This is a genomic window from Leisingera sp. G5_S3_59_S7, from assembly GCF_054968485.1.
In genome coordinates this window covers 1-57,551 of sequence record NZ_JBQKUH010000024.1, presented here as the reverse complement: position 1 = coordinate 57,551, position 57,551 = coordinate 1, and the positions used below count along the sequence as shown (strand labels likewise).

General features: G+C 61.0%; 44 protein-coding genes and 2 pseudogenes (1 of these 46 running past the window's edge). 21 read left to right on the top strand and 25 right to left on the bottom strand.

Going from position 1 to position 57,551, the window contains the following annotated elements; translation table 11 throughout:
* From ACTRWG_RS12445 to gcvA, 3 genes are all read right to left on the bottom strand, one after another.
* On the bottom strand, window positions 1-519 hold the start of the coding sequence (locus ACTRWG_RS12445; RefSeq protein WP_027236257.1) for an amidohydrolase family protein. It extends 993 nt beyond the left edge of the window; only the first 519 of its 1,512 coding nucleotides appear in the window; its start codon is at window positions 517-519; the stop codon falls past the left edge of the window.
* Window positions 509-1,192 (bottom strand): DUF1989 domain-containing protein, encoded by a 684-nt coding sequence (locus ACTRWG_RS12440; RefSeq protein WP_036797344.1) that lies wholly within the window; start codon window positions 1,190-1,192, stop codon window positions 509-511. Before ACTRWG_RS12440 ends, ACTRWG_RS12445 begins: the two co-directional genes overlap by 11 nt.
* A 97-nt stretch (window positions 1,193-1,289) precedes the next feature.
* Window positions 1,290-2,216, bottom strand: a complete 927-nt coding sequence (gcvA, locus tag ACTRWG_RS12435) for a transcriptional regulator GcvA (RefSeq protein ID WP_027236259.1) — start codon at window positions 2,214-2,216, stop codon at window positions 1,290-1,292.
* A 163-nt stretch (window positions 2,217-2,379) separates the two neighbouring features.
* Here gcvA and ACTRWG_RS12430 point away from each other — a divergent pair, with 163 nt between their 5' ends.
* The 5 genes from ACTRWG_RS12430 to ACTRWG_RS12410 all read left to right on the top strand — a co-directional run bounded on the left by ACTRWG_RS12430 (window position 2,380) and on the right by ACTRWG_RS12410 (window position 10,005).
* Window positions 2,380-3,909 carry an ATP-binding cassette domain-containing protein gene (locus ACTRWG_RS12430; RefSeq protein WP_027236260.1) on the top strand — a complete coding sequence of 510 codons (1,530 nt, stop codon included), beginning with the start codon at window positions 2,380-2,382 and terminating at the stop codon, window positions 3,907-3,909.
* Window positions 3,906-4,991 carry an ABC transporter permease gene (locus ACTRWG_RS12425; RefSeq protein WP_027236261.1) on the top strand — a complete coding sequence of 362 codons (1,086 nt, stop codon included), beginning with the start codon at window positions 3,906-3,908 and terminating at the stop codon, window positions 4,989-4,991. Before ACTRWG_RS12430 ends, ACTRWG_RS12425 begins: the two co-directional genes overlap by 4 nt.
* Before the next feature lie 3 nt (window positions 4,992-4,994).
* Window positions 4,995-5,927 (top strand): ABC transporter permease, encoded by a 933-nt coding sequence (locus ACTRWG_RS12420; RefSeq protein ID WP_027236262.1) that lies wholly within the window; start codon window positions 4,995-4,997, stop codon window positions 5,925-5,927.
* Between the two features lie 89 nt (window positions 5,928-6,016).
* Window positions 6,017-6,970, top strand: a complete 954-nt coding sequence (locus ACTRWG_RS12415; protein ID WP_051357786.1) for a BMP family protein — start codon at window positions 6,017-6,019, stop codon at window positions 6,968-6,970.
* A 1,154-nt stretch (window positions 6,971-8,124) separates the two neighbouring features.
* Complete coding sequence (locus ACTRWG_RS12410; RefSeq protein WP_462829374.1) at window positions 8,125-10,005, top strand: adenylate/guanylate cyclase domain-containing protein; 1,881 nt, start codon at window positions 8,125-8,127, stop codon at window positions 10,003-10,005.
* Between the two features lie 171 nt (window positions 10,006-10,176).
* On the opposite strand, the pseudogene ACTRWG_RS12405 reads toward ACTRWG_RS12410, so the two are convergent.
* Window positions 10,177-10,335, bottom strand: a pseudogene (locus ACTRWG_RS12405) (transposase domain-containing protein); the annotation flags it as partial.
* Window positions 10,336-10,430: 95 nt separating this feature from the next.
* Between ACTRWG_RS12405 and ACTRWG_RS12400 the strand changes: the two are divergent.
* The 4 genes from ACTRWG_RS12400 (at window position 10,431) to ACTRWG_RS12385 (ending at window position 16,198) form a co-directional block, all read left to right on the top strand.
* Window positions 10,431-11,444 carry a ligase-associated DNA damage response exonuclease gene (locus ACTRWG_RS12400; protein ID WP_027236265.1) on the top strand — a complete coding sequence of 338 codons (1,014 nt, stop codon included), beginning with the start codon at window positions 10,431-10,433 and terminating at the stop codon, window positions 11,442-11,444.
* The gene (locus ACTRWG_RS12395) at window positions 11,444-13,000 is read left to right on the top strand and encodes a cisplatin damage response ATP-dependent DNA ligase (protein ID WP_027236266.1); all 1,557 of its coding nucleotides are present in this window, start codon (window positions 11,444-11,446) and stop codon (window positions 12,998-13,000) included. Before ACTRWG_RS12400 ends, ACTRWG_RS12395 begins: the two co-directional genes overlap by 1 nt.
* 484 nt (window positions 13,001-13,484) lie before the next feature.
* Window positions 13,485-14,261: a transporter substrate-binding domain-containing protein gene (locus ACTRWG_RS12390; protein WP_027236267.1), complete on the top strand. Its 777-nt coding sequence runs from the start codon at window positions 13,485-13,487 to the stop codon at window positions 14,259-14,261.
* A gap of 176 nt (window positions 14,262-14,437) precedes the next feature.
* Window positions 14,438-16,198 carry a methyl-accepting chemotaxis protein gene (locus ACTRWG_RS12385; RefSeq protein ID WP_084299556.1) on the top strand — a complete coding sequence of 587 codons (1,761 nt, stop codon included), beginning with the start codon at window positions 14,438-14,440 and terminating at the stop codon, window positions 16,196-16,198.
* 493 nt (window positions 16,199-16,691) lie between these two features.
* On the opposite strand, the gene ACTRWG_RS12380 is transcribed toward ACTRWG_RS12385, so the two are convergent.
* Window positions 16,692-17,195, bottom strand: coding sequence for a DUF995 domain-containing protein (locus tag ACTRWG_RS12380; RefSeq protein WP_084299558.1), 504 nt, complete (start codon window positions 17,193-17,195; stop codon window positions 16,692-16,694).
* A gap of 139 nt (window positions 17,196-17,334) precedes the next feature.
* Window positions 17,335-18,246, bottom strand: a complete 912-nt coding sequence (locus ACTRWG_RS12375) for a calcium-binding protein (protein ID WP_027236269.1) — start codon at window positions 18,244-18,246, stop codon at window positions 17,335-17,337.
* Window positions 18,247-18,937: 691 nt separating this feature from the next.
* On the opposite strand from ACTRWG_RS12375, the gene ACTRWG_RS12370 reads away from it, so the two are divergent.
* Window positions 18,938-22,360: a glycosyltransferase gene (locus ACTRWG_RS12370; protein ID WP_462829373.1), complete on the top strand. Its 3,423-nt coding sequence runs from the start codon at window positions 18,938-18,940 to the stop codon at window positions 22,358-22,360.
* Window positions 22,357-24,906, top strand: coding sequence for a DUF3131 domain-containing protein (locus ACTRWG_RS12365; RefSeq protein ID WP_027236271.1), 2,550 nt, complete (start codon window positions 22,357-22,359; stop codon window positions 24,904-24,906). The genes ACTRWG_RS12370 and ACTRWG_RS12365 overlap by 4 nt, the downstream gene beginning before the upstream one ends.
* 54 nt (window positions 24,907-24,960) lie before the next feature.
* Here ACTRWG_RS12365 and ACTRWG_RS12360 read toward each other — a convergent pair whose 3' ends face one another.
* Entirely contained in the window at window positions 24,961-25,410 is a 450-nt protein-coding gene (locus tag ACTRWG_RS12360; protein WP_209320202.1) for a hypothetical protein, read from the bottom strand.
* 363 nt (window positions 25,411-25,773) lie between these two features.
* Here ACTRWG_RS12360 and ACTRWG_RS12355 point away from each other — a divergent pair.
* The 3 genes and pseudogenes from ACTRWG_RS12355 to ACTRWG_RS12345 form a co-directional block, all read left to right on the top strand.
* Window positions 25,774-25,961: pseudogene (locus tag ACTRWG_RS12355) on the top strand (IS5/IS1182 family transposase); the annotation flags it as partial.
* Window positions 25,962-26,191: 230 nt separating this feature from the next.
* Window positions 26,192-27,841: a Glu/Leu/Phe/Val dehydrogenase dimerization domain-containing protein gene (locus ACTRWG_RS12350; RefSeq protein ID WP_027236273.1), complete on the top strand. Its 1,650-nt coding sequence runs from the start codon at window positions 26,192-26,194 to the stop codon at window positions 27,839-27,841.
* Window positions 27,842-27,896: 55 nt separating this feature from the next.
* On the top strand, window positions 27,897-32,024 hold the full coding sequence (locus ACTRWG_RS12345; RefSeq protein ID WP_462829372.1) for a response regulator: 4,128 nt from the start codon (window positions 27,897-27,899) through the stop codon (window positions 32,022-32,024).
* 26 nt (window positions 32,025-32,050) lie between these two features.
* Here ACTRWG_RS12345 and ACTRWG_RS12340 read toward each other — a convergent pair whose 3' ends face one another.
* The 9 genes from ACTRWG_RS12340 to ACTRWG_RS12300 form a co-directional block, all read right to left on the bottom strand.
* Complete coding sequence (locus ACTRWG_RS12340; RefSeq protein ID WP_462829371.1) at window positions 32,051-33,367, bottom strand: TRAP transporter large permease; 1,317 nt, start codon at window positions 33,365-33,367, stop codon at window positions 32,051-32,053.
* 11 nt (window positions 33,368-33,378) lie between these two features.
* Window positions 33,379-33,879, bottom strand: a complete 501-nt coding sequence (locus tag ACTRWG_RS12335) for a TRAP transporter small permease (RefSeq protein WP_027236275.1) — start codon at window positions 33,877-33,879, stop codon at window positions 33,379-33,381.
* A gap of 40 nt (window positions 33,880-33,919) precedes the next feature.
* The gene (dctP, locus tag ACTRWG_RS12330; protein WP_027236276.1) at window positions 33,920-34,888 is read right to left on the bottom strand and encodes a TRAP transporter substrate-binding protein DctP; all 969 of its coding nucleotides are present in this window, start codon (window positions 34,886-34,888) and stop codon (window positions 33,920-33,922) included.
* Window positions 34,889-35,232: 344 nt separating this feature from the next.
* The gene (locus ACTRWG_RS12325) at window positions 35,233-36,774 is read right to left on the bottom strand and encodes an indolepyruvate oxidoreductase subunit beta family protein (protein WP_027236277.1); all 1,542 of its coding nucleotides are present in this window, start codon (window positions 36,772-36,774) and stop codon (window positions 35,233-35,235) included.
* On the bottom strand, window positions 36,771-38,936 hold the full coding sequence (locus tag ACTRWG_RS12320) for a thiamine pyrophosphate-dependent enzyme (RefSeq protein WP_027236278.1): 2,166 nt from the start codon (window positions 38,934-38,936) through the stop codon (window positions 36,771-36,773). The genes ACTRWG_RS12325 and ACTRWG_RS12320 overlap by 4 nt, the downstream gene beginning before the upstream one ends.
* 27 nt (window positions 38,937-38,963) lie before the next feature.
* Window positions 38,964-39,467, bottom strand: a complete 504-nt coding sequence (locus ACTRWG_RS12315) for a MarR family winged helix-turn-helix transcriptional regulator (RefSeq protein WP_027236279.1) — start codon at window positions 39,465-39,467, stop codon at window positions 38,964-38,966.
* Window positions 39,468-39,555: 88 nt separating this feature from the next.
* Window positions 39,556-40,347, bottom strand: coding sequence for a cyclase family protein (locus tag ACTRWG_RS12310; protein ID WP_027236280.1), 792 nt, complete (start codon window positions 40,345-40,347; stop codon window positions 39,556-39,558).
* A 309-nt stretch (window positions 40,348-40,656) separates the two neighbouring features.
* Entirely contained in the window at window positions 40,657-42,024 is a 1,368-nt protein-coding gene (locus ACTRWG_RS12305) for an NCS1 family transporter (protein WP_209320203.1), read from the bottom strand.
* Between the two features lie 22 nt (window positions 42,025-42,046).
* Entirely contained in the window at window positions 42,047-42,745 is a 699-nt protein-coding gene (locus tag ACTRWG_RS12300) for an aspartate/glutamate racemase family protein (RefSeq protein WP_462829370.1), read from the bottom strand.
* Window positions 42,746-42,880: 135 nt separating this feature from the next.
* Here ACTRWG_RS12300 and ACTRWG_RS12295 point away from each other — a divergent pair, with 135 nt between their 5' ends.
* Entirely contained in the window at window positions 42,881-43,576 is a 696-nt protein-coding gene (locus ACTRWG_RS12295) for a GntR family transcriptional regulator (RefSeq protein ID WP_462829369.1), read from the top strand.
* Between the two features lie 58 nt (window positions 43,577-43,634).
* On the opposite strand, the gene ACTRWG_RS12290 is transcribed toward ACTRWG_RS12295, so the two are convergent.
* The 3 genes from ACTRWG_RS12290 to ACTRWG_RS12280 all read right to left on the bottom strand — a co-directional run bounded on the left by ACTRWG_RS12290 (window position 43,635) and on the right by ACTRWG_RS12280 (window position 46,831).
* Window positions 43,635-45,185: a TRAP transporter large permease gene (locus tag ACTRWG_RS12290; protein WP_462829368.1), complete on the bottom strand. Its 1,551-nt coding sequence runs from the start codon at window positions 45,183-45,185 to the stop codon at window positions 43,635-43,637.
* A complete protein-coding gene (locus tag ACTRWG_RS12285) occupies window positions 45,182-45,679 on the bottom strand; it encodes a TRAP transporter small permease subunit (RefSeq protein ID WP_027236285.1) in 498 nt (165 codons plus the stop codon). The genes ACTRWG_RS12290 and ACTRWG_RS12285 overlap by 4 nt, the downstream gene beginning before the upstream one ends.
* Before the next feature lie 66 nt (window positions 45,680-45,745).
* Complete coding sequence (locus ACTRWG_RS12280; protein WP_027236286.1) at window positions 45,746-46,831, bottom strand: TRAP transporter substrate-binding protein; 1,086 nt, start codon at window positions 46,829-46,831, stop codon at window positions 45,746-45,748.
* 204 nt (window positions 46,832-47,035) lie between these two features.
* Between ACTRWG_RS12280 and ACTRWG_RS12275 the strand changes: the two genes are divergently transcribed.
* The 3 genes from ACTRWG_RS12275 (at window position 47,036) to ACTRWG_RS12265 (ending at window position 50,114) form a co-directional block, all read left to right on the top strand.
* On the top strand, window positions 47,036-47,737 hold the full coding sequence (locus tag ACTRWG_RS12275; protein ID WP_027236287.1) for a GntR family transcriptional regulator: 702 nt from the start codon (window positions 47,036-47,038) through the stop codon (window positions 47,735-47,737).
* A 360-nt stretch (window positions 47,738-48,097) separates the two neighbouring features.
* On the top strand, window positions 48,098-49,117 hold the full coding sequence (locus ACTRWG_RS12270; RefSeq protein ID WP_462829367.1) for an AI-2E family transporter: 1,020 nt from the start codon (window positions 48,098-48,100) through the stop codon (window positions 49,115-49,117).
* A gap of 319 nt (window positions 49,118-49,436) precedes the next feature.
* The gene (locus ACTRWG_RS12265; protein WP_084299559.1) at window positions 49,437-50,114 is read left to right on the top strand and encodes a PRC-barrel domain-containing protein; all 678 of its coding nucleotides are present in this window, start codon (window positions 49,437-49,439) and stop codon (window positions 50,112-50,114) included.
* 180 nt (window positions 50,115-50,294) lie between these two features.
* Here the strand turns inward: ACTRWG_RS12265 and ACTRWG_RS12260 are convergent, their stop codons facing one another.
* Complete coding sequence (locus ACTRWG_RS12260) at window positions 50,295-50,882, bottom strand: exopolysaccharide biosynthesis protein (protein ID WP_462829366.1); 588 nt, start codon at window positions 50,880-50,882, stop codon at window positions 50,295-50,297.
* Between the two features lie 207 nt (window positions 50,883-51,089).
* Here ACTRWG_RS12260 and ACTRWG_RS12255 point away from each other — a divergent pair, with 207 nt between their 5' ends.
* Complete coding sequence (locus tag ACTRWG_RS12255) at window positions 51,090-51,578, top strand: hypothetical protein (protein ID WP_462829365.1); 489 nt, start codon at window positions 51,090-51,092, stop codon at window positions 51,576-51,578.
* 10 nt (window positions 51,579-51,588) lie between these two features.
* Window positions 51,589-51,714 carry an entericidin A/B family lipoprotein gene (locus ACTRWG_RS12250; protein ID WP_027236291.1) on the top strand — a complete coding sequence of 42 codons (126 nt, stop codon included), beginning with the start codon at window positions 51,589-51,591 and terminating at the stop codon, window positions 51,712-51,714.
* 234 nt (window positions 51,715-51,948) lie between these two features.
* Here the strand turns inward: ACTRWG_RS12250 and ACTRWG_RS12245 are convergent, their stop codons facing one another.
* The 4 genes from ACTRWG_RS12245 to ACTRWG_RS12230 are packed head-to-tail and all read right to left on the bottom strand — an operon-like array spanning window position 51,949 to window position 55,939.
* The gene (locus tag ACTRWG_RS12245) at window positions 51,949-53,433 is read right to left on the bottom strand and encodes a phospholipase D family protein (protein ID WP_462829364.1); all 1,485 of its coding nucleotides are present in this window, start codon (window positions 53,431-53,433) and stop codon (window positions 51,949-51,951) included.
* The gene (locus tag ACTRWG_RS12240; RefSeq protein ID WP_462829363.1) at window positions 53,411-55,126 is read right to left on the bottom strand and encodes a sensor histidine kinase; all 1,716 of its coding nucleotides are present in this window, start codon (window positions 55,124-55,126) and stop codon (window positions 53,411-53,413) included. The genes ACTRWG_RS12245 and ACTRWG_RS12240 overlap by 23 nt, the downstream gene beginning before the upstream one ends.
* A gap of 53 nt (window positions 55,127-55,179) precedes the next feature.
* Entirely contained in the window at window positions 55,180-55,737 is a 558-nt protein-coding gene (locus ACTRWG_RS12235) for an RNA polymerase sigma factor (protein WP_027236294.1), read from the bottom strand.
* Window positions 55,730-55,939, bottom strand: coding sequence for a NepR family anti-sigma factor (locus ACTRWG_RS12230; RefSeq protein WP_311199205.1), 210 nt, complete (start codon window positions 55,937-55,939; stop codon window positions 55,730-55,732). Before ACTRWG_RS12230 ends, ACTRWG_RS12235 begins: the two co-directional genes overlap by 8 nt.
* Before the next feature lie 82 nt (window positions 55,940-56,021).
* Between ACTRWG_RS12230 and ACTRWG_RS12225 the strand changes: the two genes are divergently transcribed.
* Entirely contained in the window at window positions 56,022-56,837 is an 816-nt protein-coding gene (locus ACTRWG_RS12225; protein WP_027236295.1) for a response regulator, read from the top strand.
* A gap of 180 nt (window positions 56,838-57,017) precedes the next feature.
* Here ACTRWG_RS12225 and ACTRWG_RS12220 read toward each other — a convergent pair whose 3' ends face one another.
* Window positions 57,018-57,515: a Dps family protein gene (locus ACTRWG_RS12220; protein ID WP_027236296.1), complete on the bottom strand. Its 498-nt coding sequence runs from the start codon at window positions 57,513-57,515 to the stop codon at window positions 57,018-57,020.
* Window positions 57,516-57,551 lie beyond the last annotated feature (36 nt).

Genomic DNA, 57,551 nt, shown 5'->3' with positions numbered 1-57,551 from the left:
AAACGACTGGCTTTGCCCGTATGGATGCACAAGCTGGTTGTGCCATCTCTCGCCCGGCGCGATGGCACAGGACAGGCCAAGCCCATTATATACGGCGATTTTGTCCCTTATCTTCGCTTCGGCAAAGGTCGCTGTGTGACCCGCGGTGCAGGCATCCACAACAGCCGTTACCCCATTCTTCAGCAAGCGCATTGCCGCGTATTCGGTGGCGAGGCGCGGCGCAACGTCAGCTGCGCCAGCGGAGGCGAAAATCCAAGGCTCTAACAGGTCATCCCGTATCCCTTGGTTGATCAGGTTCACCCCATAGCAATGGTGATGCGCATTCACAAACCCGGGCAGGATCGCAGTGTTTGTGTCCGAATGCACCCTTGCGCTGGGATAACGTGACTTTAATTCGGCCAGAGGCGCCAAGCCAGCTATTCTGCCGTCTAGAACATAAAGCGCGTAGTCGTTGTGACTGTTAAAGGCATCTTCGATGATCCAGCGGGCGGAAAATATGTCGCCGCCATCAGCCGTCATGAACAACAAATTCCAGCGCGCTCGGCTTGCCTTCGTCCCCGTTGACTGGGGTGACATCCTGCGGGCAGGCCGACATCACGGCGTAGACTGGCATCTCAGCTTTGAAGGTCATGCTGTCCCCCGGCTTTGACACTGGCGCAGCCCAGGCAAGGCTGCCATCAGGGTGAACTGGGACGTGCATCCACAGATTGAAGGGCGCTGGCACATGCGGTGCTTTTTTCCCGATAGCAAGCAAGGCCTGCCTCAAGTTGTCGGCGCAATTGTCGTGGTAATCAGTGACGCCCAATTGCTTGTACCGGTTGGCATCGCAAGCGGCGATCGTTGTGTCATGAACACCCGGCGAGGTGTCTTGGGTCAGCGTCAAAAGAGGATTGCGCAGATTGCTGACCAACCTGTCACCGACCTTTGGGAAAACAGACAGAAGATCCGTGTGCACATGCGGCATTGACATATATTCATGCAGCTCTGCCGCATTGAACGCCCAGAAATCGCAGACTTGCCAGCCGGTCGGATTGGTGATGGTCAAAGTCTGCCCGGCTGTCAAACGCACCGCGACACCGCAACGTGCTGGCACTGTATACCGTTCTGCAATGACCGGGATGCCGTCGGCAGAGACCGTGCTGTTCAGTGTTTGATTGAAACCATCGGGTTGGGAAGGGTCAAAACTTTGCATGCGCAAGAACTCCTGATTAGGGGTTCAGAAACGCATGCTTCCCGGCAATTTAGAAATGACAAAAATTCAAGCGACGGATTAGATCGTTGCGGACGCGCTAATCTTCAAAAAACCTTTGACCTACGGCGCTGTCGCGAAACTCATCTGCTTGGTCCAATAGCCATTCCCGGAACACACGAACGCGTGCACGATTGGCGTAAGTTTCCGGGCAGACGAGAAAATAGCTCTTGTTCTTCAATGCCGTGTCAAAGGGAGCGACCAGCATATTGCGTTCCAGAAAACGCGCGGCGGCCAAAAGGCTGACCAGGGCCACACCATGACCATCGCTTGCCGTCAGCAAGCAGATGTGTTCCTCGGAATAGGTGACATAGGGCTCGACATCACCAGTATGCAAGCCAGCCGCGTCCATCCAGCGCTCCCAACTCGGATCCGCATCGGAAAACCCGCTCCATTGGTATTCGATCAGACGAGACTTCAGAAGATCTTCGGGGGAACTCAGTGACTTCGCCTTTTCCACGCTGCAGACAGGGGCCACCCAGTCATTCAAGACCCAAGCCACATTGCTGTCAGGATAATCGCCGAAGCCATACCGAATGGCCACATCCACATCGCTGGATTTGAAATCCACCAGCTGATCGCTTGACAGAACCCTTACCGAAATCTCTGGGTATTTCTCGTAAAACCCTCGCAGCCGCGGACTAAGCCAATTAGCCGCAAAGGACCCGGTTGTTGAGATTGTCAATGTGCCCGCAAGGTCGTCTTCCTCCAGCGCGAGAGAGGCGGCTTCGATGTTCTTGAAGGCCTCAATGATGTGGGGCGCGTAATTGGCCCCATCCTCCGTCAGTTTCAAGGCGCGGGTCAGCCGGTGGAACAGGGGCACCCCAAGTTGATCCTCCAGCGATTTGATCTGATGGGAAATGGCAGTCGGAGTAACGCATAGTTCATCGGCGGCATCCTTGAAACTCAGATGCCGGCAGGCCGCTTCGAAGGCCTGAATGCTTTTCAACGACGGAATCTTCGCCATGACGCGCGGCTTTGCTCTCCTGATGCGATGCTATTTCGTCGCTCTACTCTAACCCGATTGCCAGTTCACATGTTGGCGAAATTCTCAGCTGTGAGGTGAAAACATCTAATTTGAGAAGATAGGGCATTCTCTCTTGAATTTGCGTGAAAGTTGGGAGGTTGCCTTGGATCCATTTTTGAAAGTCACCGGCATCGACAAGTCGTTTGGCGCCGTTCGTGCATTGCACAACGTCAATCTGCTGGCCTCGAAGGGCGAGTGCATTGCGATTTTGGGCGAGAACGGAGCGGGGAAAACCACGTTCGCAAGCGTTCTGATCGGTCTGTATCAGCCCGATAGCGGCGAAATCAAACTGGGCGGAACACCTGTTTCGGTGACCAGCCCAGCAAGAGCTATTGAGCATGGGATCGGCATGATCCACCAGCATTTCAGCCTGGTCGGCGCGATGACCGCCGAAGAGAACATTCTGATCGGCTTGCCCAGCACAAAGAGGGGTGCCGAAGCGCGGGCGCGCATTCGGCAGCTTTGCAGCGACTTTGACTTTAACGTCGATTTCGACATCCGCGTGACGGAAATGCCTGTGGGCATGAAGCAAAGGGTGGAAATCCTTAAGGCGCTGTTTCGCGATGTATCGATCCTGATCCTGGATGAACCCACCAGCGTTCTTGCCCCGACCGAAGTCGCGCCGTTTCTCAAAGGGGTGCGCAAGCTGGTCGCCAACGGCTGCCTTGTCTTTTTCATCAGCCACAAGCTCGATGAAATCCGCGAAATTGCCGATCGCGTCATGATAATGCGCCATGGGCGTGTCGAGGGAGTTCTTCCGGTTGCGACCACGCCCATGGCCCATATGTCAGCGCTTATGATGGGAGAAAAGTCGACCGGCGAAACGGTAGAGACGCCCAAGGCCAAACAGGCGCGCAACGACGCCAGCTCAGCACCGGACGCTCTGGTTGTCTCTGATGTCTGCCTGACCGACCCAGGCGGCGCGGAAATCCTGCAAGATGTGACCCTCTCCGTGAAGGCTGGCGAAATCCTTGGAATCGCCGGGATCGATGGCAATGGCCAGACGGAGTTGAGCGAGGTGATCACCGGCCTCAAAAGGCAAACCAGCGGCGCCATCCACCTTAATGGCACGGAGATATCAAGCGCCTCCATCGCTTCGCGCATTGCAGATGGCATAGGCTTCGTGCCCGAGGACCGCCATGCCGAGGGCTTGGTCCTGTCGCTCAGTGTCGAAGAAAATATGGCCTTTCGATCCATTGGCGAAGACAGGTTCATGTCTGGCGGTCTGATTTCCCGGCGCGCAATGCACGAGATCGCAAGCGACGTGGTCGCGGCCTTTGACATCAGGCCCCCTGACCCGAAATTGAACGCCTCGGCCTTATCCGGTGGCAATCAACAAAAAATCGTTCTGGCCCGTGAAGTGGCCCGGGCGCGCAATCTCTTGGTCGTCGTACAGCCGACTAAAGGGCTTGATGTCGGCGCAACGGAATTTGTTCAGAACCAGATCCGTGCCGTCGCCCAAACAGGCGTGGGGGTTCTCTATATCTCCACTGAACTTGAACATGTGCTCGACATCTCTGACCGCGTCGCAGTGATGGCCTTTGGCCGGATCACGGGTGTTGTCGATCCAGAAAACACAACCCTTCAAGATATCGGGCTCTTGATGACCGCAGCGCCGGAGGAGGTACAATGAACAGATTCACCATGCAACGCCGGATTGCGATTGCTTTGCTTTTAGCGCTGAGTGTTGGCGGGGTGCTGATCCTGCTGGACGGGTATAACCCGTTTGAGGCCTATAAGGTTCTGTTTCTGGAATCCTTCCTAAATTACTGGGGTTTCTCCAATACTTTGGTCAAAGCCTCGCCGATGCTTCTGGCGGGGCTGGCCGTGATCATTCCGATGCGCGCCGGTGTGTTCAACATCGGTGGCGAGGGACAGATCTATATTGGCGGGTTGTTCGGCGCCGTCTTTGCTTTGGCGATCCCCGATCTGCCCGGTCTATTGGGCGTGCCGCTGATATTTGTCGCCGCCGCCATCGGCGGGGCGTTCTGGGCGGCAATTCCTGCTTATCTCAAAGCCTATCGGGGCACGAATGAGGTCATTGTCACGCTGCTGATGAACTTCATTGCGATCCACATCGTCAGCTACGCCGTGGCCGGGCCGCTATTGGCCGAAGGCGCGCCATATCCTTACTCGGAGGAAGTCTCAGAAGCCTATCGCTTGCCTATTCTGATGCCGCGATCTGATACCCATGTGGGCTTTGTATTCGGGCTGGCCATGACGGTCATCTTGTATTTCTGGCTGCGCTTCACGCCATCGGGTTTCCAGCTGGACCTTGTGGGGCGCAATGCGCGCGCTGCGGCCTATGCCGGTGTGGACCAGAAAATGACCGTCATCCGCGCCATGTTGATTGGCGGCAGCCTTGCAGGCATGGCCGGCGCAATCGAGGTGATCGGGTTGAAGTACCGCCTGTTCCACCTGTTTAGCGATGGCTACGGCTATGACGGAATTGTCGTAGCCTTCCTTGCGGCTCTTAACCCAATTGTCGCGCCTTTGACCGCGCTGTTCCTTGCCGGGCTGTCTGCCGGCGCGGGAACGATGCAACGGGCCGTCGGGGTCGACAGTTCCGTCATCGACGTGGTCGAGGGGCTCGTCGTGGTTCTTGTCGCCGCCGCCCTCGTGACACCGCGAACCAGGTCAGCATCCATTCTGAAACCCTTGGCAAGAAACCTGCGGCTGCGCCGCCAAACACAACGCGAAAAGAAAGAGGCATAGACTATGATTGATCTTGTTTTGCTGGGCGACGTCCTTGCCGGAACCGCCCGATTGGGTACGCCAATTGCTTTTGCTGCCCTTGGCGGGGTGATCGCGGAACGTGGCGGGCTGTACAACATCGGCCTCGAAGGTCAGATCCTTGCCGGAGCGCTTGGCGCTGCAGCTGGATCTTTCGCAACCGGCTCCGCCATGATCGGGCTCGGATGCGGGATCATTTGCGGCCTGATCTCAGGCCTGCTGCTTGGGTATATGTCGATTCGGCTGCGCATCAACCAGCTGGTTGGCGGTATCGCGCTCAACCTGCTGCTGGCCGGTCTCACAGCTTTTCTGTCTCGGCAGATATTCGGGGCTCAGGCCGGAGGGGCGCGGGTAAACGGGTTCTCGCAGACCGATATTCCCTTCTTGTCAGATCTTCCCGTCGTTGGCCCGTCCCTGTTTTCCCAGGATCCGCTGTTCTACCTTTTGATCGGATTGGCAATAGCAGCCTGGTTCTGGCTGATGAAATCCCACAAGGGTCTGGACCTGCGCGCCGTTGGCGAAAACCCGAAGGCTGCGGACTTGGCCGGAGTTCCTGTCTTTCGCATGCAATATCTCGCAATTGCAGTCAGCGGAGCCCTCGCGGCGCTGGCCGGGGTGCATCTGGTCTTGTCGCAAGTCTATGTGTTTGCGGAAGGCATGAGCGCGGGTAAAGGCTTCATAGCGCTTGCGGCAATCATCTTGGGACGTTGGTCGCCCATTGGCGCGATCTGCGCGGCGCTTTTCTTCGGCTTCTGTGATGCGGTGCAGTTCAAACTGCAATTCACCTCGCCAGAGATTCCCTATCAGCTCTTCCTGATCTTGCCTTACCTCGCATCGCTCATCGCACTCGTGGTCCTCGGCGCCAAGGCCAGCGCACCTGCATGCGTCGGACTGCCCTACGACCGGGAGCATCGATAAATCTCAGCCGTGACGTGAGAAACCATCGTTTTTCACGCCGCGATCCTCCCGTCACCCTGACAACACATATCCAATATGGGAGAACAACAATGCAATTGATTTCCAAACTATTGGCGGGGCTTGCGGCACTGATGTTGGCCGGGCCTGCGGCCGCTGACGGGATCGAACGCGCCGCGATCGTTATGCCCGGATCGATTTCTGATAATGGCTGGAACCAAGCCGGATTCGAAGGTCTCACCAAGGCAGGTGAAGCGCTCGGCTTTGAAGCCGCCTTTTCTGAAAGCGTGCATCAGCCGGAACAAATCGAAGTCCTGAGTGACTACGCACGCCGGGGATATGACCTCGTGATCGGTCACGGCGGAGAATTCCAGGACGCAGTGGAACGTGTCGCAGCCCGCTTCCCGGAAACCATGTTCATTGTGAACAACGGACTGGGCACCAAAGACAACATTGCCAACGCGGATTTCTATTTCAGCCAAATCGCTTATCTGATGGGCTACGTTGCTGGCTCCATGTCAGACACAGGCACCATCGGCATCATCGCGGCGCAGCAGTTCAAGTTCACGACCGACACGGTTGCTGGCTACGAAGCGGGCGCCAAAGCGGCCAATCCGGACGTCAGAGTTCTGGTTACCTGGACCGGCGACTGGGATGACATCGCCAAGGGCAAAGAAGCTGCCTTGAACCAAATTTCCCAAGGCGCTGATGTCGTCTGGCCGACAATGGACAGTGCGACGCTGGGCTCGATGCAAGCCGTTCAGGAAAAAGGCGTCTATGGCATCGGTATCTATCGTGATGCGATCAACGAATGGCCGGAAATCCTGCAGTCCGCTATTCTGGATGTCCGAGGCAACATGCGGTCCTACCTGGAACTGGCAGCTGCTGGAAAATTGGAAGGTGCACTCTACCGGGCGGATATGGGCAATGAACTGGCCATGCGGATCGGGTCGTTCCACCCAGATATCCCGGTGGACGTTGTGGATGAAGTCAACAAACTGATCGACGCCATGAAGTCCGGCAATTTGGTTGTAAGTCCACAATAATGCATCCCTGATAATCGCTCCTCCTTTTACTCTCGCCCCCAAGTCTGGGGGCTTTTTTATGGCTAGAGAAATCAATGATTGAAGCCTTTCGCTTGTACCGCGTGGGACTTTGTTACCCCCGATTTCGCCGGAGTCGCTAGACTTTCTATTGCTGGTTTTCAGTGGGACAATACCCGCCAATGAAAAAATCCAGGACTGCCTAAGATCCAACCATGCAAACGCTCAATGAACACCATCCGTGCAAAATTTTTCACCAGACATCCATGCACATTGCAGCATCTGTCAAACTGGGCTCGAAGCCCCATTTCGCCGCGCGCGGCACGAATGTCTGCTTCAGCCAGTGGAAAACCTAGGAGTCGCAAAAGGTAACTTTGCTGAGTCGGCTGAAAATATTTCGCTTTAAAATCAAGCAACCAAGCTCCCCAAAAAGGCAAAACCTTTCCTTTTTCGTGTCTCCAACATCCCCGATCGCGCCTCCTGTTCCGCCAGTGGCGAAGCCTTCCCTGATTTTCACTTCGGAAGACCTCGTGTCTTCCGGAGGGCAAAGCAGGGTGGGCGCAGCCCGGACTGCGGCCGGACGGTGATCTGACACACGGGGCCGGAGCGGTGAAATTGGGAGGGGCCCGCGCCTGGCGCGGGAGGAACCGGATTTCTCCGTGGAGGCTGACGCGCAGCGGCATCAGAACCCGTGTTCAGATTGCCGGCCGGATGGCAGGCGGACCAATCAAACGGAAGATGCCAGGCGCGCTAGAGCGGAGCGGAGGCGCGGCTGACTTCTGTGCAAGCGATCGCGGTCTCGTCCGCGATCACATTTTAACTTAGCCCGGAAGGTTAGGGGGAAGCAGCCGGGGAGATCTTTAGCTGTCCCTCGCCCCGCAGTTCACGAACTAACACACAGCCGGACGCAGCGGACTTTGGCCTTACTAGTGTTCGCAATGTCCGCCCACAGCCCGAAGCGGAAGCACAACTTGTGGTGCGAATCTGCGATAGCTGACCTTCACTACACTGGCAGTGAACTGGAAGATAGCGAAGTCGCGGCTGTCAGCAGTGGTTCAGTCAACGGGAGTTTCAGGGGAACGTAGCAACGGTTTCATAGCTTCTGGATTCGCTGTGGTATTCTGCCTAACCTGTTCTGAACTCATGGAGCTAGGAAAGTGGAACGCCGCCTCGCCGCGATACTTGCCGCCGATGTCGTTGGCTACAGCCGTCTCATCCGCGATAATGAAGCCGGTACTCTGGAGACAGTCAAAACGCATCGTGAACGTCTATTCGAGCCAATTGTATCGGCTAGGGGCGGACGCATTGTAAAACTGATGGGTGACGGGCTGCTAATTGAATTTGCCAGCGCCGTCGAGGCCGTTTGTTGTGCCGTCGAAATGCAGCATTTTATCGGAATCGAGAACAAGAACTTGCCGGAAGACGCTCAGGTCCGATATCGAATCGGGCTCAACGTCGGCGATATCGTAGTTGATCAGGGCGACATCCAAGGCGATGGCGTTAACATCGCCGCTCGGATGGAAAGCCTGGCCGATCCTGCGGGCATCTGCATGTCTGGCAGTGTCTTCGATCAGGTTAAGGACAAAATCGACCTCACATTTGAAGATGCGGGCATGCATCAGGTCAAGAACATGGCGGACCCGTTGCACGTATTCAGGCTGGCGCTTGATGCAAAGGCCACGGCCTTGGTATCGCCCGTTGTGCGAAGTGCAGCAAAGCCTGCAAAACGTAGGTTCGCAGTTGCCATCGTCGTCGTGCTCGCCTTGGCCCTGGGCGTGGCGGCATGGTGGCAGCCTTGGAGCCCTGCCGTGATATCGTCCGCCAATGGCGGCAAAAATTTGCCTGCGACCGGCAAGCCGTCTATCGCGGTCATGGCTTTCGACAATCTGAACAATGACCCGAGCCAGGATTACCTGAGTGATGGTCTGAGTGAGAACATCCTGACGGCGCTGTCGCGGTTCTCCGACTTCTTTGTAATCGCGCGCAATTCAACCTTTTCGTACAAGGATAAGCCCACAGAGCCGCAGCAGATCGCGCAGGAGCTCGGCGTGAGATACATCGTCGACGGCAGTGTTCAGATCGCAGGTGAGCGCTTGCGCGCAAATGCGCAATTAATTGATGCCACGACCGGCAAGCATCTATGGGCGGAACAATACGATCGTAATCTGCAGGACATTTTTCAGGTTCAGGATGAAATTACCCGCACCGTCGCTTCTACGTTGAGTACGAGCATCAACCTCGCCGAGTATGACCGGTTGAAGCATCAGCCCACTGAAAGCCTCGGGGCCTATGAACTCTCCACACGCGCTCAGGAACACTCGCTTAGATTCAACAAGACTGACAACATTCAAGCCCAGCAACTGAGCGAGCAGGCGATTGCGCTCGATCCAGACTTCGCGGGCGCATATGCCGAACTTGCCTGGGCTCATGCCTTTGGCTACCGCTTTGGCTGGAGCAAAGACCTTTCACGCGAAGAATCGCTCGGTCTTGCCCTTGAAATGGCCAGAAAGGCGATTGATCTCGAACCACTCAATTTTGCCGGCTACGCCGTTCTGGCTTATGTCACGATGTATAGCGGTGATCTCGACCGGGCTGTTACGCTCTATGACAAGGCTCTCTCGCTGAACCCGAATTCTGCAGGCACCCTCGTGGATTCAACCGACCCTCTGGTCTACAGCGGACTCGCCGAAGAAGCCGTTGAACGGATGCGGTCGGCCATTCGCCTCAACCCTCATCATCCGGATTGGTATCTGTGGAACCTGGGGTGGGCACAGTACTTTGCGGAAGATTATGCGGGCGCCCTTGCTTCGATAGAAAAGATGAACGAGGTTCCGGATCGCCTAAGACGCACGCTTGCGCCAATACTCTTGCGGTTGGGCCGAGAAGATGATGCAAAATCGATGATCGACGGATTTTTGGAAGACAACCCCAGCTACAGCATCGAAGAGGCTAAGAAAGCGCCGTTCGAGAGCGAAGAGTACCTCAACCGATGGTTGGATGACTTGCGCAGATTGGGGGTGCCGGAAACCACGCGTTGAATGGTTGGGTCGGTAAAGCTGTGGCGAGCAAGACCGCGAAGATCAGGCTTTGGCGGCAGTATGCAATTTCGCAGCTCTGAGCATCCGGCCTGCTGTCCGCCGCAATCAGCGTAATAAATCTGCAGGCGGGAAGCCGTTATATATATGCGGCGTCTGGAGGGCACCGGGCTTTCAACTTGACGGCTGGAAGTTCCAGGGGAGGAGTTTGTCGAGCCGACTGGCAGGGTGACCTGCAGCGATGGCTTCGAGCGTGGCCTGGAGGTAGGCGAAGGGCTCGGCGCCGTTGGTCTTCGCCGTGGCAATGAGCGAAGCGATGCGGTCCCAGGCCTTTGTTGACCTCCCGAAGCGCATCCCCTTGCATGAAGCCCTTTTTACCTTAACTCCTTGTCGATGAGCCCAAGAACTTCGTAATTGAGGAGAGCAAATTGACAGTTTCACGCTCTCCAGAGCAGTTGCTCAACCCTCGCCCGGAGGGGCTGTATTGCCCGGCAGGTGATTTCTTCATTGATCCGGTGCGGCCAGTGCCGCGCGCAATGATTACGCACGGCCATGCCGACCATGCGCGCGCAGGCCACGGCACTGTCTGGGCAAGCCCGCAAACGCTGGACATCATGGCGATCCGCTACGGCGAGGCGTTTTGCGAAACCCGCGTTCCGGTGGAAGACAGAATAGAGATGGACGGCATCCGCGTGGCGTTTACGCCAGCCGGGCACGTTCTTGGGTCCTGTCAGATCACAGTGGAGGATGGCAGCACAGCTATCACCGTCTCCGGCGATTATGCCCGGGCCGGCAACCCGGCCTGTGCGCCATTCCAGCTGGCTCCCTGCGATATCTTCGTGACCGAGGCAACCTTTGGCCTGCCAGTGTTCAATCATCCCGCGCCCCTTTCCGAGATCGAAAAACTGCTGCGGTCAGTGACCGCGCAGCCAGACCGCTGCCATCTCGTCGGGGCCTACGCGTTGGGCAAGGCACAGCGGATCATAGCGCTCCTGAGACAGGCAGGCTGGGAGCAGCCAATCTATATTCACGGAGCGTTGCAGCGGCTGTGCGACTACCACATCGAGCAGGGCGTTGATCTGGGTGATCTGCGGCCTGCGACAACCGATGAGGGCAAGGCAGCTTTCAAAGGGCAGATCATCCTTGGCCCGCCGTCGGCGTTTGCTGCGACCTGGGCGCAGCGCTTTCCTGATCCGGTAATCTGTTTCGCGAGCGGCTGGATGCAGGTGCGCGCCCGGGCCCGCCAGCGCGGTGTTGAGCTTCCGCTGATCCTCAGCGATCACGCAGATTGGCAGGACCTGACCCGGACTATCCTGGAATTGGCCCCGCAACAGGTCTGGGTCACGCATGGCAGGGAGGATGCGCTGGTGCGCTGGTGTCAACTGAACCAGATCGCCGCCCGCCCGCTGCGGCTGGTCGGTTATGAAGAGGAAGCGGACTGATGCAGTCTTTCGCCACCCTTCTGGAGCAGCTCGCCTTTACGCCGTCGCGAAATGGCAAGATCGCTCATCTGGTGTCCGCTTTCCGCACGATGCCGGATCCGGAACGCGGCTACGCGCTGGCAGCAATTACCGGAGACCTTGCGCTCCGCAATGTGACGCCATCGCTTTTGCGGGGGCTGGTTGCAGAGGAAACCGATGCCGAACTGTTCCGCTTGTCTTATGATTTTGTCGGCGATCTGGCAGAAACCGTAGCTTTGATCTGGCCCCATTCCGGCACGGTGACAGACATGCCCCTGGCCGATGCGGTCGAGGAGCTGGCCGTCACCACCAAGGCAGAGCTGCCTGCCCTGATTGCCCGCCGTTTAACGCATATGACGCCTTCGCAGCGCTATGCCTATCTGAAGCTTGCCACAGGAGGTTTGCGGGTTGGTGTGTCGGCGCAGCTTGCCAGGAGCGCGCTGGCGCAATTTGGCGGTGTGGAGGTCACTGAGATCGAAGAGCTTTGGCACGGGCTGACCCCGCCCTACCTGCCACTGTTTGCCTGGCTCGAAGGCGGTGAGAAGCCGGTAAGCCTCGCGGCCGCCCCATTTCGGCCGGTGATGCTCTCGACGGCCATCAATCTGGAGGATCTGGCAGAGTTCGCACCAGCCGATTTCACGGCGGAATGGAAATGGGACGGCATTCGCGTTCAGGCGGTGAATGATGGCGGCACGAGGCGTCTTTATTCGCGGACGGGAGAAGATATTTCGCGATCGTTCCCCGATGTAATCAGCACCCTGAACTTCGATGGCACGCTGGACGGCGAGTTACTGGTAAAGCGGGCCGGTGAAGTCGCACCCTTTGGCGACCTGCAAAAACGTCTGGGCCGCAAGAAGCCAGGCAAGGCCATATTGGCGAGCCATCCCGCAGCGCTTCGGGTCTACGATCTGCTGTTTCTGAATGGCGAAGACTGGCGCAGGCGGCCGCTGGATCAGCGTCAGGCCGGCCTGCGTGAGATCGTGGCTGACCTCAGCGATCCGCGTATCGACCTTTCGCCCCCCCTTGCCTTTAACCGCTGGGAAGATCTGGCAGAGCTGCGCGCGAACCCGCCCGAAAGTGTGGTCGAGGGCGTCATGATCAAGCGCCTAGACAGTGCCTATATCGCTGGCCGCAAACGCGGGCACTGGTTCAAATGGAAGCGCGACCCGATGCTGGTGGACGCCGTCATGCTTTACGCGCAGCGCGGACACGGCAAACGCTCAGGCTATTATTCTGATTTCACATTCGGTGTGTGGCAGGGCGATCAGCTGGTGCCCGTGGGCAAGGCGTACTTTGGCTTTACCGATGCGGAACTGAAGGAACTGGACCGATTCGTGCGCGGCAACACCATCGACCGGTTCGGGCCGGTGCGTGCAGTCAAGCCTGAGCTGGTGCTGGAGGTGGCCTTTGAGGGTTTGAGTGAGTCCACCCGCCATAAAAGCGGCCTGGCAATGCGGTTTCCAAGAATCAACCGGATCAGGACCGACAAGCCGGCATCAGAAGCGGGGACGGTGGAGGAGCTGAGACAGCTACTTTGAGGCTTTGTTCTGGGTTGAGGCGGCTTCCGTCCTTCGAGCTGTGCCGCCTTGTCTGGCAGGGGTTCCGGCCCGGATCAGTGGACAATATCAGGTCGATCAGTCATCCATGTGCCGCACCAGCAGGCGGGAAACATAAATGTAACCGCCGACAGTGAACACACTCAAAACACTCGCACCCGCGGGACGGTCTTCCCTTCAGCAAATTCGCGCATTTGGGTTTGCCACCCCATGGAGCAAAAGTGAGCCCGCCCACACATACTGTCGTCAAAGAGAGCTACCCTATCCGGCGTGAGCCGGCCCTGTCGCCGCAACCTGCCTTGGGCTCTGATAGGCTGCAAAACGGCATAATTGCGGATGTGCTGAGTGTTTCAATCCTTTGCAGCCGTTGCCGGGACGTAAAATTGCGCAAAGCTGTCGCAATAAGCAACCCTTAAGATTCTCTATCTACCCTGCTTGCATCAACACTCGCAGGAGCAGAATAACAATGAAGACCCGTTTTGCCGCGCTTCTCTGCGCGGCTGCAGCCCTCATGTCAACACAAGCAATCGCCGCAGAGGTGGAAGTCCTTGTCGGGGACCTGCCGCCAATGGTCAACAAAGATGGCTCTGGCCGGGAGGCGGAGATCATCTCAACCACACTGGAACGTTGCGGCCATACTGCCAAGTTCACCATTCAGCCGTTCACGCGCCACTGGCAGTCGTTCGAGTCAGGAAAAGGAGACGCAGTCGCCACCGTGCCTGTCGGCATGCCAACCGCCGGCACGCAGACTGAACCCTACGTGTCCTATCAGAACGGGATCTCGTTTCTCAAATCCTCGGGTGCGCAGGTCAGCACGCTTGGAGATCTGAACGGTATGAAGATTGTCGCCTTCGAAGGCGCCGCCAGCATCATCCCCGGGCTTTCGGACGCGACCGGCGGCTTCAAGTCCTACCGCGAGATGGCCGATCAGGAAACACAGAGCAAGCTGCTGTATGGCAAGCGCGTGGATGGGATCGTCGGCGATGGCATGCTGTTTGCCGAATTCGCCCGCCACCTGCAGGAAGCCGGCGCCGCGTCGGGGGTGGATGCCAGTCAGCCGATTGAATTCCGTGCAATCTTCGAACCGACACCCTATGGCATGAGTTTCCGCGATCCAGCCATCGCCGAGGAGTTCAACCGCTGTTTTGCCGAGCTCGAAGAAGAAGGCAAAATCGCTGAGATCAATACCCGTTGGGCCGACAAATACCGCGACGCGCTGTCGGACAACTACATGTCCTATTGATCCCGGATTCAAGAACACAGCACCAGGAGGCAGAGGCGAAACCGGCTTTGCACAGCCTGTAAACGCAGGCTGTGCAATAGCAGGCCGTCATTGCCTGAATTTCGCGTTCGGCACCGGTAATGGCCTGGTGCCGGACGCCGCACGGGATCGTGCTCTTCAACTAAGTGGAGTGTCGGATGAGACGCCTGAAGAAACAAATTTTTGCGATGTCGATCAAGAAGCGGCTGCTGTTGCCGATCCTCGCATGCATCGTCCTTTCGAACGCTGCATACACAGCGTTTTGGGCGTCGAAACACTCCAGTGCGCTGCTTGAAGCCTTTGATAGCGAAGTTAACTTGGCGCAGACTTTTATGGCACCACCGGTGGCGGCTGCGGTTTGGGATTTCAACAGCGACGCGGCGCTTGGAGCGGTCCAAGGCGTGACGGAGATGCAGGATGCGCTGTTTGCCCAGGTCCTGGTGGACGGCGACCCGTTTGCCGAAATTTTCGTGGATGAAAGCCGCCGGGAAGACTGGACTGCTGCGGTGCCTGATCTTTTGGCCGCGACCGACGGCACGACGAGCCTGCAGGCGGGCGCGCTTGCCTACATCACCTTTCCTGTTATGCACCCCGAAGGCGGGCAGGTTGCCCAAATGGTTCTGGGCTTCAACAATGGCCGGGTGCAGGCGACGATCCAGCAGCTCTATCTGCAATCGGCTGTCATCAGCCTTGCGGTCTGCCTGATTGTCGGCCTTATCGTGTTCTTCTCGGCAGCCTCGGTGACCAAACCGCTGCATCGGATCATCAGTAGAATTACCGCTTTGAGAGAGGGCGATACTGTAAGCCCGGTGCCAGAGGAAGGGCGCAGCGACGAACTGGGGCACCTGGCCGGCGCCGTTGGCCAATTCATCGAAGCGATGCGGGCTAACGCAGAGCTTGAAGAGCAGTCGCACCGCGCCGCGGAGGAGCAGGCGGGCGTGGTGCGGGAACTGGCTGCCGGTTTGAACAATCTGGCCAAGGGATTGCTGTCGCACCGCATCACGCAGGAGATGAGCGGCGAATACACCACTCTTCGTGCGGACTTTAACCAGACGGCTGAGTCGCTGGACGGGCTGATTGGACGTGTGCTGCACACCATCACCGAAATCGAAGAGCAAACCAATCGCATGGCCCAAGGGTCCGACGACCTGTCGCGCCGCACTGAAACTCAGGCGGCGACCCTGGAACAAACAGCTGCAGCGCTGGACCAGATTACGACCAATGTGCGCGACGCTACCGAGCAGACAAGCTCGGTCGAGCATACGGTATCGGACACGCGCGCGGAAGCCTTGCGCTGCGGCGAGATAGTCCAGCGGGCCGTTGAAGCCATGCGCGAGATCGACGACTCAGCGGCCAAGATTTCCGAAATCAACGGTGTGATCGAAGGCATTTCTTTCCAGACGAACCTGCTGGCGCTCAATGCCGGGGTCGAGGCGGCCCGCGCGGGTGAAGCGGGCCGAGGTTTTGCTGTTGTCGCCTCTGAAGTGCGCGCCCTGGCGCAAGCTTCTTCCAATTCGGCGAACGAAATCAAAGACCTGATCGACGTCAGCTCGGAAAAGGTGAAAGCGGGTGTAGGGCTGGTCGATGAAGCGGGCCAAGCAATTACCCTGATCATCGAGAAAATTCAGAGAGTGTCAGAATTGGCGGTTCAAATAGCGGTATCCTCCCGTGACCAGGCAGCGACCATTAGCGAGATCAATTCGGGAGTGACTGAGCTGGATCGCGTTACCCAGGAAAATGCCAGCATGGTCGAGAGATCCAGCGAGCAAGGGCAGATGTTGAAGCAGGCTGCCGCCGAACTTGCGGAGCTTGCGGCGAGCTTTAAGCCCTCGCAGGAAATCTCCATCTCGGCGGTACAGAGCACAGCAACCGGAGCGTGGGACAACCAGGGTTTCAGTCAAACGCGAATGGCAAGTTGAACTGGGCTGCAACAATCTGGAACGGCGGGGCGTTCGCGCCCCTGAACCGCGCCGGGTTTGCCGGAGGCTGATTTCAGCTAGTAACGCGGCTTGATGCCAAGATTGCCTAGGTCTCTGCTAGCGCAACTGCAGCGAAAGGCTCCTTCGGCGGGTCACGGCGCAGCATCCTATAAGCACGGCAAAGGGCGCTTGCGTAAATCCGGCGTGTGCACTTCAATGGACGGAAAGGGCGGGTTCCTCGACAGCAACTTCTTGAAACGTCGCTGGCGGAGCCTGAAATACGAGCGCATCTACTTGCATGCTTGGGAAACTCGGTCGCAAGCGAAGCAAGGCGCCGACGAAAGGGGGGCTATACCCGCAAACGCCCGTATTCCGAATTTGGCGGCGGACCGCCCGCCGTTCGCTATCGGCTGAGGCAATATGAAACCCAACCCGGGCAGCAGGAGCGGCGATGAACTGCCGCCCGGTAGCTGGGCGACTTAGCTGGGGCTGATTACAACCCCAGTCGTGAACGGGCTTGCTTAACATTGGAATGAAACTTGTAGCCTTTTTTCATTCCAGAGTATTTCTTAATGCCAGAGTGCTTGCCAGCCAGCGGCCACCACTGCGGATCATTTGGCCAGCTGCGCCAAACTGTTCCCCAGCGGTCGACAACGTGGGCAATACAAGTTTCTTCGCCAAGACTCTTTCCTGCCCGGTTATCGCCGGGCCAGTACCAGGATAGCTGATGGCACACACGGCCTTGGGGGTCGATTTTCCATTCCCCGGCGCCCAGGCTGTCACTGTTTTCGCCGCACCAGGCACGAGCTTGCTGGTTGGGTGAGTAATAGATGCCGCCATTGCACCCTTCGGCCCAAATATCAGTATTCCCAGCATAGATACTCGCTATGAGTTGCGGGGGCGCGGGCTTGGCGCTGCGAGGTTTGGGGTCCGCGAGGACAAAAGTCGGGATGGTGCCCAAAAGAGCTGTGGCGACTAGTTTCGCAGCCAACTTCATGTGAAACCTCCTACGGTTAACAGCGGGCGGTCATTTAAGGCCGCCTCGGAATATTGCGTGGTCTTGCCTGAACCCGCATGACTTGCTTCCCCAAAGGCGTTGCCTTTCAAGCCAAGGCCGCTGCCGGGAAATCGTATCTTCAGAACAGGAAATTCGATCCGTCGTCGAGCTGTTCAACGGTCGTGTTTTGCACGGTTACTGTGACATTTCCGAAGTAGACGAACACGTCCTCGCCTTGCTGGTCAAAATCCACTCCACTCATGCCGGACGCTCCGCTTTTCACATGAATTTTGTCAATTCCGATTTCGAAGTCGGTAATAACGTCTGTGTGATCGTTCCGTCTGAACATGAAGACATCGGCGCCAGCCCCTCCGGTAAGCAGGTCATCGCTTTGCCCGCCAATCAGGGTGTCTTGCCCGCCGCCGCCCTGCAGGGTGTCGTTGCCGGACCCTCCAAACAGCTTGTCGCTTCCCTTGTTTCCGAACAGAGTGTCGTTTTCAGAACCGCCTGCAATCTTGTCGCGCCCGCCGCCGCCAATGAGTTCATCACTGCCGTCTTCGCCCCGCAACAGGTCCCGTCCGCGGCCGCCCAGCAGCCGGTCATCCCCTTCACTGCCTGTCAGTGTATCGTTGCCAGCTCCACCCCATGCGGTGTCGTTGCCAGTGCCGAGGCGGACAACATCATCTCCTGCCAGTGACCGGATTTCCAGACCGGTTCCTAGGTTCAAGGAAATGTCGTCATCTCCAGAGAAAAGGCTCTTCATGAGTTGCTTTCCACTCATGGCCTCATACTCCGCATAGGGAAGTGCGAAGCCCGAAATGGAGGCAAGCGACGTGTCACCGTCGGAGTAAGACAGCGAATAGATCTCCCAGTCGCTTTCGAGTATGCTGGTGAAGTTACCCGTCAGCGTCAGAACAGAGCCATCCAGGGCAGTCATCTCGATCGAGAAGCTGTCGTATACAGTACTCGCGGGCTCATCGAATTTCTCGAAGGCCAGGAGTCTGATCAGAGTAGGCGCGCCATTTAAGCCGCCGATAAATGCGTTAGCCATGGCATGTGTCTTTCTGCTGTGTAAACTTCATCGTGGTTATACCGGTAGAACAGGCCTGGGAAAAAACAATGAATTTTCAATAAATCCGTCCTGAGCGCCGCATTTAAAATGATTTTTGAGGTTAAAGCGGCCTGAGGGCGGAAACTGTTTCCAAGTTCTGAACTGTGCTGTGTGCAGGTGGTCAGCCTGCGGCCAGAGAATCGCACCGCCTTGTGCCTGGCTGGAAATCTGCAGAGGCGCCGGCAGTTAGATTGCTATGCATCTTGACCGCAAATTGCGCCAGATTTCCTTGGCCGCCAGGTTCTTAAGCAGCCGTTTAGCAGTCGCGTTCATTTGAGCTTTCTGGTGCGCGGCTGCGCCCACAGCAAATCTTTGTTTCAAATTTGCTCAACAATTCCCCGCGTGGCGCGGGATTGTCAGCCCATTTGCGGCGCCACCAAGTGAATTTCAGAGAAAATTTGAGGAAATTTTGACAAAAGCGGTTTCAGGCAGGAAGTTGTCTGCCATGTAGCCTGATCTGCTTGTCTTGTGCGGAATCACTGTGGGGACGGTCTCCGCGCACAATAGACAGCAGTGTTGGCCTGCTTGGGGGTCGGGGGACCGTGGCTAACAGTAGTGATGTTTTCCGCTTTGCAGGTGTGTGCCTGCCAGCTCTCGAGATGCAGCGCGCCTGCATTCGGAGGGGGCTATATTGAAACGGTTTTCCTTTCATCAGGACAGGCTGGAGACCGTCATGTCGTCACGCAAAGTGTTCGACGACCCAAAACGAGTCCGGGCCCGCCGGGTTAGGGCTATGGTGATCGCCTTCGTTACGGCGGTCCTGTGCTGGGCGATCCTTTTTCTTGACGGCTCGTTTTCGTTGCAGTCTGCGCTGCGAGAGCTGAATCCCTTTTATCGGGACAACCGCAGCCATGTTCATTCAGCCCTGGACAGCAACGGCCAACACGACCTGACCCACTTGGCGTCTGCGTCAACGCTGCCTCAGGCAGGGTCCGACTGCGAAGCAGGGCGCAAACAGCCCGTGTTTTCGGCGATGGCGGACACAGGGGTTCCGCGGGTCTTCGGCCATGTGCCCGTATCGTCAGAAGGGGCGTTTTTGTCGCTGGAAGACAGTTGCGGCCAAATGGGCGTCGTTGTGCCGGAATGGATCAGCATCGTCGAGCAACAGGACCGCCTTGCAGTTTCGGTAATCAGCAAGGACACTCGGATTTCTGTTGAAGAGCACATGTCCGGCACCTCTGTGCGACCGCAACTCCTGCCGGCCGTTTTGCTAGGCGCGAACAGGACAGAAGAAGCTTTTCTGGAAAGTATCGCTGATGCTGCACAAGCGTCGGAGCTCGCTGAAGGTATGGCCACCGCTGTGGCAGCCTTGAACGCCCAAGGGGCGTGCCTGGATTTCACTGGAATGGCCCCTGAAGCGTTCCAGCGTCTCAGACCGCTGATGACGAGCTTTTCTGATACATTCCGCGCACGCGGGCTGACAGCCTGCACCATCCTTGCGGGCAGCCAGCCTGAGTGGAAAAACGCGGATCTGACCGATCTGTTTGACCAGATTATCCTGAAGCTCTTTCAGGAACCTTGGGCGGAATCCGTGCCGGGGCCGCTTGCACCGTACGGCTGGATTGAGGATGTGACAGCTGAGGCGGTCCAAGCCGTAGGTGCAAAAAAGTTGGTCGTCGCGATCGGGAATTTCGCCGTTGAATGGACCTCTGGTTCATCAAAGCCGGAGGTTCTTTCTTACTCGGAAGCGATGCAGAGACTGAGCACCGCCGGAGCGGAGCTCCGCTTCAGCGCAAAATCCTCAAACAGCTTCAGCCGCTACCGGGACGCACAGGGGCGGCAGCGCAAAATCTGGATGCTCGACGCCGCATCCGCGCACAACCAGCTGCTCCGCCTGAAAGAGCTTGGTATTGCCAATGTCGCTGTCTGGTCGCTTGGCCAGGAAGACCCCGGCATCTGGAAAGTCCTGCAGCATCAGAATGCTGCCAAGGATGTTCTTGCAGCTGAACTGACCGTTGCGGAGCTCAACAACTTTGTCGATTACAAGGGGCAGGGCGCCTTCATTCGAATAGACCAGCGCGCATCGGCTGGTGTCCGTCAGCTATCCTTTGACGCCGAAACCGGGCTGGTCACGAACCAGACCTACAGCCGGTTGCCAAAGCCGTATTCGATTGAGCTTTACGGCAGGCCTGACCGGCGCAAGCTTGTGTTGACCTTCGATGACGGCCCGCACGAGAAGTTCACCAAGGAAATCCTGGACATCTTGCAGGAAGAACAGGTGCCCGGTTCCTTCTTCGTTGTTGGCACCAGTGTCATGAACTCTCCCGATCTGGTCGCCCGGATGATTGATGAAGGGCACGAGGTTGGCGCGCACAGCTTCTCCCATCCGAGAATGGACCAGATCTCCCAGACCCGTGTCGACCTGGAATTTGCGCTTTTGGACAAGATCCTGGCTGGATCAGCCGGCCGGAAAACCATGCTCTACCGCGAGCCGTTTCAGCGCCGCGGCGGACCGATCAGCGCCGAACGTGCAGCCTCGCTGGAGGCTGCCGAAGCCCGCGGGTACACTATTGCCGGTATGGAAATCGTCCCGAAAGACTGGGAAGGCTGGGACAGCGGACAGATTGCAAACTATGTGATCAGCGAGGTGGAGCAGGGGAGCGGCAACGTCATTCTTTTGCACGATGGCGGACAGGACCGCGCGGCGACTGTGGAAGCCGTCCGCCCGATTATCCGGTCACTGCGGGCAAAAGGCTATGAGTTCACGACGCTCGCGGATCTTCTGGGCACCAACCGCGCGGCCCTGATGCCTGTTGCCGAAGGCGGCTCTCCGGTTTTTGACCGGGTTTCGTTCTCCATGGTCTGGATGGCGCAACAGGCGGTCGTGGTTGTTTTCTGGGTGGTGCTTGCAATTGGCCTTCTCCGCTCGGCCGGCATTCTGATCCTGGCGCTTTTGAACCGCCGCGAACGGTTTACGCCCTTGCAGAGGCAGCCGAAGGTCGCCGTGGTGATCCCTGCCCACAACGAAGCAAAGGTGATTGCCCAAAGCGTCGAAAGCGTCCGTTCGAGCGGTTACAAAAACCTGGAAATCATCGTTGTGGACGATGGCTCGACCGATGACACGCTGATCGAGGTCCTGAAGTTCGGCCACAAAAGCGAGGTGCGCCTCATCTCGCAGCCGAACCAGGGCAAATGGAGCGCGCTGAACAGAGCCATCCAAAGCACCGACGCAGAATTTGCTGTTTGTATCGATGCGGACACGCAAGTCTGCAAAAACGCGATCACGCATCTCGTCAGGCATTTTGCAGACCCGAAAACCGGCGCCGTGGCAGGCAAAATCATCGCAGGTAACCGCGTGAACCTGCTGACCCGCCTGCAAGCGTTTGAGTATGCGACCTCCCAGAATGTCGAGAGGAAGGCATTCGACCTGATCAACGGCATCCTGGTGGTTCCCGGGGCCATTGGCGCGTGGCGGATTGATGCTTTGAAAAAGGCGGGGTTGTTCAGTGAGGAAACCCTGACTGAGGACACCGACCTCACAATTCAGGTGAACCGGGCGGGCTACAATGTCGTCTTTGAGCCTAAGGCCAAGGCATACACCGAAGTGCCGGAGAAAGTGGGCCAGCTCCTGAAGCAACGGCTCCGCTGGTCGCTGGGCATGTTCCAAAGCGCCTGGAAGCATAAACGGGCGATCATCGAGGGGCGGTCTATCGGCCTGGTGTCCATTTCGGACATGTTCGTGTTCGGCTATGTTTTCCCGCTGCTGGCCCCCATCGCAGACCTGTTCGTGATCGTTATGCTGTACCACCTTATGGCAGGCGGCTGGACAGGCGATATCGGCAGCACGCAGCAAGTGCAAACGGCGCAATACCTTTGGGCCTTCTTGGCGCTGCCGGCCTTGGAACTGCTGATTGCCGCTATTGCGATCACCTCTGATGAAGACGAAAGCAACTGGTCCTTGCTGCTGTTCCCGCTGCAGCGGCTGGCTTACCGCCCGCTCCTGTATTTTTCGGTCATCCGCTCGATCCTGCGTGCCGTAACCGGGCGTTTAGCCAACTGGGGTACCGTCAAACGTCACGGGCGTGATTACGGTTTGGTGGCTGGCAACACATGAGACGCAGATCATTTCTGAAGTCGGCGGCGGCCAGTTTGGCCCTGTTACCGGAGAAGGGAGCCGCTTCCTCGCTGTGGAAGCTTCCGGCGCAAGCCTATCCGGTTGTTACGGACATCGGCGAGGACGTCTCGATCCCGCATCTCATTGCGGTAATAGATGCCTTCCTCGACCGGAACATTCCGCTTGCCTGCGTGGTCAATCCTTTTGACAAGCAGGGCCGGGCCTATACTGCGAAAAGCAAGCTGGCACAGGTGCTGAACGGGTATATGCTCGGCAGCAACGGTTTGGATGTTGTGCCCTACGTTCCGGATCTGGCGTCGCTTTCCGAGCATTTTCAGGCCCGGGCCGCCCATGAGGCTCTCTCTGCCATGAAAATCATGATGCGGCCGGCGGCGTCTGCCCGAAACTCTGCCCACCTTATGCAGACAATCGCATGTGCGGATCAGGATGCCCCTGCTGCTCCCCGGGGGGTGCGTTCCGCTGGCATCCTCAATCTCCTGTCGGTTCCGGCGCAGTCGGCTCCTGTGCGCTCTGAGACTTGGGAAAACGGTGTCGTGCGGCTTTTTGGCGGCACGGTGCAGTCCCTGAGGGATTTCAATGGAGACGTGGAAGCTCCCGGTTATTCCCCCAGCCAGAACATACTCTACCTATCGGCCCGGGACTTCTCCCAAATCGCTCTGAACCAGCTGGAAACAGCTGCGGAGCGTTTCGCCAGCGCGCTTTCGCACCGGGAGCTGGATGGGGATTTGTCTTTGTTGCCGGTGACAGACATCCAACTGCGCGACAGCTACGGGTTCAAGCGTGTGGTGTGCCTGCATGTACTGCAACCGCAGGAGAATGATCGCGATCAGTTGTCCGCGTACTCTGCCTTCACAAAGTTTTTGCAGTCGGCGGGCATTCCCCACTCCACCGGGGGCAAATCTGGCGTGCGGTCCGGCAGCGCTTTTTGGGTTCGAACCGAATTATCGCATGGAGACGCTGTAGCTGGCGCTGGGCGGCCTGGCATGTTCCCCATCTTTATCGAAGACCGCAGTGCCGTTAAAATCCGGACAGTCCGGCCGCTGGGACCGGGCATCGGTGTGGCCTTTTCTGCCGAAGACGCTGGAACTCAAGGGGTAGGGCGCGCTGGTTTCCTGCAGTTCCAGAGACGCGTTGTCAGCGGCAGCGGCGTGATGGAGGCTTTCCAATCCGCGACGGCCGGAACCGCAGATGCAGTGGTTTTCATAAAGCCCGAGGCAATAGCATTCCCGCCGGAGCGGCGGGCACTGGAAGGCTTTCTGAAGGACATGCTGACTGACGAGGGGACGAAGTTTCTCCGTCTTGAGGAGTTCGCACGGACCGTTGCGCCTTCAGGGCCTTTGCCCTCCCGGTACCGAAAAACGGCTGCAACGGCGCCAGAGCTGATAAAGACACGGCAGCGCCTCGGGGATGCCGGGCGGGAAGAGCTTCTTGAAGATGCCCGCGTGGCTTGGCGGTATTTCGAGAAATTCACCGACCCCAAGACGGGGCTGTGCCCTGCGACCGTGGACTTCGCTCCGGGCGGGCGGCATCACGAGGCCGTCACGATGTGGGATGTCGGCAGCCACATCAACGGGCTTTTGGGCGCCATGCAAATCGGCTTGATCAGCCAGGACGAATTCACGGCAGCAATTCGCAAGATCCTGCCCAATATTGCGGGCCGCACGTCGCAGGGCCGCCACTTGCCGCAAGGGTGGATACGAACCGATCGCCGCAAGTGGGGCAACAAGAACTTTGACGGCTCCGATGCGGGCCGGCTGCTCGCCGCCTTGGACAACCTGCGCCGGCACAGCAATTTCGGCGATCAGCTGGAGGAGCTTGTTGCCTCTTGGCATCTCCAGGAAGTGGTTATTAATGGCGAGATTCACTCGGTCACAAACGGCGAATTGAAGACCTCATACGTGTCACACAGCGCCCATTATTCGGCCTTGGCCTTCCGGCGGTGGGGGGTATCTGTAAAGTCCCCGTATGAGGTCTTTGCCAACCGGTCGGCGGCTGACGGGCAGATGGCGCTGCTTGAAGCTGCGGCCAGGATCGGGCCGATTGGCGCAGAGCCCCTGTTGCTTGAGGCTATGGAGTTGGGGATGTCCCAGGAGAGCGCCTATCTGGCTGACGTGCTGTTTGGCGCGCAACTGGAGGATTTCCGCGAAACAGGCCGGCTCATCTGCGTCTCGGAAGGACCAATCGACAAGGCCCCCTGGTTTCTCTATCAGGGGCTGCAGCTGGATGCGCAGGAGCGCACTTGGGCGTTTGACACGGTCGGGCAGGAGCCCGAGTACAGAACGCCGGAGTTCCGCAAGGAAAACCTGGTTGTCAGCAGCAAAGCAGCCTTTCTCTGGTCGGCCTATCAGCCGCATGACTACTCCGAAAAACTTGTCGGGTTCGCCAGAAGTGTTGCCAAAACCAAAAACGGGTTTGCGTCGAGCATCTACCTGAAAACCGGGCGGCCAACCGAGGCCTATTCCGATTTGAACACTAACGGTGTAATTCTGCAGGCAATTGCCCATCGTCTTGCCGGTTCAGGCTGATTGGAATGAACAGGCAAGACGCGGAGTTGCAAAAGCCCGCACTGCGGCTTTGCGTTAAAAGGTGGTGCATCCGCTGGCCGCGATCTCTCCAGGCGACACCGGATAACCCGGCCGTGGGTTCAGGATAACCGGCTGAATGCCGGTGATGCGGTTCATGCAGCCGTCAACCCAGCTTTCACTGATGCCCTTACCGCCCACGTAGATATCCAGCCAGTCATGGCCTTGATAGCCACTGTGGCACGGTCCTGCCTGAGGTTTCGGCCCGTCACCGCACAGATCCTCGACAATTGCATACCGTTGCAGGTTCTTGATGTAGAACTTCGTGCCTGCCGGGTAGTCCATGTAGCTGCGGCCGTTTCGTTTCACATGGCCGACCGCAAGGGTCACCGGGTCCTCGTAGGTTCCGGTCCCGCCTGCCTTCCGGTGGATCACTGGACGGGCAATCTGTGCCGAGCCGCGAGGGGTATTGTCCCAATAGCTGTAGCCCGTCAAGAATGCGTTCATGGTTTGTTCCGTTTCATACGCTGCAGTTCCACCCATTCCCCCAGCCACGCTCTCGTCAACCAGGAGCCGCGTGCTGTGCATTCCATTCAGGGTGTCATTTGCTCTGTCCTGAACACTGCAGCCTGCTGCAGCAAGCAATGCCCCGGCTAAAAGCGCAATTCTGGAAACTTTGTGAGTCATACTGTCATCCTGTTTAACTAGGTACCCAGGAAGCTGCAGAGCAGTTTGAAATCGCAGCTGCCAACAGCGGCAATATGCACGTTAGAAGGTAATAAGGGATTAAAACAAAAGAGAAAATTTTAGTCATCCTGGAACTTTAGGTGCTCAGTCCCGGAATCTGGTGGACTAGTTCAGATGGGGCATTCCGATGAAAAGGCGATCATGATCGGCGCTATCTACCTGAAGGCACATCGCACGGCCTCAAGCCTGCGGCTGAAAAAGGGGGGCGGATGCCTGATTGGCGTGCCAAGGGCGGAATGAACCCCGAGCTGCACGCAGTCACTGATGCCAATGGCCGCCCCAAAAGATCCTTCATGACCGCCGGGCAGGTTCCCGTAATTGGCCGCCATCATGGATTGGCACTCGCGAAAGGTTCTTTACTGGCGCATTTCGAATACGCTGGAGGCTGGCTTTTGCGTCGAGGCGCTGAACGAGGCCATTCTCAACTTCGGCGCGCCAGTGATCACTTCTTGGCGATCCAGACGCCTGCAAGATGACTGCGGCAGAACTTTGTATCAGCATAGGAAGGCCCGATGCGTCTTTCGCCTAGAAAGGAAACAGCATGGCCGACCAAACCGTCAAAGTCCTGCTGGTCGAGGACAATCCGCTCCATATGAAACTTGTAGAGCGGCTGATCGACAGCGAGCCCCAATTGCAATGTTCAGTCGATCCTGCCGCGAACTTGGCAGATGGGCTTGCCCGCTTGGCCGCTGGCGGCATCGATCTGGTGCTGCTGGATCTGGTGCTGCCCGACAGCCAGGAGCTTGAAACGCTTTTCCGGGTCCGCGCGGCGGCGCCGGATACGCCGGTGGTGATCCTCACCGCCATGGATGACCTGAAACTCGCTGCAAACGCGGTGGAGGCCGGAGCCAGTGATTTCCTGGTCAAATCCAATCTCAACGCGGTCGCGCTGGGCCGCGCGATCCGCTACTCGCTGGCCCGCGCCCGGGCGCGCACCGCGGAATGGGATTCCCCGATGTTCCGTCTCGCGCAGCAGCAATTCCTGAAGGCGGCGCAGATCATGGAGCTGGATGACAACATCAGGCAGCGGCTGCTGTTCCCGCAGCGCACCCAGGTGGTGTCTTTCCCCTTCTTCCGCGATGACCGCAGCCAGGTGGAAACCGTGTTCGGCTACCGCGTGCAGCATGTTCTGACGATGGGGCCGACCAAGGGCGGTGTGCGCTACCACGAAGATGTGGACCTGGGGGAGGTCGCGGCCCTGGCCACCTGGATGACCTGGAAATGCGCCTTGATGAACCTGCCCTTCGGCGGCGCCAAGGGGGGCGTTCGGGTCGATCCCACCGGACTGTCGCGGCATGAGCTGCAGCGGCTGACCCGCCGCTATACCACCGAGATCATTGATATGATCGGTCCCGACAAGGACATTCCCGCCCCCGACATGGGCACCAATGAGCAAGTAATGGCCTGGATGATGGACACCTACAGCCAGCAGGCGGGCTACTCTGTGCCGACAGTGGTCACTGGCAAGCCGGTCGTGCTGGGCGGCTCGCTCGGCCGCCGGGAGGCCACCGGGCGCGGGCTGGTATACATGATCGAGGCCGCTGCCCGCCATAGCGGGCTTGACCTGCAGGGGGCGCCTGCCGTGGTGCAGGGCTTTGGCAATGTCGGCAGCTACACGGCGAAATTCCTGGAGGAAGCCGGGGCAAAGATCGTTGCCGTCAGCGATGTGTCGGCCGGCCTCTACAATCCCAAGGGGCTGCCGGTTCAGGCGCTGATGGATTATGTGGCCGAACACCGGGTGCTGAAGGGCTACCCCGAAGCCGACGCCATTACCAATGCCGAACTGCTGGAGACCAAATGCGATGTGCTGGCATTGGCGGCGCTGCAAAACCAGGTGACCGCCGAGAACGCTGACCGGGTCGACTGCAAGATCCTGGCCGAGGGCGCCAATGGCCCGACGACGCTGGAGGCTGATGAAATCCTCAACGAGAAAGGCACCATGATTGTGCCGGACGTGCTGGGTAACGCGGGCGGTGTCACGGTGTCCTATTTCGAGTGGGTGCAGGGCACCCAGAACCTGACTTGGAAGCTGGATGAAATCAACGGCCGGCTCCGCGAAATCATGCTCAGCGCCTTTGAGCGCACGGTGGCACGTGCTGCGCGCGATGGGCTCGATATGCGCACCGCGGCGCTGGTCGAAGGTGTTCAGCGGGTGACCGATGCCAAGCTTTTGCGCGGCCTGTTCCCATAGGCGGGCAGCAAAATAGCGGTATCATCAGCCGTACCGGCCTTTGGAGTCTGGCCAGATGACCAGTAGAGCAAAACCGTCCGGTCCCGCCCCTGGCGAACAGGCGTCGCTTGCGAGCCGCATTTTTGTCGGTGGCCGGGCCTGGGTGATCGGCACTGTAGGGCTGCTCAGCCTGGCGCTGACGCTGATCGTCTGGCAGGCGCTTCTGAAAGAGGAACGCGAAACCGCGGCGGCTGAGTTCGACCGCGCCGCCGCGCGCCGCGTGGAGGCCGTCAAGCGGCAGATGCTGCAGGGCGCATCGGTGATAGATGCGCTGCATGGGCTCTATGCCAGTTCACGCTCGGTGGAGCGCCGCGAGTTCCAGATTTTCGTGCGGCCCTTCCTGAATGATCAGCCGAACATTGAACTTGTGCTGTTCGCTCCCCGGGTTGAAAGCAATCTGCTGCCTTTTTGGGAGAACCTCGGCGCCGCGCAGCTGCGGGCTCCTTATGACATCTATCAGAGCGCACCGGATGGGTCGCGCCTCCCGCCTCAGCCGCGGGAGGCGCATTTCCCGGTGTTCTTCGTCGAATCCCGGCGCAGCGCGGCGCTGGGCACCCTTGGCTACGATTTGGCGTCCGACCCGGTGTTCCTCAAGGTGATTGAGCAGGCCCGTGACGGCGCCGGGGTGGTGGCCAGCCCGCATATCGCTATGCCTGGCCTGGCCGGCGGCCAGTCCCGCATCGCTATTGCTGCCCCGTATTTCACCCGCTCCGGCCCCGCGCTACGCCGCGAAGAGCTGCAGGGCGTCGTGGCTGTGGTTCTGCGGGTCAGCGATATCCTGAAGGACGCGCTGGATCACTTCCCGGGAGATGGTGTCGAGGTCCACCTGATCGACAGCGTAACCGGTGAGAGCTTCCTGTTGCCGAAACGCCATACGGACGGCATCAGGGAGAAACGGCAAACCGCCGATCTTGCCGCCCTGGCCGCCGCGGCCGACCTCAGTTATTCGGCCGGGTTTGATCTGCGAGGGCGGAACTGGGCGTTTCTGGCGCTCCCGGGGGAGGAGTTCCGGCCCAAAGCATGGCCGTCCGATGCGACAGTTGCCTTGACAGGCGGCTTGGCCGTAACGGCCATCCTGGTCGTTTTCCTGGCATCCCTCAGCCGCCAGATCGCCGAACGGACCCGCGCCGAGGCCTCCCTGCGGGAAAGCACGGCGCTGCTGAAATGCAACCAGACAATCACCCGGGCCGCCAATGAGGCGGAGAGCATCGGGGACGCCTTCCAGGTTGCGCTTGATGAGATCTGCACCCACACAGGCTGGCCGGTAGGGCATGTCTATTTATACGATGAGGAGGCGGGCGACCTGGCGCCGTCGGATATCTGGCACCTGGCGGACCCGGATGGTTTTGAAACCTTCCGTAAAGTGACCTGCGCAACCCGCTTTGCGCCTGGCACCGGCTTGCCCGGGCGGGTGTTCAGCAGCGGTGAACTGGCTTGGATCCCGGATGTGAACCGCGATCCCAATTTCCCCCGTGCCAAGCTGGCCGAGGAAATCGGAGTAAAGACCGGTGCGGGTTTCCCCGTAACGCACGGCGGGCGCGTTGTTGCGGTGCTGGAGTTCTTTTCGAGCCGCGTGGAAGAGAAAAACCCGGCGCTGCAGGACGTGATGGCGCAGGTTGGTGCGCAACTGGGTATTGTGGTAGCCCGGCAGCGCGCCGAAGCCGAAGTGCAGGAAGCCCGCGCCCGGGCCGAAAATGCCCGGACCCAGCTGGTGGATGCGATTGAGTCGGTCGAAGAGGGGTTTGTCCTTTATGACGCAGAGGACAGGCTGGTCTTGTTCAACTCGGTTTTCCGGGAAAAATTCTTTCCGCAGGTGGAGAAGCTGGAACCGGGGATGACCTTCGAGGATGTGCTGCACGCGGTGTTCAGGGCCGGGCTGGTTTCGACAGGGGGCGTGAGTGGAGAGGAATGGATCGCAAACCGCCTGGCCGCCCATCGCAAGCCCGGCAAACCGATTGCCGTCCATCACACGACCGGACGCTGGCTTTGGATCAGCGAACATAAGACCCGCGATGGCGGTACCGTCAGCGCTTATACGGATATCACCGAACTGCAAAAGCACCGCAGTCAGCTGGAAGAGCTGGTCGCCGCCCGCACTGCTGAACTGGAACAGCGCACTGGGGAGCTGCGCCGCTCGCATGCAGAACTGGAGACTGCCCGCGATGCGGCGCTGCAGGCAAGCGTAGCCAAAAGCCAGTTCCTGGCAAACATGAGCCACGAAATCCGGACGCCGCTCAATGGCGTGATCGGCATGGCCGAGCTGCTTTGCGGCACCGGCCTCACGCCGCAGCAGAGCGAGTACGCGCGGATCATCATGCGATCCGGGGACACACTGCTGAATCTCATCAATGATATTCTCGATTTCTCCAAGATCGAAGCAGGGCGGCTGGAGCTGGAAAAGGCCCCCTTCCGGCTGCGCGATTTGTTGGGCGATACCCTGCAGACGCTGGCCGTGCGTGCCGCTGAGAAGGGGCTGGAGCTGGCCCACCACATCCCGCCAGAGGTTCCCGACAGGGTGGTCGGCGACCCGACGCGCCTGCGCCAGATCATCGTCAATCTGGTTGGCAATGCCATTAAATTCACCGGCCAGGGTGAGGTGGTGGTGGATACCCGTCTGGCGGGCCTCAGCGAAACTGGGGTCAAGGTGGAATTCGAAGTGCGCGACACCGGCATCGGCATCCCCAAGGACCAGCAGAACAGAATTTTCGAGGCTTTCGGCCAGGCAGACGCCTCGACCACCCGGCAGTATGGCGGCACCGGTCTGGGCCTCGCAATCTCGGCTCAATTGGCCCGTAAGATGGGCGGGAAAATGACGCTGGAGAGTGCGCCGGGCAAGGGCAGCAGGTTTTGCTTTGCGGTGGAGATGGGCCTGGCCAGCGAGGACGACCTGCCGCGTGCGGCAGTGCCCAAGGAACTGCATGGCATGCCGGTGCTCGTCACCGACGACAACGCGACCAACCGCAGGATCCAAGCGGAGATACTGGAGAATTGGGGCATGACGCCGGTATTGGCCGACAGCGGGGCCGATGCGCTGTCCCGGCTTGATGCGATGATCTCCCGCGGCACCCAGCCGCGGCTGGCGCTGCTCGACCTGATGATGCCGGAAATGGACGGTATGGCGCTGGCCGCGAAGATCCGCGAGCGCCCGGCACTGGATGCAATGCGCATCCTGATCATGTCCTCCGCGGGCTACTCTGGCGGCGACGCACGCCTGCGCGAATTGAAGATCCACCGGATGCTGGTCAAGCCGGTGAAGCAATCCGACCTGCTGAACGCCATTCTCGCGGCAATTGGCACCTCTGAGCGCGAGGCTGCGCCCCAGCCGGTTCCGGCTGACGCCGGTGTCAAACCGCTGAAGATCCTGCTGGCCGAGGATGGCGTGGTCAATCAAAAGGTCGCGATCGATCTGCTGACCCGGCGCGGTCACAGTGTGGACCTGGCCGAAAACGGCCGGGAGGCAGTCGAAGCCACGGCGCGCAACAACTATGACCTGGTGCTTATGGACATGCACATGCCGGTCATGGACGGTGTCGCTGCCGCCGAAGCAATCCGCGCCCGTGAACCGGACGGGGGCCGGCGGCTGCCGATTATTGCCTGTACCGCCAGCGTGACGCCGGCAGACCGCGAGCGCTGCGCCAAAGCCGGGATGGACGATTTTGTCGGCAAGCCGTTCCGGGCCGGCGCCTTGCTGCGTGCCGTTGAACAGGCGGCCCCCGGCGCAGCGCCGCGGGAGCCGGAGCAAGCACCTGGGCTGACGGAGGCAGCGCCCGTCGATGCCGATCCGCTTCCTGGCGCCGCCAGTCCGGAGGTGGTCGATTGGCAAGACGCCTTGGCCAAACTGGGCGATGAAGGCTTGCTGCGGGAGATGGCGGAACTTTTCCTGTCGCAAGCGCCAGAGCTGGCAGCCGGCATAGAAACCGCGCGCCGGGATCAAGACGCGGAAGAGCTGCGGCGCGCGGCACATACACTCAAGGGCTCAGCCGCGGTCGTCAGTGCCTCAGCAGTGGCCGAGGCGGCGCGGCGGCTGGAGGATCTGGGCCGTGACGGTCGTTTTCAAGAGGTGCCGGAGGCGCAGCGTGATTTAGCTGCGGAACTGAAGCGCTGCGAGGCCGCGCTCCAGAAAATCCTAGCTCAGCCGGCATAGCCCGATGGTCCTCCAGGAAGCGCAGCCTATTTTGCCATCAGCCCGGGCAGCCAAGTGCCAATAGCGGGCTGCCAGACAATCAGCGCCAGAACTGCCAGCTTGATCACCAGGAAGGGCGTGACCGCGGCATAGATATGCTTCATCCCGATGCCCTCGGGGGCGACCCCCCGCATCACAAAGAGCAACAGGCCGAAAGGCGGGGTCAGCAGGCCGATCTCCATGGTCAGCAGATAGACCACGCCCAGCACCAGCTCGTTGATGCCCATCTGCGCAGCCAGCGGCACAAATACCGGTACGGTCACCATCAGCATCGAGACCTGGTCGACAAAACAGCCAAGCAGCAGCAGGATCACGATCATGCCGACCAGCACCATGATGGGGGTCGGGTTCACCGCGTTGATTGCCTTGATCAGCCCGTTGGTGGCGCCGCTGAAGGACAGCACCTGGGCAAAGGTCTGGCTGGCGGCCATGATGAACAGGATCATCACCGACAGCTTCACGGTTTCCATCAGCGCCTTGGCGACCTTGTCAAACGACAGCGACCGGTAGGCGGCGCCGGTGGCAAGTGCCGCCAGACAGCCAAGCGCTGCGGATTCCGTCGGGGTGGCGAACCCCAGCAGCAGGCTGCCGATTACCACAGCAAACAGCACCGACAGCGGGGCCACGTAGATCAGGAAGGGCCGCCAGCGTTCTCCCAGACTCATCTGCGGCAGATCGTCGGGCGGTGCCGCCGTGGGATCCAGCAGGCTGCGGGCCACGATGTAGACCACAAAAGCCCCTGCCAGCAGCAGCGCGGGCAAGACGCCTGCCACCAGCAGGCCGGCGATGGAAATCCCCGCCAGGCTGCCAACCAGCACCGCCAGCGCCGACGGCGGGATCAGCATGGCAATGGCGCCTGAGGCCATGATCGGCCCCATCGCCATGGTCGGATGATAGCCCCGTTTCAGCATGCCGGGCATCAGGGTTGACCCCAGCATGGCGGTATTTGCGATGGTTGATCCCGACAGCGCGGCAAAGATGGTGCCGCCGAACACGGTGACCACCGACAGCCGCCCGGGCACCCGCGTGACCACCCGCTCGATCGCGTCGATGGCGCGGTGGGCGATGCCGGTCTGGAACAGGATCTCCCCCATCAGGATGAACAGCGGGATCGGTGCCATCTGGAAATTGGCCACCGACTGGGTCGCGTTGCGCGCCAGCTGCAGCAGGCCGCGGTCGCCGCCCAGCACCTCGTAAGCGCCGATCATGGTGACCGTGATAAAGGCAAAGGCCACCGGCAGGCCGATCAGCAGCAGCGCAGCCAGGCCGCCCAGCATCAGCGACAGGGTGAGGATCCAATCCATCTGCAGTCCTTTCAGAGACCGGAAAGCGGCGCGTCTCCCGCCGCAGGGCGGAAGATCTTGCGCAGGAATTCGAGGGTGCACAGCGCCATCGACAGCGGCAGAACCGTGAGCGTCCACCATTCCGGGAAGGTAAAGGCGGTGCGTACCATGGAGCCGCGGGCATAGGATTGCATCAGCGCCTGCAACCCGGCCCAACCAAGGGCGGCGCAGGTCACGGCCCCCAGCAGGCAGGCCGCCAGGACAACTCTCCGGCGGGCGCGCGGCGGCAGGCCGTGGGTGACCAGGTCAACCTGCACATGGGCGTCCAGCCGCAGCACCCAGGGGGCCCCGAGGAAAGCCGCCGCCATCAGCCCGTATTCAATAGCGTCCAACGCGCCGTAGATCACCGGCAGCCCAAGGTTGCGCAACAGGACATTGAGCGGAATCACCAGGGTGATCGCGGCGAGGATGGCGGCGCTGAGCACGGCCAGGCCGGTGAGCAGGACGCCGAAACTGCGGTCTAAGCGGTTCATGAGTAAAGAGGCGAGGCGGCGCCAGGCCGCCCCGGTCCCATCACTTCAACAGGCAGGCCTGCAGCTTTTCCCCAAGCTGCGGGTCTGTCTTCATCACTTCGCCCCAGCCCTCGGTCTGCGCGGTTTCGCTCCATAGCTTCCCGTTCTCGCCTTCCAGGGTAATCGTCTTGATCCCCGCCTCGGCCTGGGCTTTGGCCTCGGCCTCGTTGCGGGCGATGTTCTCGGCGTTCTGCTCTTCGATCCAGGCGGCGCCCTTTTCCAGCAGGGCGCGCTGCTCATCGCTCAGCCCGTTCCAGCTGTCGAGGTTCACTAGGAAGTTCACGTCCACCTGATAGAACCCGGGATCGACGCGATAGGCAGTCTGCTCGTGCCAGCCAAGGTCCAGCACGCCCTGGCTGGGCCAGCCGTAACCGTCGATCGCCCCGCGCTCCAGCGCGGTATAGACCTCGCCCGGTGCCGTGCGCACAAGCGTGGCCCCCAGCTTTTCGAACATGGCGCGGTAAACCGGGGTGGTGCGGATGGTCAGTCCGGTCAGGTCCGGGCCGTCCAGCGGCTTAGTCAGATATAGATGATAATTCATGTGATCGCCCACACGGGCGAGGTATTTGACGTTCATCTGATCCTGGTGAACCTGGTCGATCAGCTCATAGCAGCCGTTGGCCCGCTGGTCCTGAACGGTGTTCTGCGCCAGGTGCAGCGCGTCGCCTGCGGGCAGCAGGTTCGGGTAGTAGGCGGTGGTGTTGTTGGCGATGTCGACGATGCCCGCTTGCACCGCGTTGCCCAGTTCAAACGGCGGCACGGCTTCGGGCCCGCCAAGCAGGTCGATCTGCACCACGCCCTCTCCGTTCTCATTGACCCAATCAACGAAAGCCTCGAAATCACGGGAAAAAGTTGTGCCGGTTGCAAAGGCGGTTACCGCCTTCAGCGTGACTTCTTCAGCCTGGGCAGAGGCGGCGGTCAGCGCGGCGGTTCCCAGAAGGGCTGCGGCAGCGAATGTGCGGAATGTCATGTTGGTCTCCCTGGATGTGTGGCAGCGCGCAGACCGGGCGGTTTGCAGTCCCTTGTTTTTCCGGGCGCCTTTGAAAAAGCCTAGGTCCAGGCTGTCTCACCTTCAAGCACGAAGTTTTAAGCTTCAAGTAAGTTTATATGCAAACGCATTAAAAAGTTTGAAAGTACAGCTGCCTCAGGCGGCTGGTGGTCCGGGTGATTCGGGTGTTCACGGCAGATGACCTCATTTGACCGGTGTAAAAGCCGCTTACCCGGGTCTTGAGCGTGCCGCCTCAAGTGCTCACGGCTTGAGGCGGACGCTGCGGGGAGCGGCAGACCCGCAACCTGCCGGCTGCCTTGACCCGGCTACGCAGCGAAGCTCCGGATGGTTCTAAGCGCACCGTCCAAGGCCTCTCCCTTTTCGTCCTGCAAAGCAGCCTCGCGCAGGCGGGCGACCCATTGCGGCCCATCATCACGGGCGGCCACCATGCGGGCGCCCTGCATCACCTTGTCGAATTTGGAAAGACCGCGGGCGTGCGTGTCCGAATACCCTTTGATCAGGCGGCGGCAGCGGATTATCTCGACTGCCATGCCATAGCTGCGCGGCAGGTGGTCAAGCGCGGCGGCCAGCCATTTGTCCAGATGCGCCTGCTCCTGCGCGTGTCGCAGGCTTAGGCGGCGCCAGCCGCGCAACCCGCCCAGAATATAGAGCATCACAAAACCGCGGAGGCTGTCCGTGCGGATGCGGCGGCCCTTATTGAACAGCCTGTCGAGTCTGGCCATCCACTTCGGGCTGTTTTCCACCTTGGTTCCCAGGCGTGCGGGGAGCAAGCCCGCAATCTCCTCGGCGCGGGGATGCAGGTAGTCGGTGAGTGTCATCAGTTTGCCTTGCGACCCCATCTGACCCTCGATGCGGTCAAAGCGGCTGCTGCGGGTCTTAAGGTCGGCAACCCGGATCACGTCGTCGTATGCCATTGCATTGGCGATATATTTCGCCGCCTCGCGGCCAAGCGCGTATCCCTGGTCCGCGCTGTCGCGGTCCAGCACGCCCTGCAGCCTGTCCAGGTATTCGGCGCCGTAATCCGTGTCCTGAAAGTCCACCACCTTGCGCAGCCCCGGCACAGCCGTTTCCTGCACGCCTGCCGGAAACCGGGAAACCCGCGCCATCAGCCCGTTCCAGGCGTCCAAGGCCTTGTGTGGACCCGCCGCCTTTGCTGGGGCTTCTTCCGCGGATGCGGCTTCCGGCTGCTCGCCGTGCTCCGCCAAGTCGAAACCGGCGGCAAAGGCCCGCAGGCTGGCCTCGACACCTTTGCCGCTGGCGCGGATTGCGTCCTCGAACGCGGCCCGGGGGAAGGGCAGGGCGCCTGAGCCGGCCAAGGCGCCGAACAGCGAGGCAGAGATCACCGATCCCACCCGCACCGCGGCGCTGTCCATGTCGGCCATCACCAGCTTTTGGGCCGCGGTTTCGGCGGCTGCGCGCACCTCATCGGCATCGGCGATACCGTCTCCGGGAACCATCTTTTCAGACACGGCCAGCGCGCGGTGGGTCGAGGCGACCAGCGTGGTGCGGTCCGGGGTCACAAAGCCGCGCATGATGGCACGGCCGGCCTCCATCATCTCGGCGGCGATCATCACGTCCACGTCGCCTGGCGCCGGCGCAAGCGAAAATACAGGATGCGGCACGCTGCCCGGCGCCATCTCGATATAGTAGATGGTCGCGCCGGTGCGCTGGGCGACGCCGGCAACGCTGGTGGCCTGGGCACTGTAGCCCTGGCTGCGGGCAAGCGACTCGATCCAGTTGGTCAGCACTCCGCCGCCCTGTCCGCCGACGGCAAGAATGGCCACCTTGATGACGCCCTGCAGGCGCGGATCGGCCGGTTGAGGGCGGACCGGTATTTCGATGGTCATGGTGCAATCCTCCCGGGAGCGGTGCCGGTGAATGTAAGGCGCCGCGCTGCGCGGCGGGTCTGAAGCCAGTAGATAACACGGCTGCGCAATTCAGCTGCCCAGCGTTCAAAGCCGCTGGGGTTATGCACCACGCGCGCCTCATAAAAAGAGGGGCAAAGGATCGCCGCATCGGCCACCTCGCCGCAGTTGCCGCAGCCGACGCAGGACTGGTCGATATGCGCCACGGGATCGTCGCGCAGCGGATCGTCCAGCGTTTTCAGCGACAGCGACGGGCAGCCGGACAGGCGGATGCAGGCGTGATCGCCGGTGCAGACGTCTTCATCCACGCCAAAGCGGGGGATCTCCACCCGCGCACCGTCTTTGATCGCCTTGTTGCGCTGCGGCTTTTCGCGGCGCTGCCGGTTCAGCATGCATTCGGAGGAGGCAACGATCACCTTGGGGCCGTCGTAATCGGTGGTCAGCGCCTCGCGGATGGTCTCACGCATCTTTGTGACGTCATAGGTCCGGTCGATCTGCCGGATCCATTTGACGCCCGCACCTTCCAGCGCCTTGGTGATCGGGTTGTTCGTCGCCTTGGTGGCATTCTTGGCGCGGCTCGACGGAATATCCTGGCCGCCGGTAGCGGCCGAATAGTAGTTGTCGACGATGATCGCCACACTGTCCGACTTGTTGAACACCATGTTGCCGATCGAAGTGCTGAGCCCGTTGTGCCAGAACCCGCCGTCGCCCAGGATCGAGATTGCGCGCTTGTCACCGCCGCCGTCGAACGCCGCGTTCGAGGCCGGTCCCAGACCGTACCCCATTGTCTGCCCGCCGATCTCAAACGGCGGCAGCGCTGCAAACAGGTGGCAGCCGATGTCTGCCGAAATCTGATGCTTGCCCAGTTCCTGCTCGACCAGCTTCATCGAAGCAAAGATCGGCCGCTCCGGGCAGCCGGTGCAGAACCCCGGCGGACGGATCGGCACGGTGGCGCTCAGGTCTGGAACCTCCGGCACCGGTTCGTTGGGGGCCAGCACCTGGCCGGGCAGCAAATGGGCGGCATGCTTGCGGAAGAAGTCGTCCAGCCCGTCCATCATCACTTGGCCGGTGTATTCGCCGGCCTTGGGGAAGATGCCCTTGCCCTCAAGCTTGGTCTGGCTGCCCGCCTTGAACAGCATGTTGCCTAGCTGCTGCTCGATGAACTCTGGCTGGCCTTCCTCGATCATCAGCACCGCGTCCTTGACCGCGCAGAAGTCCAAAAGGTCGCTCTGCACCAGCGGATAGGCCACGTTCATCACATAAAGCGGCACCTCGGTGTTGCCGCTGACATCTGCCAGCCCCAGGCGCTGCAGAGCGCGGATCACGCTGTTGTACATGCCGCCCAGGCAAATCAGCCCGGCCTTGCCGTCCTGCGGCCCGAACCGTTCGTTCAACCCGTTTTCCAGAATGAACTTCTCCGCCGCGGGCCATCGGTTTTCGATCTTGTCGTGCTCGTGCTGATAGGACATCGGCGGCAGCACCACACGCTTGAAATCGCGCTGCGGGCTGGACAGCGCCTCGCGCACGGTCAGCGGCGGCGGCTGGTTGTCGCGGCAGTCGAAAGTGCCGGTCACATGGCAGGAGCGGATCCGCACCATCAGCATGACCGGCGTGTTTGACGCCTCCGACAGCGCAAAGCTGTCACCCACTGCCTTCACAATCGACGGCAGGTTCGGCCGTGGATCCAGCAGCCAGAACTGCGATTTCATCGCAAAGGCATAAGAGCGCTCCTGCATGATCGAGGAGCCTTCGCCGTAATCCTCGCCGACGATGATGATCGCTCCGCCAGTGACGCCGGAGGAGGCGAGGTTGGCCAGCGCGTCAGAGGCCACGTTGACACCGACCGAGCCCTTGAAGGTCACCGCGCCGCGGATCGGGTAGTGGACCGAGGCCGCCAGCATCGCCGCGGCGGCCGCCTCCGAGGCGTTGGCCTCATACCGCACGCCCAGCTCGTCCAACAGGTCCTCGGCGTCGGCCAGCACATCCATCAGATGCGAAATCGGAGCGCCCTGGTAGCCGCCGACGTAACCCACGCCGTTTTCAAGAAGCGCCTTGGTGATGGCCAGAATGCCCTCGCCGGTGAAGCTGGTGCCTGCACCTTGGCGCAGGTGCTCGACCTCAGCCTTGAACGATCTTTCGGCCATTGGCGCCTCCTTGGATGGGGTCCGGGATTAGAATTGATTCACCCGCACGTTGTGCAGGATTTTCTGCAGCGTGGCGGTAAAGGCGCGCTGTTCTTCCGGGTCTATGCACTTGAACATCTGCGCACAGGCCTCCGCCACATGCGGCCAAAGCCCCTCGTGGGTTTCGCGGCCCTTCGGCGTCATGACAATGCGGGTGGCGCGGCTGTCATCGGGATCGGTTTTGCGCTGAACCAGCCCGTCGCGCTCCAGCGCATCCAGCGCACGGCTGAGGGTGGATTGCTCCACCACTGCGTAGACGGACAAGTCGCGGATCAGCAGCCCGTCCAGCACCGACAGAACCGCCAAGGCCCGCATTTTGGCGGTGGTCAGCCCATGCGCCGCCATTTCCTCGCGCAGAGCCGCGTTATAGCGGCCCATGATGCGGTTCATCAAATAAGGCGGGAAGTTCTCCAGCCCGATCTCCCCCAGCCGCGGCAGCGGGGGGCTCTCTTCTGCAGCAACCTGCGGAGCTGCGGCTTCATTTGCAGTCATGCATCCTTCCTTTACGCCAATTGAGTGCCGGAGCCAGCGCCTGCATACAGGCACCGGCGCCGGGGCTGATGCGGGCGCGTTACCTGCCTCAGCCCCGCGGGACCAGAGCTAGGGCCCGGATCGGACTGCCGGTGCCGCGCTTGATCTTGAGCGGAGCTGCAATCAGCAGCGCGCCTTTGGGCGGCAGCTTGTCCAGATTGGCCAGCGAGGCCAAGCCAAAGCAGTTGTCCCGGTGCAGCAGGTTGTGGGCCGGGTAGGGCGGCTCCATCCCGCCGGCCTGGCCTGCATCCGTGCCGATGCACTGGCTGCCCCAGCCCACGATTTTCTTCGACAGCAGGTATTCTACCGCATCCGGGGTCGGCCCGGGGCTGTGCGGGCCTGTGTCATCCGCGTTCAAAAAGGCGTCTTCGTCATCTGCGCGCTTGTCCCAATCGGTGCGCATCACCACCCATTCCCCCGCGCCGATCTCACCGTGCTCCGCCTCCCAGGCCCTGATCAGGTCTGCCGTCAGCAGAAAGTCCGGGTTTTCGGCGCTTTCCTTGGAGCAGTCGATCACATTGACCGGCGCCACCAGGCGCTGCACATCCAGCGTATCGGTATAACCGTCGCTATAGTCCTTGCCGGTGATCCAGTGGTGCGGGGCGTCGAAATGGGTGCCGGAATGCTCCCCCAGAACCATCCAGTTCCAGGCAAAGAACGGGCCGTCCTCGTCATATTCACTGATCTTGTGGATTTCGACTTTGGGTGTGTTCTTGGCAAAATCCTCGGGCAGGCGCAGGATCGGCGTCTCGGGGCCCAAGGTGCCGGAACAGTCCACCACTTCGACCTGTCCGGACAGGATCATCGCGCCCAGGCCGTCCAATGCATTGGCTGCAGTCATACTATTTCTCCCGTTGTGCGCGGTCTGAATGCCGCTTTTGTGCGTCCGGTGAAGCACTGGTTTCAAAATATACATGAATTTGCAAATTTAAAAGCACTTTGAGAGCTCCCAATGAAGAAGGTGATGCAGCACTCACTGGCTACCTTAAAGTATGTATACGCATGTAAAAGGATGGGATGCACCCGCGGGCAGCCCCTTTGGGGGGAATCTTACCGGACCGGTCACCTGACAAGGTGCCATGCACAGTGCGCACAAAGAGAGAAGGCTCCGCCAGCAGCGGAGCCCTCCCTCAAGCGTGTTGCCGTGCGGTCAGCTCATGAACCGCTTGGCGGCCGGCAGGTGCTGCATCAGCAGGTAATAGGACAGACCAGCAGGCAGCAGGCTGGCGTACCATGAGATGCCGGAGAAGATCAGCGCTGCTGCAACCCCGATCCCCATGGCAATCACCGCGGCCCAGTTGACGCCTTGGTAGGGGCCGTTCTCATCATAGAGCTTATCCAGATCCAGTTCCTGCTTGCGCAGGACGAAATAGTCCACCACCAGGATCGCAAAGATCGGGCCCAGGAAGGCGGAATAGGTCTGGATAAACAGGCTGAGGCCAGCGGCGGATTCGTCCTTCACCAGCTCCCAGGGGAAGGTGGCAAAGGCCAGCAGGCCGACGATCACAGCCGAGGTCTTGAACTTGATCTTGAAAATATCCATCAGCGCATAGGCCGGCGGCACAACGTTGTTCAGGATATTGGTGGTGACCTGCGCAAAGGCGATGAACAGCAGGGTTATGACCAGGAGCGGCTTGTTGTCGACGGCGCTGGAGAACACCTTGATCGGGTCAACCTCGCCGGTGGCGCCGGAGACCATCAGGCCGATCAGCCCCATGAACAGCGTCGCAGGCAGGATCGAGTTGGCATAGATCGCCACTTGGCGGAACGGGCCGACGTTCTGGCGCAGCTCGCGCGAATAGTCCGAGACGTTCAGCATCATGGTGCTGTAGATGCCCAGGAAAAGCATGGTGGCTCCCCAGAAGGGCGCACCCCAGGTGCCTTCGACGTTGACCAGATTGGCGGAGATCTCCTCGCCGTATTTGCTGATCACGCTGAAGAACATGTAGACCAGCGAGCCGATGATGAAGACGGAGCCGATGTTCTCCAGCCATTTGATACCATGGAATCCCAGCACCGACAGGCCGATCTGCAACAGCTGGAAGCCGATAAAGAACACCACGATGTTATCATAGCCGAACATCGTATCGGAGACGAGGTTCAGCGCCCCGGCGCCGATCCAGCTTTGGAAGCCGAACCACACAATGGCGGGCACCGAGCGCACCAGCGCGGGCAGCCGGGTGCCGGCAAATCCGAAGGCAGAGCGCGCCTGTACCATGAAGGGAATGCCGTATTTGTGGCCCGCCTGGCCGTTGATCATCAGCGCGATGCCGATCACGGTGCAGCCGATGGCAATGGCGACAAAAGTCTGCAGCAGGTTCAGCGTGCCCACCAGGCCGGAGCCGATGGTGAATGTGCCGATCGACACACAGCCGCCGAGCCAGGCAAACAAATAGGACCACGGATCCATGATCCGCGTTTTCTGTGGTGCAAGGCTCTCCTCCCCGATCCCCTTGCCGCCGTGTTCCGCGATGCCGCCGCCTTCGACGACGGCTTCCAGTTCTGCATTCATGGTCATGTTGTCCTCCCTGACGATACCATTATTTCCGGTTGGGGCGCGCGTAGGCGTTGATCTTGCTGGTCCGCAGGCCGCAGCCTGCAAGCGCCTCGATCATCCGCGTTGCCGCGCTGACCCCGTCGATGACGGGAATGCCCGTCTCCTGGCTCAGACAGGCGGTGAGATCGGCCATGCCGGCACAGCCCAGCACAACCGCCTCGCAATGATCCTCCTCAATGGCGCGCAGGATCTCGGCGCGGATCTTCTCCCGCGCGTCTGAGCCTTCCTCCTCCAGCGCCAGCACCGGGATCGCGGCAGAGCGCACCCGGCGGCACTGATGCGACAGGCCGTATCCATGGATCAGATGTTCGATCACCGGCACCGCGCGGGGCAGGGTGGTGACCACGGTGAAGGAGGTCGCCAGCATGCTCGCCGCCTTCACCGCCGCTTCGCAAATGCCCAGAACCGGGCCGGTCGCCAGCTCGCGGCAGGCGCCGATGCCGGGGTCGTCGAAACAGGCAACGACAATCCCGTCCACGCCCTGTTCCTCGCCCGCCGCAACCTGCGCCAGCAGGCCGGGCAGCGACATCGCCTCGTCGAAATGGCCCTCGATGCTGGCGGGGGCGCCAGCTGCGGTTGCACCCAGAATGGTGACGCCGGGGCTGGCAGCGGCTTCAGCGGCCTCAACGATCTTCCGCGTCATCGACTCGGTCGAGTTGGGATTGACGACTAGGATTTTCATGCGCTCCTCCTTTGTTGTCATTTATTGTTAACAATATTTGATAACACGTCAAGACTGGCGGGCCCGGGGTGCCATTGCCAAGCGCCCTGACGCTCCTTAAGTTGCGGCAACGCAGGAAAAACTTTTTGAGGCCCGATGAAGGATTCTCCCGAAGATCAGATCGTGAATGCGATTCTCGACGCGATTTCCGAGCAGCGCCTCCCGGCTGGAACCAAGCTGGGCGAACAGGCGCTGAGCGATCTGTTTTCTTGCAACCGCGCCAATGTGCGCCGGGCGCTGGCTTCGCTGGCCGCACAGCAGGTGGTGGAGTTGCGCCCCAACCGCGGCGCCTTTGTGATGACTCCCTCCCCCAAGGAGGCGCGCGACATCTTCCAGGCCCGCCGCGCGATCGAGCGCACCATTGCCCGTCATGCCTCCGGCCAGGCCTCAGCAGGGGACATCGCCTTTCTGCGCGGCAATATTCAGGAGGAAGCCGAGGCACGTAAGGCGGGTGACAAACCGGCCGAGCTGCGGGCCTCGCGGCAGTTTCACATGCGGATAGCGCAGATCGCCGGCAATCTGGTGCTCGAGCGGTTCCTGTCAGAGCTGACCATGCGCAGCACGCTGATTTTGGGGCTCTATTCTCCCACCGGCAGCTCCTCCTGCGCGGAGGACGAGCACGACCGGATCGTCGACGCGCTGGCGGCTGGCAGCACGGATGAGCTGGTTCAGCTTGCAGATGAGCATCTGCGCCATCTAGAGGAAGGCCTGAACTTTGATGAGCCGCCCGCCGCCCCGATGAGCCTCAGGGAGCAGCTGATTGCTCCGCGCAAGGCACCCACAGCAGAGTAGTCGGGCACATCACGGGTGCGCGCCCTCACACCGGAAAATACTGCGAGGGCGCGGCAGGTCAGAAGATTGCCGCGGGCAGCCAGGTCGCCAGGCCGGGGATCAGCCAGACCAGCAGAACCCCAACCGCCTGCAAGCCGATAAATGGCACCACACCTTGATAGATGTGGCGTGTGGTGACCTCCTCCGGCGCCGCGCCGCGCAAGTAGAACAGCGAAAAGCCGAACGGCGGGGTCAGAAAGCTGGTCTGCAGGTTGATCGCGATCAGGATGCCCAGCCAAACCGGATCGTGCCCCATCAGGATCAGCGTCGGCGTGACCAGCGGCAGCACGATCACCGAGATCTCGACGAAGTCGAGGAAGAAGCCGAGCACGAAGATGAACAGCATGCAGAACAGCAGCGCCCCGGACGGGCCGCCCGGCATGTTGCCCAGGATGTGCGCCACCCGCTCCTCGCCGCCCAGCCCGATGAACACCAGCGAGAACATGCCCGCGGCCAGGATGGTGGCAAAGATCATCGCCGTCATCGTCGCGGTGGAGGTCACGGCCTCATGCAGAATGCGCTTTTTCAGCCCGCTGCGCAGGGCGGCGATCACCGCGATGGCCCCCACAGCCGTTAGCAGCGCATAGAACAGTCCCGCCGCAAAATCGCCGCTGCTGAGGTCGCTGCGCTGCAGGCGGATGGGATGCACGCCGGACAGGATGCCCAGCAGGATCAGCGCGGCAGCGCCCAGCAGGATCAGCCGGACCGGACCGCCCGCGCGCAGGCCCGCCATCAGCAGCGCGCCGATGGCCCCGACAGAGGCGGCCTCGGTCGGGGTTGCGACGCCGCCGAGAATGGCACCCAGCACGGCAAAGATCAGCAGGATCGGCGGCACCACGGCGCGGACGACCTCGCCCCGGCCGGGGCGGGCCATTTGCGCCGGGGCTGAAGGCATGTCCTGCGGGCGCAGAAAGCCGCGGACCAGGATATAGAGGAGGTACAGCACCACCAGCACCAGCCCCGGCACCAGCGCCGCGGCAAAGAACTGTCCCACCGACAATGCCTCAACCGAGAACTTGCCCTGCTCGTACTGCGCCTGCTGATAGGCGTTCGACATAACATCGGCGAGGATGATCAGCAGGGTTGAGGGCGGGATGATCTGCCCCAGCGTACCGGCCGTGCAGACGATGCCAGAGGCGACCCGAGGGTCATAGCCTGCGCGCAGCATGGCGGGCAGGGCGATCATGCCCATCGCCACCACTGTGGCGCCGACAATCCCGGTCGAGGCCGCCAAGAGCGCCCCCACCAGCACCACTGAGATGCCCAAGCCGCCTTTCAGCTGCCCGAACAGCCGCCCCATGGTGTCCAGCAGCTCTTCGGCGATGCGGCTTTTCTCCAGGATTGCGCCCATCAGCACAAACAGCGGAATTGCGATCAGCACCTGGTTGCTCAGCAGCCCGAATGCGCGCTGGCCCAACGCCCCCAGCAGCGAGATATCCATCACCCCCAGGGCCCAGCCAAGATAGGCGAACAGGATGGCGATGCCCGCAATGGAGAAAGCAACCGGAAACCCCATGAGGATCGCTGCCATCAGGGCCGCGAACATGACCAGGTCGAGATATTCCGTCATTGGGGGGATCTTTCCGAAAACAGCCGGATCAGCAGGGCGATGGATTGCAGCATGACCAGCACGCAGAAGGCGGGGATCAGCGATTTCAGCAGGAACACGGCCTCAAGCCCGCCGACGGCAATCGGGCCTTCGAGGATGGCCCAGGAATTGCGCACCGAAGGCCAGGACCAATAAAGCAGCGCAGCCATTGACGGCAGCAGCAGGACCAGATGGCCGAATATGTCGATACCGCGCTGGGCCCGGGGGCTGAGGCCCGCATAAAACACATCGACGCGCACATGCTTGTCGACCAGCAGCGTGTAACCGGCCGCCAGCATGAACAGGGTCGCGTGCATGTACAGGACGCTCTCCTGCGCAGCGATGGAGTTCACCCCGAACACATAGCGTCCGACCACGATGGCAAATTGCGCCAGCACCATCAGCAGCGCCAGCCACCGCACCACCAGCGCCAGGCCCCGGTTGATACCGTCCAGCGCGTCCGCAACCCGTAGCATCCTGTGTCTCTCCCCATCAAAAAGCCGGCGCCCGGTCTCCCTGGGCGCCGGCAGCCGTTGCAGTGATCAGTAGCCCATCACTGACGCGCGGGCGTTCATCTGGCCGTTGTCGGCATAGGTCATATAGCCGCCGACACTCTCGCGGTAAGCCAGGAAGCTTTCGGTGATGCGGCGCACCAGTTCGTCTTCGTCTTCCTGCAGCTCGGCAATCACTTCTTTGGCGGCGGCGCCCATCGCGGTGATCACGTCCTCAGGGAACATCTTCACCTGCACGCCGTCCTCATCCACCATCTTCTTGAGCGCCAAGGCGTGTTTGGTGGTGTATTCGGTCCAGACCGGATTGTAGAGGCTTTCACACGCCAGCGACACAACCTGCTTCAGATCTTCCGGCAGTTCGGCAAAGGCATTGGCGTTGACACCGCATTCCTCGGCCGAGGACGGCTCGCCCACACCCGGCCAGTAGTAGTTCTTGGCCACCTGATAATAACCCAGCGCGCTGTCGGTCCAGGGGCCGATGAATTCGCCGGCATCCAGCGCACCGGTCTGCAGGCCCTGGAACATCGCCGGGCCGCTGGTGGCCTCCGCCGCCATGCCCAGTTTCGAGGCCATCTCCGACGCCAGCCCGGTGGTGCGGAACTTCAGCCCCTTCAGGTCCTCGGCAGAGTTGATCTCCGTCTTGAACCAGCCGCCCCACTGCGGGCCGGAGTTGCCGCACAGGAACGGTTTGATGCCGAAACGGCCGTACATCTCGTCATAAAGCGCCTGACCGCCGCCGTGGTACAGCCAGCCGAACTGCTCATCCGCGCGCAGGCCAAAGGGCTGCGAGCCGAACAGCAGGATGCCTTTGGACTTGGAGCCCCAGTAGGCCGGCACCGCGTGATACAGCTCGGCTGTGCCCTCAGACACGGCATCAAATACGCCGCGGCCCGGCACCAGCTCGCCTGCGGCGAACAGCTTGACCTCAATCCGGCCGCCCGAAAGCGTGGTGATCCGGTCGGCCAGCATCTGCGCCGCCACGCCGGGCCCGGGCAGGTTCTTCGGCCAGGCCGTCACCATCTTCCACTGCATCTTGCCTTGGGCGATGGCGGGGCTGGCCAGCGCCGTGGCCGCTGCGCCCATGGCACCGGCTTGCAGAAACTTCCGTCTTTGCATGTTTCCATTCCTCCGTCTGTCGGTGGATCTGCGGTGGCCGCGGGCCAGTGGCGCAGACTCAGTCTTGTTTTGTAAGTGCTTTACATTAATATGTAGCTACATATTATTGTCAATCACGGTTGCGCGGTTCACATTCGCCTTTCGGCGCAAGATGAAATATGGAGCGGCAGCAGACATTGTCCCGCGCGGCCTGGGAGAGGAATTTTGACGGAGAAGCGGCGCCACTCCTGGACGGAGATCCGGGACAGCATCCGGCAGATGATCCTGGATTCGACCTACGGACCCGGAGACAAGCTGCCGCGCGATGAAGAGTTTGCAGCCCGGTTCGGCTGCGCCCGCTCGACCGTGCACCGCGCCATGCGCGACTTGGCCGAAAGCGGCGTGGTGGAGCGGCGGCGCAAGGGCGGCACGATGGTGCGGCGCGATCCGGTCACCCGCGCGACGCTGAATATCCCGATCACACGGCTGGAAGTCGAACAGAAGGGCAGCGTCTACCAGTATCAGCTGATCCGCCAGTCGGTGCAGGCGACCACCCCGGCGATCATGGCCAACTTCGGCCTGCCAGAGCCCCGCCCGATGCTGCGCGTCGAGGCGCTGCATCTGGCCGACAGCCGGCCCTATATTTTTGAAGACCGCTGGATTTGCTTGGAAACCGTGCCCGAGATCGAAGCGGTCGACCTCACCCGCGAAAGCGCAAATGAATGGCTGGTCCGCAACCGCCCCTACAGCCGGTGCGATCTGCGGCTCTATGCCCGCCCCGGCACCGAAAGCGACAGCGAGGTGCTGCAGAGCAAGATCGGCGACGCCTTGTTTGTCATGGAGCGCACCACCTGGATCGGCGAGGATCCGATCACCAGTCTGCGCGCTGTGGCGCACCCGGGCTATCAGCTGGTTACCCAGGGCTGACCGCAGGTTGCGAACGCAACGCCACCAGGGAACCGATCCGGGGCTGCCGGCGTTTGCTTAAAAGCGGAGGGGTTTCTGAAACAGGTGGGGGATAGTGCAAGCCAGACACGCCATCGGCGCGGAAGGCGGCTGCACCGCTCAATCCTTTCAGGCCCGTCTGCTTGTACGCTAACCCGCTCCGCAGGCGCCCGCACCGGCATGATCCGGTCCGGCAGAATTTACGCGGCAGCTTGCGCGAACGGGGCCAGAAGGCCAATGTCACCAGGGAGGTCCTTAATGCCTAATGATCACACTGCAGCCGCCCTGCAGCGGCCAGAGGCTCGATTGCACGGACAACACATCTGCGCGGGGCAGTAGATTATGTGGCAAACAGTTATCGCCAAGCGCTCAGTCCGGATTATGCTGCTGATCATCACCCTGATCCTGCTGGGCGGAGCAATGTACCTCGCCAAGCCGGTTCTGGCGCCAGGTGTTTTTGCCCTGGTGGTCGGCGTTGTGGTGGCGCCGCTGGCTGACCGTCTGGAACGGTTCGGAGTCAGCCGGGTTGTGGTGGCCAGCAGCCTGCTGGTGCTGTCCACAGCGCTGCTGGCCTTGCTGATCCTGTCGCTGGACCCGCTGCTGACGTCGCTGGCCAGCCAGGTCCCCAAGATCAAATACGAAATCCGCGGCTGGCTCGATATGGTGTCTGGCCTGCTGCGCGGGATTGAAAGCATCAGCAGTGAAATCGAGGAAACAATCGGCGCAGCGGATGCGGAGACAGAGGAGGAAGGCGGCAGCCTGCCAACGCTGACGGATGCGCTCTGGCTGGCACCGAACTTCGGCGCGCAGATTTTCATCTTTGCCGGCACGCTGTTCTTCTTCGTGCTGACCCGGAATGAGCTGTACGAACAGGCCGGCAGCTATGCCGCCCGGTTTTTCCGGGCAGAGCGCGCGGTGGCGCGCTACTTTGCGGCGGTCACGATTGTCAACGGCGGCCTGGGCCTGCTCACAGCCGCCGGGCTGGCGCTCATCGGCCTGCCGGGAGCCTGGATCTGGGGGCTGGCGGCGGCCATCCTGAACTTTATCCTGTATCTCGGCCCGCTGATCATGCTGGCCGGGCTGACGGTGGCAGGCCTGACGCAGATCGGGGGTGCAGGCGCGCTACTGCCGCCTCTGGTGTTTCTCGGGCTGAACCTGGCCGAGGCACAATTTGTCACTCCAGCCTTTGTCGGCCGCCAGCTGGACCTCAACCCGCTTATCGTGTTCTGGGCGATTGTTTTCGGGTTGTGGATCTGGGGGCCGGTGGGTGCCATTGTGGCGCTGCCGATGCTGCTGTGGTGCGGCCGCATGCTGGTGCCGCCGCCGGATACGGCCGTGGCGGAAGCGCCCGAACACCGGTAACCGGCCAGGGCAGCCCGCATGGGCTGCCTTTGCCCCTTCCCCCCCCCTGCAGAGTGCGTGCAAGGGACCTGCCTTGCCCGGACGCTTCCCCGCCCGGAAACCCGTCCGCGCGCGGCGCCAGCAGCGTGCTGGGCATGCTCGGGCAACACTCCTGTCAGGCTGTAAGCGCCGGGATGAGCGGTAATTTGCCAGCACTTATCCGACCTCGCGGTTATTCTAAAAAAAGTTGCACGGCGCGGGAACCAAGACGGGCCGGAGCGGGTTGGGTGGCTGTAACTCAAGCGCGCAGATGAGTGAAACTGGACAGGAGACCAATCCGATGAAACATCTTATGCTTTCGACTTCGCTGATCGTCGCAACCGCCGTGCCCGCCTTTGCCGGCACCGAAACCGAAGCTTCCGGCAGCGCCGAGGCCGAAGTTCAGCTGGAAACCCCGGCAGCCGATGCTTCCGGCGAAGCAAATGTCTCCGGTGAGGCCCAGGCTGACACCGATACCATGGAGCAAGAGGCCGAAGAGCTGGCCAATGAGGCCGAAGCCGAGGCCGAAGAGCTGGCGAACGAAGCCGAAGCCGGCGCCGCTGAGCTGGCGGATGAAGCCGAAGCCGGCGCTGCAGAAGTGGAGCAGGAAGCCAGCGAGCTGGCCACCGAGACCGAGAACGCTGCTGAGAGCATGTCGGACGCCGTCAACCCTGACGCGGACGGCCCGGCCATGGAGGCGCTTGCTGAAGGCGAAATGACCACAGAGGCGCTGACCGGTGCCTGGACCTATGACTCCAATGACGAACACATCGGCGAAGTGTCGCAGGTAATCGTCAACACCAGCGGCAGCGTCGAAGCCGTGATCATTGATGTTGGCGGTTTCCTTGGCATCGGCGAGAAGCCGGTGGAGCTGACCATGGGTGATCTGGACATTGGCAAGATGGACGGCGACATCCGTGTGAAGACCCACCTGACCCGCGAAGAGCTGGAAGCTCTGCCGGAGTACCAGTCTGAATAACACACACCGTTTCAAGGGGGCCGGCAGGTCCCCTTGAGAGCCGCCCGTTTGCCCCCGTCCCTTTGCCGGTTTCCTGCCTCGTACCGGCGTTTCGGGCAAACTCAACTGCCAGGCGGCCCTTCAAGGCCGGGTTCCGGATCGGAGCCCGGCCTTTTGGCTGTCTGAGGCAAGGTGCCGGGGTCAGATCAGCCCGGCCGCCAGCGCGGTTGCGGCGGCACCCAGCCCGGACAGGGTCAGCAAGGCAATCAGCCCGTCGCGTGTCAGCATTGCCACTGCCAGGAGGCTGACAGCCGCCCCCAGCAGCGAAGAGGAAAAAGGCACGATCTCCAGCAGCGGCATCAGCGCGCCGCAGAGCAGACAGACCAGCCGGATAATGGTCAGAAAGGGCTGGCGCACCAGCGCGGGCAGACGCTTCCCGGAATGCCGGTCCAGCCACTGCGCGGTCCGGCGCAGGGCCGCGGCCATCTTACGCACGGCCTTGCCCTTGATCTTGCGGCGGCCCAGCCACTGCGGCAGCCACAGATGCGTACGCCCCAGCAGCATCTGTCCCGACACCAGACAGATCAGGATGCCGCAGACGGATGAAAACAGCGGCACCCCGCTCAGCGGCGAGACCACTGCCAGCGCCGGCAGCGCCAGAACCGCCGAAAGCGAGCCGTGGCCAAGCTCTTCTGTCAGCCGGGCCACAGTGACCGGCCCGTCGTTTTCGCGGACAATGCGGCTGGTTTCCTGAAGGACCGCGGCAACGGGCTGTTTCGAAGAATTCATTGTTTCCTGTCTCTGGCTGCTCTTCTGCGCAACATAAACGCCAGAACCGCCTGCAAAGTTCCGCCTGCAACCGCCCTGCCGTCAGCCGGATTTCGCGCGGAACGGTCATCAGCGGTACTTTGGTTTATATATCAGGAACCTTTCAGACAGCCCGCGCGTTTCTGTGGTGGATCCCCAAGAGGGACTGACATGGAAAGGACCATTGAAATGACTCATCTGATCCGCACCACCGCCCTTGTTGCCGCCATGGCCACCGCAGCTGCCGCAGGTTCCCAGGTCTCCGAGATCGACGTGACCGCCGACCTGAGCGCGATTGAGAATTACGAGGCTGCCAAAGCCTGGACCAGCCTGGAAACCGACCTGGAAACCGCACTGGCCAAAAACCTAGTGGGCCAGATCGCTGGTGAAGATGCCGGAGAGGCCGCCGAAATCCACATCGAAATCGACTCCGTTGCCCTGGCCAGCAACTTCAAGCAGGCGCTTGGCGTTGGCGAATGGATGCTGAAAGGCGACGTGGACATCGACATGCCCGATGCCTCCAAGGACATGCGCTATGACCTCACGGTCTCTGCGGATCAGGTTAATGCCTATTACCCCGAGGGCACCGACCCCGCCGGGGTGAGCGTTGACAGCGAAGTCTTTTACAATGCCATCATCGACGCCTTCGCCAGCAACGTCGCGTCGAAGCTGAAGTAAGGAGGCCGCTATGCGTATCATGATCGCTCTTTTGGCACTGGCCGGACTGGCCGCCTGCGAAACCACCGAAGGCTTCGGCCGGGACGTGTCGAACCTCGGCGATGAAATCACCGAGGAAGCCCAGGAAGCGCAATAACCCATCCGCTTCCTTTAGATTTTGCTGACCCGGCGGCCTGCCATGCCGCCGGGTTTTTTTGACGGTTCATCGGAACTTTTTGCAAGGATGGCGCGTTTCCTTTTCAGAAACCGGCCCGAAATCCTCCCCCAATCCGGTTTGATCCGGCAGTTTCGGGCCCCCTGTCAGGCACCTGGTCACACCCCAGGTGCCTTTTTTTGTGCGTGCTGCCGCAGACGGCCAGGGTATGCGGGATCAGACGATGTCCTCTGTGGCACCCGGCAGCTGCTGCTGAAGCTCCGACATCTTATCCGGGTCATGCGGCACCAGCAGTCCGCGGCGGGATTCCGGGCGCCGCACCTGATTGCGGCGGGTTTCCTGCTGCCACCAGGCGGCGGCCCGGGCCGGGTCCAGTGCTTCAGGCGGCAGATCCTCCTGCCACCAATGCCGCGCCAGCTCCTTCCACAGCGTGGCGATCCGCGCCGGCTGGCTGATCCGCAACGCCGACTCGGTATCCCAGCGCATCGACCTTCCGTTCAGATTGGCAGATCCGACCATGGCAAAATCCATGTCGGTGATCAGCACCTTGCTGTGCAGATAGATGATTGGCGACCCCGACAGCACGGCAGGGGATTCGCGGGCGGCCATGCGCCGCTGGACCGGGCTGGCAATGCAGGCGCGGGCGCCAAAGGCCTCGGTCACCTCTTGCAGGGCTTCCGCCTGCAGCGCCATGCCATAGCGTGCGTCTATATCGCGGTTGCCTTCAAATGCGACATCGTCGGGCAGGGCGGGCAGGATCAGGATCAGCGACAGCGCAGGGTTGCGGCGTGCAGCGGCGGCCAGGCCGCGGGCAATCTGGCTGGAACGCAGGAACTGGGATTCCAGATAAATCAGCTTCTGCGCCCGCTCGAAGGCCGCCAGATGGTCCTCCTCGATTTCCTTCAGCTGCGTGCGGGGCGACAGCGCCCAGAACCCAAGGCGGCGCGGTGCCGACATGGTGCGGCGGATCAGCCTGCCTTCCGGCGGCCGCTTGCGCAGGGCAATTTCATCCCGGAACCGCTCCAGGTGGCGGGCCGCTTCTTCGGCTTCCGGGCCGCGCAGCATCAGCTGGACATCAGCCCAGGTCTCATGCGCAGGCAGGTCATGCTTCCGGGTGTCATAGCGGCGCCGGTTCAGATCCAGCCCGCCAATATACAGAACCTCCCGGTCGATCACCGCAAGCTTCTGGTGATGCGAAACCGGGTAGAGCTGCGGCAGCCCGGGACGGCTGGCCGCCGCCGGCCGCAGCCGCTTGGGCAGCTTGCGCAGTTTGCGCAGCACAAAAGGCGAAAAAGCAAGTCGCGGCAGCAGCCCCGCCCGCGCCGGATGCAGCGACGCGGCAACCGACAGCAATGCAGCCTGCTCCGGGGCGAGCCCCGCCATGATCTCCTGCGCCTGCATCAGCGTCTTTTGCGCGGCGGCATGCAGCGGCGCCGCCATCACCGGGTCGAAATCGCTGACCACCAGATGCACACGCACCCCGCGCCGCAGCGCATCGGCGATCAGCTCAGCCCAGGTGTCCCCGACCTCCTGCGCCTCAGGGCTCAGCAGGCGGGTGTTGAAATCGAACAGGCGGAAGCTGGCAATAAGCTCGCGCTCTGCGTTCAGCACCGCGCGCTCGAACGCAGGCCAGGCCTGTTCGGCTGTAACCAGAACTGCGAAATCCCCGCAGCTCTGCTCAGGTGACGGTTTCTGCGGCATGTTGCTCCTTACCGGGCGACGGCACTTCAGGCGGCACAGCCCCGGCCTGGACGGGGAACCCCAGCCGGTAGGTATACCTGTCCTCAGTTTCGTGTGTCGCAGCCTCGCCTTCAAGCTGGGTGGCAAAGGCCATCATCAGCCGCGCGCCGATGCCCGTTCCGTCGCCGGCCTCCTCAGGAGGCATCACCGGCTGACCCTTGGTGTTGGTGATCTCAAGCTCCAGCCAGTTTTCGGCGGTTTCACGCAGGCTGACCAGGATTTCCGGCTTTCCGCCGTCGGGCACGCCGGCGTTCTTGACCGCATTGGTCATCGCCTCAGAGACCAGCATCGACAGGGTAACCCCTTGATCCTGGCTCAGCGGGACCTGCGCCAGGTCGGTGCTGATCGTCAGTTTCTGCCCGGCGCCGGGGATCATCGCGCTGATTTCTGTAATCAGCGCGTCTATCAGGTCGTGGCTGTCGACGGTGGTAATATCCGGATTGGTGTTAAGGCTGCGGTGGATGGTCGCCAGACCGCGCACGCGCCGCTGCAGCTGCGCCAGCATCCGCCGCGCCTCCGGCGTCTGCGCGTTGCGGCTCTGCATGTTCATGATCGAGGCGACAAGCTGCAGGTTGTTCTTGACCCGGTGGTGGACCTCACGCAGCAGGATGGTCTTTTCTTCCAGATCCAGTTCGCGCCGCCGCTCCGCTTCGCTGAGGATGGAAACCATCCGGTTGAAGGATTGCTGCGCTTCGGCAAACTCACGCGGCGGGGCGGCAAGGTCCAGGCTGGCGTTCTCGCGTTCGCCCAGAGCATAGCGGCGCATCGCCTTGCGCAGCGCGCTGAGGTGGCGGATCACCATCCGCTGCAGCCCGAAAATCGCAACGGAAATCCCGGCCAGCCACATCAGCAGCGGAAACGCCACGGTCATCAGCGACGCCGGGTTTCTGGCCGCCGACATGGCGTTTTCGACCGGCCAGCTGCCGACCACGGACACCTGGCCGGGGAGGATCTCGCTCACCGCAAAAAACCGCTCGCGGCCGGAGCGGGAAGCCTCAAAAAACGTGTCGCCGGAACGGTTCACCAGATCGCGGCGGGGCAAGGACATCGGCAGGGCAAGCGGAGCTTGCTGCTCGGACACGCTCGCCGAGAGTATTTCCCCCTGCGCGTCGACTGTGACGTATTGAATGCCTGTGTCCGACCCCTCCATCCCAGGCTGCACAGCGCTGACTTTATGCGGAACCCCGATGCTCACATAGCCCTGCAGGATGCCGTCGCGCAGAACTGGGCTGGTCGCCAGCAGATAGCTGCCGTCTTCACCCAGCAGATCCCGGCCCAAGGCAAACGACAGCCGGGTGGTCTGCCGCGCCTTCAGATAAAACCATTTGCCGGACAGATCCCGCGCCTTGCCGTCGGACGCGCACTCCATGCTGCCGTCCAAAGACATGAAGCCCGCAAAGGTGAACGGGTTCGCCCCTTCGGTGAAGGCCTTAAGCAGCCGCGCGCAGCCGGCGCTGTCATCCGCCAGCGGCAGGATGGCGGCGGCCAGCCCTTCGGTGGCGCCGCCGGCCCGCTGCAGCAGCTCGCGCTCCCTTGCCGCAGCCTGTTCGGTGCGGTGCAGCAGCGATGCATGCGACAGCCTGGTGGCTTCATCCACCACCGCGTTAGTCTGGTACAGCGCAATCAGCCCGAGCGGCAGAAGAGCAAGCGTCATCAACGCCGCCAGCCGGACCAAAAGGCTGCCTGCTTGCAGCCGGGGCATTCTGATCACGCAGCGCCCTGCTGGGCGACGATCCCAGCTGTAACGGTGTCAGTCAGTTCCATTTTGCTGTCGTCGTCGATTTCCATCAGCTCGCCCAGCCGGGCGCGGGCGCGGTTCACCCGGCTTTTGATGGTGCCGGTCTTCACACCGCACATCTCTGCCGCTTCCTCGTAGGAAAATCCGCCCGCACCGACCAGCGTCAGCGCTTCGCGCTGTTCGTCGTTCAGCTGCGCAAAAGCTACCTGGAAATCGCGCATGTGCAGCCGCCCGTCGTGATCGGGCTTCTGCGCTAAAGCGCCAGACAGAACGCCGTCGCCATCCTCGACCTCGCGTTTGCGCTTGCGGCGCAGCGAGTAATACGTGTTGCGAAGAATGGTGAACAGCCACGCCCGCATATTAGACCCGTTCTCGAATTTATCGATATTCGTCCAGGCCTTGACCAGCGTGTCCTGCACCAGATCGTCGGCGGTGGCGCCGTTGCGGGTCAGGCTGATTGCAAAGGCGCGCAGGGCGCCCAGGTGGTTGACCAGGTCGTCTCTCGGGTCTTGTGCGGCTTCAGTCATCAGAGCGGTCCTTCTCGGAAGGTTCCGGGGCAGGGGGTGTTGCAGCCCCCTTTTCCTTCAGCTGCTTCAATAGATCGGTGAACCGGTCGGGGACCGGCTCATTAGCGATCTCTTCAAAAGCCCGCTTGAGGTTTTCATCTATGTCTCGGTCGGCCGTTTCAATACGCGGCCCGGGGGGGTGTACCTGTGTCATGCCATCCATCGGTTTTTTGCGCGGGGTTCTGGAACCAAACGCATGGTAGTGCGTATAGTTCCATGTATATTGTAAAAAAGGACAACACAAAATGACCGCTCAATCGGGAGAACTGATCGCCAGTCAGATTGGTGCAAACTTGCCCTATCTCCGCCGCTATGCCCGCGCGCTTACTGGCAGCCAGACCAGCGGCGACCAGTATGCCCTGGCGTCGCTGGAGGCGATCCTGGCCGGTGACGCCGAATATGACAGCGTTTTGTCCCCAAAAGTGGCGCTTTTCCGTGTCTTCCATGCGATCTGGTCCTCCTCCGGCGCCCCGGCAGCAGAGGGGGAGAGCGATGCGGGGCTGGCAGCCAAGGCGCAGAAACACCTGCAGCGGCTGACACCGAACACCCGCGAGGCGCTGCTGCTGCACACCATTGAGGAATTCAGCGCAGCCGAAACCGCCACTATCATGGGGGTGAGCGAGAGCGAAGCCTCCGAGCTGATTTCGATCGCCTACGAGGAAATGGCGCGGGCCACCGCGGGCAAGATCATGATCATCGAGGACGAAGCGGTGATCGCAATGGACCTTGAGGCGATTGTCACCGAAATGGGCCACACGGTCACCGGTATCGCCCGCACTGAATCCAGCGCACTCGACCTGGCGGCCAAGGGCCCCGGCGATCTGATTCTGTCGGACATCCAGCTGGCGGACAATTCAAGCGGCGTCGACGCGGTGAACAAGATCCTGGCCAAGCACGGCGACTGCCCGGTGATTTTCATCACTGCCTTCCCGGAGCGCCTGCTGACCGGCGAGGGGCCCGAACCGGCGTTCCTGATCTCGAAACCTTACACCGAAGAGCAAGTGCGCTCGGCGGTGAGCCAGGCGATGTTCTTCTCCTCTACCGAAACCCTGAAAGGCTGATACTGCCCGGCCAGGGCCGCAGTCCCGAAGCCCGGGCCGCTCTCGCGGTCCGGGCTTTATTGTGCCAGGCCTGGCGGCAGCTGCTTTGTAAAGGCCCCGCCCCGGGGAGGAAGACGGGGCGGGGTTTGGTGCCTTCCTGCAGGACGGGAGGGAGGCAGGAAGGCGGCGTAAACCTTGTGATCAGGACTTGGCCAGCGCCCGCAGCATCCAGGCGGCCTGCTCATGGAACGCCGAGCGCGCGGTTGCGAGGTCTTCGGTCACGATATCGCGGCGGCCGCCGGCCAGCTCAGCAAGCGCGTGCAGCCGGTGGGCGATCCGCTCATGGCTGGCGGCGAGGTCTTGCGCCATCCCGCCCGCGGACAGCTCGCCGCTGGCATCCTCGATTTTCGAGCGGTTCAGAATCTCATCCATCCGCGACGGCGCCAGGTGCCCCAGCGCGCGGATGCGTTCGGCCAGCGTATCCGCGGCGGCGAACATATTCTCGTACTGCTCTTCGGTCAGCTTGTGCATCGAATAAAAGGCCGGGCCTTCAACGTTCCAGTGATAGGCGTGGGTCTTGAAAACAAGCCGGTAGGTATCGGCCAGCACATCCGCCAGGCCGCTTGCAATCGGGCCGGTGTCCCGGACGCCGGTTTCCACTTTGTCAGGGCTCGGGGTGGCTGATAGTGCGTCAGTCATGGGGTACTCCTATTCTTGGTAAAGGGTTGCAAAGAG

Excerpts from the sequence above, each read along its gene's own strand:
- ACTRWG_RS12440 (WP_036797344.1), bottom strand. The coding sequence starts at position 1,192 with ATGCAAAGTTTTGACCCTTCCCAACCCGATGGTTTCAATCAAACACTG.
- gcvA (WP_027236259.1), bottom strand. The coding sequence starts at position 2,216 with ATGGCGAAGATTCCGTCGTTGAAAAGCATTCAGGCCTTCGAAGCGGCC.
- ACTRWG_RS12425 (WP_027236261.1), top strand. The coding sequence starts at position 3,906 with ATGAACAGATTCACCATGCAACGCCGGATTGCGATTGCTTTGCTTTTA.
- ACTRWG_RS12420 (WP_027236262.1), top strand. The coding sequence starts at position 4,995 with ATGATTGATCTTGTTTTGCTGGGCGACGTCCTTGCCGGAACCGCCCGA.
- ACTRWG_RS12415 (WP_051357786.1), top strand. The coding sequence starts at position 6,017 with ATGCAATTGATTTCCAAACTATTGGCGGGGCTTGCGGCACTGATGTTG.
- ACTRWG_RS12395 (WP_027236266.1), top strand. The coding sequence starts at position 11,444 with ATGCAGTCTTTCGCCACCCTTCTGGAGCAGCTCGCCTTTACGCCGTCG.
- ACTRWG_RS12390 (WP_027236267.1), top strand. The coding sequence starts at position 13,485 with ATGAAGACCCGTTTTGCCGCGCTTCTCTGCGCGGCTGCAGCCCTCATG.
- ACTRWG_RS12385 (WP_084299556.1), top strand. The coding sequence starts at position 14,438 with ATGAGACGCCTGAAGAAACAAATTTTTGCGATGTCGATCAAGAAGCGG.
- ACTRWG_RS12380 (WP_084299558.1), bottom strand. The coding sequence starts at position 17,195 with ATGAAGTTGGCTGCGAAACTAGTCGCCACAGCTCTTTTGGGCACCATC.
- ACTRWG_RS12375 (WP_027236269.1), bottom strand. The coding sequence starts at position 18,246 with ATGGCTAACGCATTTATCGGCGGCTTAAATGGCGCGCCTACTCTGATC.
- ACTRWG_RS12365 (WP_027236271.1), top strand. The coding sequence starts at position 22,357 with ATGAGACGCAGATCATTTCTGAAGTCGGCGGCGGCCAGTTTGGCCCTG.
- ACTRWG_RS12360 (WP_209320202.1), bottom strand. The coding sequence starts at position 25,410 with ATGAACGCATTCTTGACGGGCTACAGCTATTGGGACAATACCCCTCGC.
- ACTRWG_RS12350 (WP_027236273.1), top strand. The coding sequence starts at position 26,192 with ATGGCCGACCAAACCGTCAAAGTCCTGCTGGTCGAGGACAATCCGCTC.
- ACTRWG_RS12345 (WP_462829372.1), top strand. The coding sequence starts at position 27,897 with ATGACCAGTAGAGCAAAACCGTCCGGTCCCGCCCCTGGCGAACAGGCG.
- ACTRWG_RS12340 (WP_462829371.1), bottom strand. The coding sequence starts at position 33,367 with ATGGATTGGATCCTCACCCTGTCGCTGATGCTGGGCGGCCTGGCTGCG.
- ACTRWG_RS12335 (WP_027236275.1), bottom strand. The coding sequence starts at position 33,879 with ATGAACCGCTTAGACCGCAGTTTCGGCGTCCTGCTCACCGGCCTGGCC.
- dctP (WP_027236276.1), bottom strand. The coding sequence starts at position 34,888 with ATGACATTCCGCACATTCGCTGCCGCAGCCCTTCTGGGAACCGCCGCG.
- ACTRWG_RS12325 (WP_027236277.1), bottom strand. The coding sequence starts at position 36,774 with ATGACCATCGAAATACCGGTCCGCCCTCAACCGGCCGATCCGCGCCTG.
- ACTRWG_RS12320 (WP_027236278.1), bottom strand. The coding sequence starts at position 38,936 with ATGGCCGAAAGATCGTTCAAGGCTGAGGTCGAGCACCTGCGCCAAGGT.
- ACTRWG_RS12315 (WP_027236279.1), bottom strand. The coding sequence starts at position 39,467 with ATGACTGCAAATGAAGCCGCAGCTCCGCAGGTTGCTGCAGAAGAGAGC.
- ACTRWG_RS12310 (WP_027236280.1), bottom strand. The coding sequence starts at position 40,347 with ATGACTGCAGCCAATGCATTGGACGGCCTGGGCGCGATGATCCTGTCC.
- ACTRWG_RS12305 (WP_209320203.1), bottom strand. The coding sequence starts at position 42,024 with ATGACCATGAATGCAGAACTGGAAGCCGTCGTCGAAGGCGGCGGCATC.
- ACTRWG_RS12300 (WP_462829370.1), bottom strand. The coding sequence starts at position 42,745 with ATGAAAATCCTAGTCGTCAATCCCAACTCGACCGAGTCGATGACGCGG.
- ACTRWG_RS12295 (WP_462829369.1), top strand. The coding sequence starts at position 42,881 with ATGAAGGATTCTCCCGAAGATCAGATCGTGAATGCGATTCTCGACGCG.
- ACTRWG_RS12290 (WP_462829368.1), bottom strand. The coding sequence starts at position 45,185 with ATGACGGAATATCTCGACCTGGTCATGTTCGCGGCCCTGATGGCAGCG.
- ACTRWG_RS12285 (WP_027236285.1), bottom strand. The coding sequence starts at position 45,679 with ATGCTACGGGTTGCGGACGCGCTGGACGGTATCAACCGGGGCCTGGCG.
- ACTRWG_RS12280 (WP_027236286.1), bottom strand. The coding sequence starts at position 46,831 with ATGCAAAGACGGAAGTTTCTGCAAGCCGGTGCCATGGGCGCAGCGGCC.
- ACTRWG_RS12270 (WP_462829367.1), top strand. The coding sequence starts at position 48,098 with ATGTGGCAAACAGTTATCGCCAAGCGCTCAGTCCGGATTATGCTGCTG.
- ACTRWG_RS12265 (WP_084299559.1), top strand. The coding sequence starts at position 49,437 with ATGAAACATCTTATGCTTTCGACTTCGCTGATCGTCGCAACCGCCGTG.
- ACTRWG_RS12260 (WP_462829366.1), bottom strand. The coding sequence starts at position 50,882 with ATGAATTCTTCGAAACAGCCCGTTGCCGCGGTCCTTCAGGAAACCAGC.
- ACTRWG_RS12255 (WP_462829365.1), top strand. The coding sequence starts at position 51,090 with ATGACTCATCTGATCCGCACCACCGCCCTTGTTGCCGCCATGGCCACC.
- ACTRWG_RS12250 (WP_027236291.1), top strand. The coding sequence starts at position 51,589 with ATGCGTATCATGATCGCTCTTTTGGCACTGGCCGGACTGGCCGCCTGC.
- ACTRWG_RS12245 (WP_462829364.1), bottom strand. The coding sequence starts at position 53,433 with ATGCCGCAGAAACCGTCACCTGAGCAGAGCTGCGGGGATTTCGCAGTT.
- ACTRWG_RS12240 (WP_462829363.1), bottom strand. The coding sequence starts at position 55,126 with ATGACGCTTGCTCTTCTGCCGCTCGGGCTGATTGCGCTGTACCAGACT.
- ACTRWG_RS12235 (WP_027236294.1), bottom strand. The coding sequence starts at position 55,737 with ATGACTGAAGCCGCACAAGACCCGAGAGACGACCTGGTCAACCACCTG.
- ACTRWG_RS12230 (WP_311199205.1), bottom strand. The coding sequence starts at position 55,939 with ATGGATGGCATGACACAGGTACACCCCCCCGGGCCGCGTATTGAAACG.
- ACTRWG_RS12225 (WP_027236295.1), top strand. The coding sequence starts at position 56,022 with ATGACCGCTCAATCGGGAGAACTGATCGCCAGTCAGATTGGTGCAAAC.
- ACTRWG_RS12220 (WP_027236296.1), bottom strand. The coding sequence starts at position 57,515 with ATGACTGACGCACTATCAGCCACCCCGAGCCCTGACAAAGTGGAAACC.